Source organism: Butyrivibrio sp. (genome assembly GCF_017433805.1).
In the GTDB taxonomy this organism is placed as follows: Bacteria; Bacillota; Clostridia; order Lachnospirales; family Lachnospiraceae; genus Butyrivibrio.
Map to the genome: position 1 here is coordinate 57,672 of NZ_JAFRGN010000011.1, position 57,671 is coordinate 115,342.

Sequence of the window (57,671 nt, forward strand, 5' to 3'; positions counted from 1 at the left end):
AGACTCAGACCATCAACTACTACAATATCAACGATGAGTTCTACCTTGTGGATCTTCCTGGATATGGCTTTGCAAGAGTACCTGAGAAGGTTAAGGAGCAGTGGGGTAAGATGATTGAAAATTATCTGCACACCTCCAGGCAGCTTCTGCGTGTCTTCCTTCTCATTGATATCAGACACGAACCATCTGCCAATGATGTTCAGATGTATAAGTGGATAGTTCATCAGGGCTTCCAGCCAGTTATCATTGCTACCAAATCCGATAAGATCAAGAAGTCTCAGCATGAGAAGCACCTTAATATGCTCCGCAATACACTTGGACTTCCAGAAGACATCAAGATTTTCCCCTAGTCCGCACTTTCCAAGGAAGGTCGTCAGGAGATTTATGATTTCATGGACGAACTTCTGAGTGAGGCAGCCTCACAGGTGGAATAAAAGATATGGCAAGTTCGTAGAAATACGCAGTTCTCGGACGAGGAGATAATTACCCAAATTAAAAAACAGATAAATGTCGATTTCTCTGAATAACATGAAATGAGACATTTATCTGTTTTTGAATTTAAGGTAATTACGACACAGACGAAAACAAGTATTTCTACGAATTGCCTATGTTATTTAGCCTGTTTTAATTTCTTCTGATCCTTGTGTACAATGAGTGGTCTGCTAGTTCCATCTACAGATGCATCTGTAATTACGCACTCACTGATAGTATCATCTGATGGAATCTCATACATAACATCCATCATAGTCTTCTCCATGATTGAGCGAAGCCCACGGGCTCCAGTCTCTCTCTCGTAAGCCATCTCAGCGATTCTGTGAACAGCCTCATCCTCGAATGTAAGTTTAACATCATCAAAATCAAAGAGCTTCTGATACTGCTTAACAAGAGCATTCTTGGGCTCTGTGAGGATTCTCATAAGAGCTTCCTTGGAAAGTCCCTCAAGAGTTACTGTGATAGGCACACGTCCTACAAACTCAGGGATAAGTCCAAACTTAACGAGATCCTGAGGTGTTACCTCTTTGAGCACTTCTCCGATTTCTCTCTCAGATTTGTCTGCAATCTCTGCATTAAATCCGATTGAATTACGGTCAAGTCTTGCCTCGACAATCTTATCAAGACCATCAAAAGCACCACCACAGATAAAGAGAATGTTACTAGTATCAATCTGAATAAGCTCCTGATGAGGATGCTTACGTCCGCCCTGAGGAGGAACACTTGCAACAGTACCTTCTACAATCTTAAGAAGTGCCTGCTGAACGCCTTCACCTGATACGTCACGTGTAATAGAAACATTCTCGCTCTTCTTGGTAATCTTATCTATCTCATCGATATAAACAATACCATACTGAGCTCTCTCAATATCATAATCTGCATTCTGGATGAGCTTGAGAAGAATATTCTCAACGTCCTCACCTACGTATCCAGCCTCTGTAAGAGTTGTTGCATCTGCAATAGCAAAAGGTACGTTGATGATCTTGGCCAAAGTCTGTGCAAGATATGTCTTACCAGATCCTGTAGGTCCGATCATAATAATATTACTCTTCTGAAGCTCTACATCATTCTTGTCATCATTCTTGGGAGCAAGGACTCTCTTATAATGATTGTAAACAGAAACTGCCAATACCTTCTTAGCTTCATCCTGTCCGATTACATACTCGTCAAGGAAGTTTCTGATCTCAGCAGGCTTTAAAAGATTGATCTGCTGAGTTCTGTCAGACATAGGCTCATCTTCGAATTCTTCCTCGATGATATCTGCACAGATGTCTACACATTCATCACAAATGTATACTCCTGCAGGTCCTGCTATTAACTTTTTAACCTGATCCTGTGTCTTATTACAGAAAGAGCACCTGATCTCACCGGAATTTTTTCCTGCCATTATTACTCCTTTTTACTTATCTGCCTTCTCACTAGGACGATTCTCAATGATAGAATCGATAAGGCCATAATCAAGAGCTTCCTGTGCTGAAAGCCAGTTATCTCTCTCTGTATCTGCTGCTACCTGCTCATAAGTCTTGCCAGTATTAGCAGCAAGCATTCTGTTCATCTTCTCTTTGGTCTTGAGGATATGCTTGGCAGCAATCTCAATCTCTGTCGCCTGTCCCTGTGTTCCACCAAGAGGCTGGTGAATCATAACCTCAGCGTTAGGAAGAGCCATTCTCTTGCCCTTAGCACCGCCTGCGAGAAGGAAAGCGCCCATGCTGGCAGCCATACCAATACAGATTGTGCTGACATCGCACTTAATATAATTCATAGTGTCATAAATAGCCATTCCGGAAGAAATCTCTCCTCCTGGGCTATTGATGTACATATGGATATCCTTGTTAGGATCTTCTGCCTCAAGGAACAGGAGCTGAGCAACTATAGTACTAGCTGATGCAGCATTAACCTCTTCTCCAAGGAATACAATTCTCTCTTTTAAAAGTCTGGAATAGATATCGTAGGATCTCTCTCCACGGCTTGTCTGTTCAATGACGTAAGGTATTAAACTCATTTCCATCTTCCTTTCCAATTACAGTAATGGTGATACAAAGCAAAAAACACACCAATTACATTATAATGTAATATTTGACATTTGTAAAAGAGATACAGTTTATAAATAAGGACTGAGCACCATATGTGCACAGTCCACCTCATAAAGCATTATCTATATAAACTCATTTTCCTGCACAAGAAACCTGTAACAGCATAGCTGTTTCTGGTTCCTACTACCTTGGCAGCTCTTTTGAACAATTTATATCTTTTTTGACCATTATCAGGAATGAGCCATTCCATATCACATTCCATTTTTTGTTGGCAAGGACGGCAATATCCACATGGCTCTCCATTTATAGGGACAAAACAAAACCAAATGTTTTCGATAATATTCTCACATTTCCACTCATGAACAAGTTCAACCATTCTGGTTTCTGTTATAACATGAATCGGAAATGTAAAATTGCCAAAAACCAAACTAAAATCAGGGCTTGATTTCTCTTTATTTACATAATAGTTGTTATCCCTATGTTCCATAGATCCCATGGTAGCAATCGCCTTGCTGCAGCCACCATATTCTCCATTTGGCTGTTCTATGCCAACTTCTATGCCTGGGTATTCTAATGCAAGTCTTGCCAGCCATTCATACTGTGTTCCTAATATAATTTCAGAAGCAATTCTGTTATAAGCTGCAGAAATCTCTTCGTTTGCTGGTATGCTATCCTTTTCTACTATCATTAAATCTAATATTTCATTAACCCCTATTTCCCTGAGCATAGGGATCATTTTTTCCATTCTTTGAATCTCAATAGCCTCACTCTTACGGCCATTTCCAGAAACATAAACAGGCTGAACCACCTCTGGTTCTCCAACATGTTCCTTCTGTATTTGAATCATTCTAAAGGTCGAATCAAATCCCCCTGTCCACAAAACATATCTATCGGGCTTAATCTCCTGGTTCAATGTTTCTTCCATACTTTTCCTCCTAATCCTCAAAAGAATAACATGAATAAATAATAGTCCTACGACTTGTCGTAGGACTATTATAAACTTTATTAAGCCTCTTCTTCAGTCTTCTTCTTTCTAGTTGTTCTCTTTGGCTTCTCCTCAGCAGTCTCATCAGCTGCCTTCTTAGTTGTCTTTCTTGTTGTTGTCTTCTTAGCTGGCTTCTCCTCAGCGTCCTTGTCAGCTGCAGCCTTCTTAGCCACAGTCTTCTTAGCTGCTGCCTTCTTAGCGCCTTCCTTAACGTTCTCTACAAGGAAGTCTGCTGCCTTCTGAACTGTGAGATCCTCACGCATTGTCTTAAGCTCAGCATCGCCCATAAGACCTTTAAGCTTGTCAGCATCCATCTTGTACTGCTCTGCCATCTTAGCAAGCTCTGCATCGAAATCATCATCAGATACTGTGATCTTCTCAGCCTCAGCTACTGCCTCGAGAACAAGTCTAGCCTGAATTCTCTCGATAGCCTGTGGTCTAACCTGCTCAAGCATCTTGTCTACAGTGTTACCTGTATACTGCATGTACTGATCGAAGTTCATACCCTGCATCTGAAGTCTCTGAGCAAAATCGTTAACGATCTGTCTCTGCTGAGTCTCGATCATAGCCTCAGGAAGCTCCATCTCTGAATCTTCGATAACAGCCTTAACTACGAGATCCTCTCTCTTAGCCTTCTCATCAGCTGTCTTACGCTCTACAAGCTTATTCTTAACATCTTCCTTGTACTCAGCAAGTGTATCGAACTCTGAAATCTCGCTAGCGAACTCATCGTTAAGCTCAGGAAGTTCCTTAGCCTTGATAGCCTTAACTGTGCACTTGAATGTTGCAGCCTTACCTGCAAGATCCTCTGCCTGGTAATTCTCAGGGAATGTTACGTTAACATCGCCTTCCTTACCAACTTCGAATCCAACGAGTTGCTCTTCGAATCCAGGAATGAATGCACCAGAACCGATTGTAAGAGGATAATCTGTTCCCTTACCGCCCTGGAATGCAACTCCATCAACAAATCCTTCAAAATCAAGAGTTACGATATCACCGTTCTGAACTGCTCTATCTGTAACATCTACTGTTCTAGCGTTTGTGTTGCGCTGCTTGTCGATCTCAGCATCAACATCTGCGTCTGTTACGTCTACGTCCATCTTAGGAACTTCTACGCCCTTATATTTACCGAGCTTAACTGGTGGCTTAAGAGCTACTTCTGCTGTAAAGATGAAATCCTTACCAGCCTCAAGCTGCTCAACGTCGATCTTAGGTGAAGATACAACGCTCTCGCCGCACTCTTCAACTGCCTTAGGATATTCTGACTCGATGAGCTCGTTAGCTGCATCCTCATAGAATACTCCCTTACCATACATCTGCTCGATCATCTTACGTGGAGCCTTACCCTTACGGAATCCAGGAAGCTGAATCTTGTTCTTATTCTTCTCATATGCGCTCTGCATAGCCTTCTCAAGCTGGTCTGCAGAAACTGTGATTTTAAGCTTAGCCATGCTCTTCTCGAGCTTTTCTACTGTTACGCTCATGTTACTATTGTTTCCTCCTAAAAAATGTCTCTGCCCCATTTGGGCACAATCGCTTTCAGATTATATCACAGTGGTTTACAAATTACCACACTTTTTTATTATAAATGCATGTCTATTTTTCTTGAATTTTTTCAAGACTCATCTGGGAGTTTGAATATCGCCTGTCTCCGGTTACATCCTCATAAAACCACTTGGCAGGATTATAATTACTGGCAGCTTCTTCTGACGGAAACTCTACTTCTGCCAGAATTCGTCCTTCAAAAGGAGCCTTGAATACATCAAGCTCTATCTTTATTTCGCCTTTACTCACAGCCTCTTTTAACTTAATATCTTTATCCATATACTCCTTGGAGAAAGCATCTTCGTTGATAGGTATAAGATATCTTCTCTTTCTTATCATGTTTCCATCTGCCTTAGCAGACATATGCTCGTAGCTTATCTGATCTAGTGGCATATTATACTCAACCTGTCCGATGCCATTATCATGGGTTTTATCATCAAAAGGAGTCCCTTTATAAGTCATATAGTAAATATCATCCTCTCTCCTAACCCTGATAGCCGGATGAACATTAAGATACCCTTGTTCTATTTCATGATAAGGATAAGCTTCCAGATTAAATGGAATCTCTTTTACTGTATATTTCTTCTCTATTTCGATTCCCATATTATATCCCTTCCATTGCATGATTATGTTTTTATGATCACCATATCACTATACACTATTTTTCTATGTTTAAACCATGCTTTCAGGTAATCTCTGTGGTAAAATTGTTGTAAAAATTTATATTTCATGCAAAGGGGAAAGACTATGGCAAATACGGCGATTTTTTTAGCAGATGGATTTGAAGAAATAGAAGCTCTCACTGTTGTTGATCTTCTCAGAAGAGCTGGCATTACAATAACTACAGTATCAATCATGGGAAGGAAAGAGGTTACTGGTTCCCACGACATTACCGTTATAGCTGATGCTCTTATTGATGAGATAAATTTTGATGATCTTCACATGCTTATTCTCCCAGGAGGAATGCCAGGAACTACAAATCTTGGTGCATGCAAAGAGCTTACTGACAAGATTCTGGAATTCAACGAGCAGGGCAAGATGCTCTGTGCAATATGTGCCGCCCCAACAGTTTTCGGAAAATTAGGAATATTAAAGGGCATAAAGGCCTGCTGCTATCCAGGCTATGAGGTTGATCTTACAGGTGCAGATGTACAGACATCACCTGTTACAGTCGATGGTCACTTTATCACAAGCCGTGGAATGGGAACTGCTATAGAGTTCGGACTTGCCATCATCTGTCATTTCATGGATGGAAATGCCGCTAATAACATGGCATCTAAAATCGTATATAAAAGCTAAATCCAGACAGTTTGCCCTATGAACACAAATCATATATAATTACGATTTGTGTATAAAAAAGTTTAAAAGTTATTGTTAAGGGGATTTCATGAAATTAAACAGAACAAAAAATGCTGTTAGAAACTCATTCTACGGCGGAATCAATTTTGTCTATACTACCATTGCGCCTTTCATTATGCGTACTCTTATGCTGTATTATCTAGGCGTAGAATATACCGGACTAAACGGTCTTTTTGCATCTATTCTGCAAGTGCTGAATCTTACGGAACTTGGTGTTGGAAGCGCCATGAATTATAGCATGTACAGAGCTATAGCTGATGATGATGAAGCCAGAATCTGTGCTCTTATGAAACTGTACAGAAAATATTACAGAATTATTGGTTCCGTAATAGCTATTATTGGTCTCATAATTCTTCCATTTGTTCCCAAGCTTATAAAAGGAAGCGTACCAGAGGATTTAAATGTATTCATTCTATATCTTTTGAATTTATCCACTACTGTATTAAGTTATTTCCTTTTTGCCTATAGAAACTGTCTTGTAGCATCTTTCCAGAGGAATGACATTAACAGTAAAGTAACAATGAGTGTAAATACTGTTACATACATTTTGCAGGCAATCGTGCTTGTTTGCTTCAGAAACTACTATATTTACCTCATTTTATCGCTACTTTCTCAGTTATTCATAAATGTTTGCACAGCATATATTACCACCAAGATGTTTCCTAAATATCACCCTGTCGGCGAACTCTCAAAAGAAAACATTTCAGCCATCAATCGCAGAGTAAAAGATGTATTCACAGCAAAATTTTCCACAGTTGTAATGAATTCATCTGATCCGATTATTATTTCATCATTTTTGGGATTAACAGCTTTAGCAATGTACCAAAACTATTACTATATCGTTCATGCTTTAGCGGCTCTAGTGTCAGTTTTACTAACTTCTGTAATGGCTGGTTTCGGCAATAGCCTTCTTACAGAAACTGCCGAAAAAAACATTAAAGACCTCAAAAAATTCACTATGCTAATAATGTGGCTCTCTTCTGTGTTTGTTGTTGGCATTTTATCATGTATACAGCCAGTCATGGATATTTGGGTAGGTCCTGACTTAAAATTTAGTTTCGGCATAGTCATTTGCTTCTGCATTTACTTTTATACAAGTGTAACTTTAAGACTTTTCAACATGTATAAGGATGCTGCCGGAATTTGGACCTATGACAAATATAGGCCAATGGTAGCTGCAGGAACAAATCTTACGCTCAATTTACTATCTGTAAAATTTTTGGGTATTTACGGAATCATCTTATCCACTGTAGTAGCGCAGTTATTTGTATCCATTCCTTGGATACTTAGGAACCTCTTTACATACGTATTTGATTCAAAGGCATTGGGAAGCTATGCCAAAAGGATACTTTTCTATTTTGCAGATACCACAATAATATGTTTAATATCATGGCTAGTATGCAACAGTATAGTTCTTTCTCCATGGTTAACATTTTTAACAAGAGGTGTTATGTGCGTTATCATTTCAAACGTGCTTTTATTTATAACCTATAGGATGCTTCCAGAATATGCAGATTGCAAAGAACTGTTTTTAAAACTCATTAGCAAAGGAAGAATGAAACTTAAAAAGAAGGCATAAATAAAAAACTCATTAGTCCGTATCATTTACAGACTAATGAGTTTTTATTATTTCTGGAAAATAGATTTTACTCTCTCGTAGCTCTCTACATCACCGATATCATATCTCTTACCAGGCATTACAAAAGCGTGCATAGTCTTCTGAGAGCTCAGCCAAGCTGCAAAGCTTCCTGGCGCATCATATCCGCATCCGGCATCTAACGCTCTCTGAATAAGCTGTAAATCTTCAGCCTTGTAGAAATAGAATGGAGGCACAGCGTGGTTGCCTTTTGGCTCCATTGGCTTTTCTTCATAGGAAGTAATCTTGCCATTATCATCCATTGTTATAACTGCAGTCTTTCTGAGAGCTTCAAGTCTATCCTCTGGATGACACATTACGCAGGATGTGTCTTTAGACTGCGCAAACTCCACAAATTTAGTGAGTGAAAAATCAAGGAGGTTATCACCTGCCATTACGATGCTGTCATCCTTAATGCCAGCCTTTTCTACAGCAAGCTGTATGTCCTTAACTGCGCCAAGTCTTGTCTCGTTACTAACAGTTCCATCATCTATGATAGTAATGTTTCCACTTCTACCTTTAGCCCAGTCTTCAAAAATCTGAGCAAATTTATGATTGGATACAACTATAAATTCATCAATCATTGGCTCAATATCATCAATAAGCCAGTCTAAAATAGCCTTATCTCCTACCTTTAACAAAGGCTTAGGGAAATTCTCTGTAAGAGGATATAATCTTGTCGCATATCCTGCTGCTAAAATAATACACTTCATAAGTTTACTCCATCTGAAATATTACAAATATATGATGAATACTTGCCTTCAAGGTTTGGATACTCCTTGAGGTAAAGTTCACCTACATGTCTTGTGATCTCTTCTGCCTTATCAGGCTCAATAATAGCCATACAGCAGCCTTTAAATCCAGCGCCGCTAAATCTTCCGCCATAAATACCATCAGTACCAGTCATGATATCATACAGGGAAATAAGCTCAGGACATCCGCATTCATAGTTTACAACTGAGCTCTTTCCACTTGCAAAAACAAGATTTCCATACTCGTCAAGATTGCCATTCTTCCATGCTTTAGCTCCAGCTTCTGCTCTTTCTATCTCTGTAAAGAAATGCTCAGCTCGCTTATAAAATTTCTCTGGAAGTCTGTCCTTGTAAGTGTCAAACACTTCTCTTGGAACATCTCTAAGCCTTGTGTCCGCAAACTTACCATACGGAAGTCCCGCATAGGATAAAAGACTGTATGCAGCCGCCTTACACTCATCCTGGCGAAGGTTGTAATCACTGTTAGCAAGAGATCTCTCAAGACCACTAAAGAATATAGCTATCTTGAAGGGCTTCATATTCTCATTTGTCTGAATCAGCTCATAACTATCATCCGCGCAATCCAGATACAGAAGATGATTCTTTTTGCAGAGCACTTCACAGGACTGGTCCAGTTTGCCACAGTTAACACCTACATACTTATTCTCCGCAGCCTTGGCCATCATGATAGCTTCCCACTGATCAAGAGAAATATTATTAACCTTTGCAAGAGCTGACAAAAAAGCAATAATTACTGCTGCAGAAGAGCTAAGTCCTCCGATAGGAAGCGATCCTTCAATAACAGCTGATAAACCCATTCTAAGCGGATATTTCTCAGAAAGTTCCTTGGCTGCGCCTCTAAGATGATCGGCCCAGTCGCCTACTTTCTCATCAGGAATAGACATTACATGGAACTGTGCTCTTTTAGGAAAGTCCACAGACTGAACTTCTATGACACCGTTCATCTTTGCTGAATAAGCAATGTGAATACCCTTGTCTATAGCAAATCCATTGATCTTACCATACTGATGATCAATGTGTGCTCCAAGCGGAGATATTCTGTATGGGCAAAAAGCTATGCCCTCTGGATCTTTGTGATAAAACTGGTTGTAAACCTCAATACATTTCATGGTATAAGTATTCCTTAAATCTTTATATTTTTCCTTTAACTATTCTCTTAATAGTTCCCAGGAATATGGTCATTTTTCTATTGGCAGATACCCCTTCTGCCTGATGTGATACATTTCTTAAAGACTTCATACTATATGCAGGAGCAGGCTTGAGCATTACCTTAAGTGCCAAGCATTTCTCAAGCATAGTAGCCTTTCTCTCATACTGGAACTGCTGGATTTTCTTGAAGTTATCTATTTCTGAGCTAAAATCATCAGCTGTAATATAACCAGCCTGAACCGCCTTATTAAGCAATTCCTCTCCAATACTGGATCTGGTAAATATAATATTCCTGCCATCTCCCTCTGTAAAATCAGGAGTTCCATCAGCCTTAGAATACCAGGCATCTCCACAGGATATATCAGCTGGCTCACCCGTTCCATTCATACAGAACTTGCAGGATTTACGAATATCTCTGCCAAGGATCTTACCCCATGAATCATTATAGGTCATCTGAGTTTTAGTTCCATTATTATTGATAGCTGTAGCAAAACCAGGCCAGCCATCACCTCTGTACCTAAGATCAGCACATTCCTCAGGCTTACATTTAAGCTCTCCAAGTAGCTTCATCTGTGCATTCTCGCTAGGGGCACCAGCACAGAAAAAAGAAATTGTGCAAAGAAATCTTGATGCAAACTCAGGATCTATCTTGAAGTAATTGATGAGTGCAAGAACGTCACAAGGCTTACCAATGTAGATATATTTTTTGCCTTCTTCTGTAAGGTCAAAAATGTCCGCAAGTGGCATGGACTGTGAATATCTGGAACCACATCTATCGATAACCTCTTTGGCTGTGGTGCTGCAGTAAGTCCTGGTTCTCCATGGCTTATCCATATCCTTACCAGTATGAATAACTCCATCTATAAGCTTCTCATCAAGCAAATATGAAGCAAGCGCTGTAATAACGCCTCCGCTGGATGCCATGTGTCTTACCTGCGGATCATTAGAATATCCTACATATACATTCTCGTATGAGCCCCATTCAGGCTGTACTTCATATGCCGAACCAGAAATTGGACAGACCTTATCGAGAAATTCAATATTGTCTTCCTTTAAAACCGGCTGCAAAAGTCCTTTATTAAATTGAAGCTCAGCACGGCCCTTGCCTTGGCAAAGACCGCATGCTGAGCAATACTCGGTGAATCTATTACTACTCATAAATCAAATCGCCTTAAATATATCAATAAGATCTTCCTGAAATGCCTGTAACTTGTCCTGTACATGTCGTTGAGAACTATCTGCTGCCGCCTGAAGTTTTTTATAATCCAAAACCCATTCAAGTGTCTGATTTACAGCACTTTCCGTATCAAGCGTTTTAACATCAAGAACATAATCATAACCTATATTTTCATATAGTCCCATAAATTTTCTGCTATATGCCACTGGAATAGTGGCGCATCCTGTAGATACACCAGCCACAGTAGCATGCATTCTGGCTGCAATAAGAACATCCATTGCTGAAATATAATCTTTTGCATCTATAGGGCTATTGATTTCCCCAACAACATGAGAATCCGGGAACAACTCATGTAGCTTTTTGCATACACCATAGTCATTCTCGCTTCCATTTTCACTTCCGCCTCCCACATGAGGTATCAGATAAACCTCATATCTTGAGTCACTTGTAAGTTTGGATATTACATTTTTACAATACTCCTGATAGTCTATCGATAAATCAAACTGATTATTGCCAGTATATCCACCTTTCCACAGGAGACCAGATGGATTAAAGGCAACTTTTATTTTTCCGTTTTGTTCAAGTTCCTTAGTCTTATATGGAAGTCCAAATGCCACGTCAGTAACAACGCTTACATGTTTGGAGCACATATTTTCCAAAACATTGGCTGACTGCATATCTCTTGAATATACTTTAAAAGCCCTTTTTATAATCTTGGTAGCCCATGCCTGAGACCATGTACTTTTATATGGTCCATATGTCTGTGGCCCTAAAATGAATCTATCGTTATATTTTTCTGCAGCTTCTTTAAGCAGATTGGTTTTAATATATCTCCCAGCCCCATAGATATCAGAAAAACTATCTCCAAGTGTAAAATCAAAGATAATATCAGCATTTTTGAAATTTTGCTTTAATTTTGTCCAAAAGGATAATTGCTTAGGATGAACCCTTATTACTTCATACTTGCGTACAATATCGTTGCATTCATACTTTTTATCCGAATAACCTACAGCTGTTAAACTTAAAGTTACACCCAACTTCATGCCGATTTGTTCAAGTATGTTTATAAATGATAATGTCAATGCCACACATCCCAGGTTTCCATTATCAATTTCAAGTCCAATAACCGACACATTGTACTCTTTTTTCATTAATTACTTCACTCCCCAAGTGATGTTTTAATCCCGTCAGCATATATCAGCATTCGCTCATCATGCACTTCATTTCTATCGTAAAGTTCGAACTGATCCCACTTTCTCTTGATATAGTCTGGACGGCTTACATTCCCACGCTCAAATTTTGCCCTACAATCTTCTTCTGACTTGCCATAATAATGATTAACTCTAATATAGTCATATGTATTATTTGGATAGTCATTCCATGGCGAATTAATCTCAATACCTTTCTCATTAAGCTGCTTAATCTGCCTATTTCTAAGATATGCAAAATGTGGGCTCGTAATACAGCCCTTAATGAGTCTTGGATTACATATAAATTTGAGAAGTCTGTTAGTCGTTGAATCATATTCAGCTCTATTCAGGTAATTCTCAATAACCAACCCCTCTGGCCTGATCTTATGCCCAGAAGATCCAAACACAAGCCAGTTCATAGACAAGACCGCCATCCCAGGAAAATGAGAAAATCTATCATCGAGTACCTCTACCAGGCTTTTACTGCTATCCGTAGGAACTACAAATTCATCAAGATCAATAAAACCAACATATTTACTATTTTTTTTACACTTTTTAAGGCCTGCATAGTACATATCTAATTGCTTTCCTTTTCCTGGAAAAAACTGATATTCTACTATTCCCTGATCAATGTATTTCTGCAGGCGAAGCCTGGTATCATCTGTACTACCATTATCAAATATATAGAACTTATCCACGCCTACGATTCTATGGTATTCTATCCACTCCTCTATATAGCGGGATTCATTGTAAACACAAGCAACAAATGCTAACTTGTTCTCAAACTTTCTATCTACAAAAGTTTTAAGTTCAATATTCACTAGTATTCTATCAATAGTATTCTCATACAAATAATTCAATAGTCCAACCAACACTAGCAATGGTGCAAGAATCACATATAATACTTTCCTTATATTCCGATTATCTACTTTTCTAAGAATATCAAAATATAATTGATAATCGTATTTTCTAATTAATTCATTCATTAAGCCTCACCATCAGCTTTCAATTCCCAGCGGGTGTTTCTTCAGGTAACTGTTCATTTCCTGCTTCGTCAAGTAACTGTTCATTTTCTGTTTCTTCAACATTATTCTCGACTTCTTCGTGCACATGTTTTCCAGGTACATCCCCCTTTAAACCTATATATTCTTCTGTGTACCCCAAAAAATAATTAAGTCGTTTGTTGAAATAACCGACTATTCTTTTAGCTTCAACGTTAAAATAGTCATCATCAGATGCCAAAAATCTCTTTCGAGTCGCTCTTACTCCATAATATATTTTTTCACTAACATCATTCATAACCGCTTCAGCGTTCTGCTGATTCAGGTTACTTTCTATCAACCTGTCCATAGTACTCAGATAGTCTTCACAAAATGAATCATTTTTCAAAAGTGAATTAAAGAATTCATTATCTTTTATACCAAAAGTAAGATATGTATTAATAATTTCGTCAGAATACTTTCCCTTTGTATATGGGTCCAAAAAGCTATTAGAGTTGCCTAATGTACTTGTAACGTCATTAATAGCCCATCTCCATCTTCCGTCACTATATCCAGAACCATTACTGCTGGCAGTTTTCCAAATGCACGCATAATTGTCCCTTCCCATAGCAGTGTTTCCAATAAATATATTGGCACTCATAAACTCGATATAATTATCGATATCCATCATTTTCTTGAGGGCCTGATAATTCTCATTTACTGAGAAATCCGTGCTTATTACATAATTATAAAAATCAATATATTCCTGTGGTGCCTTATATGGTGTTGTGACAGCAATTACATCTTCTGTTAATCCTAGCTTTTCTTTAAAGAAGTTAGCATCATAATTAGATTCAAGTGTATATAATCCCCAATACTCACCATTTATAAACACGATGCAAGGTTTATAATACTTGTTTACAATTGATGTTCCTTCCAAAAGTCCATCAACAAAATAATTACGTATTTTTGTCTCATTATCCCATCCGCCAGATAACAGCTTAAGAGTATTAGATGATTTATTTAAATATGTATTCAAAGACGTTCCTACCGGGTATTCACCTTTAGCACTGATAATAAATGATTTCTGCGCCTCTCCACGTCTTTCATCATTATAAATTCCTAAAGAAACATTTGAAGAATATGTAACATCCTTGGTGCTCTCATAATATTCCAGTTGAGCAGTTGTCTTTTTTCCATTTAGATAATTTCCCAAAGAACCATTTTTTTGAACCCAACCTTCATAATAGCTCTTACCCGGAACATATATTCCATGATCAAATCCGAACATTTCTTCCGGATCAACTTCTATGGAAATAATAGAAAAGCCTTCATAATTATTATCTGAATTATACCCAATAAAATATGGAACTGTCTTTTTATATACAATATTGCCTTCTGTATCAACAGCTATAGCTTTAACAACCACACCCATATCTATTGTTTTGGGAGATGACCCTGAATCTACATATCTATATCCATTTCCGTCACTTACAGCATATACATAATCAGATCCACTTGGCCTTGATATAGTTATCTGTGATGTATACTCAGTGGATTCCACTGTTGGCTCACGACCATCTACAGTGTAATAAATCTTACAGTTCTCTGGCGCAAACATTTCAAGCATAAAGCTATCACTGTAAAAACCTGCAGGAACAGAAAAAGTCAAATCTTCCCTTTCAGCAAAAGAACATCCATTATTGCTTTTTCCAATAGTGGATGTAATATAGCCAGCTTCAAAGCTGGCATCAGTAAGACAGCCATAACTTGAGCCACTAACGACAGTATCAAAGCTAACAGCTCTTACCAGATCATTTTGACTGTTAGATATGGTAACCACATTACTATCTCTGTTAAAATCTAAATTTGTTTCAATAGTATATAACTCTCCCTCATCCAGCATTGAACCATTTGGAATTACTATTTCTTCGCCATTAGCTTTTACTATATATCCGCTTAAATCAACACTTTCTTTGGATGCATTATAAAGCTCTATAACACCTTCACTGCTTATTTCATTTATTACTAGTCCCGCAGCCATTTCCTGAAAAACATCTTTTTTTTCTGTATTCTCAGTATCAATCCCACTCTCAACAAGCTCTTCCTGACTAGTTTTTTCCTGCTTTCTCGTAACCTTAATAGTCACAGCAAGAACCACTATGGCAAGTATAGCTATTATTGCCACAATAAAATCTCTTTTTTTGAATTCATCAAAAATATTCTTTTTCATTTTCTCCCCTTTCTGTTACTTCTGCTAGAAGATACAGAACAAATAAAGATATAAATCAGGCATCCAATAAAGCCACCGCTTACATTTGTCAGAAGATCTGTCACTTCCGATGCCCCTGTTCTAGTTAAAAACTGTATTGTCTCTATAGATAAGCTTGTCAAAAAACTATAAACAATCGTCATTACAATTCTTCGAACATTACCATTCATTGCCCATGCAAGCAAAAAGCCCCATGGAATAAAAAACACTACATTCAAAAAACTGTATACTACCTGTTTAGCGTCTATACTTCCATCCCATCGTCTTAATCCCAAATAGATTCGTGTATTTATTCCAACTCGTTCTGTACCAATCCTTCTGTAAAAAGCGATTTGGAAAATAAAACAAGCATAAACAGCCATAAGCACAAATGCCTGTTTTTTATTATCAGATATCTTCCCCCCCAATAATCTTTCATACATTTGAATCAATATGAAGATTGCAGCAACAGCTATAATACTCATCTTAACGAATAGCGCAATGGATATTCCATCCATCTGTTGCCTGACTATGTACATAAAGTAATCAAAATCTATACTAAGCTCTCTCATATACTTTTTGTCTTAAATACATACTCTTTTTACGTTTATCATGAATAGTAAATTTTTCAATATCATAGCATACAAATAAGGCATACATCAGGTATAAGAACTTCAATGTTCCTAATGAATCTACATAATACAATCCCCATGCATAACCTATTGAAAGAATAAGAAACGCCTTTGAAAATCCGTCTTTTTCTTTAATAACCCTGACAAGCATCATGATCATAGGAACAATCATGAAAAAAATATATGAAAACATACCAGGATAAGCATACATAACATATTCTACAATGTAGTAATTATCCAAAGATCCAATAACTATACCCTTGTCAGTCTTAATAGTAAGTCCTTGAGCTCTGCCCCTTCCAACCAAAGGATTAAGCCATTTAACTTTAAATACATACCACAAAGCATCTCTATATTCCGAACTCTGCTGAGTAATAGCCGTCGCACCAAATTGCACTGCATATTCCGTCCCAAATAACTCATCGATAATATTTGCTATCTGAAGAAGGAAGTAATTACCTACACTTGTCCCAGAAAACGCTGCTAGGAATACGCCAAATCCCATCAGGAACACTACTCCTATCAGGATTGTTTTCTTCATCTCATACTTACTCGAAAGAATAAATAGCAAGCCTACTTCCAAGAAGAAAACAGCCAAAGAAGATCTTGATCCTGAAAAAACAATATTTGTAAACAATAATATTAAAAGTACTGGTCTACGAAACAAATATATTTTATTGGTTTTTAGATCCAAAGCAGATAGTGGAATACCTATATCAAGAATCATTCCATATGCTATCGAATGAGGAGCTGGTCCCATAATCCTGTACTGTCCAGATCTTACAAAGCTTCCCCCTACCAGTGCTCCATCTAATGTTCTTAAAAGTTTAAAAAGTGATTCCCCTCTTGCATACTCTATTAACCCCTGAATTGCCATAATATAATAGCACACCAGAATTATTGAAATTGTTTTCTCTATTCCAATCGACTCTCTAATGGCATATATGGTAATAAAAAATATCACTATTTCTATAAATGGGTTCAAAAAAGTCTTTAAATCTGTCCTAAACACCATTGTATAAAAAGTCACAAATATGTATGGGACAAGTATCCAAAATGCATAGTTATATATAGTTGTATTAACAAAACCATATAATCTGTCCTTATTAGCCACGATCATAACTACCATGATAATCAGCATGATCCTGATCATAGTAAGATCAAAACCAGGCACAGGTATTCCAAAGTACGGTGGCATAATAATTGTTACAAAAACAAGCACTGCTGTAAAAACAGAAAACACTTGCTGTTCTTTATTGATCAAATATTTACTATTAGTTACGTTTTCCATAAATACCTTTATTGTTTGATTGCCATATATAGCTCAACTGGTAAAGCCCTTTTTTTGTGAAAGCAATCCATATACTTTAAAACAAGAGGAAATACATTAAAATATTTCCTGTTTTGCATCAGTCCTATCCTAAGTCTTGTCGCCTCTATATTCTTTTCAAGAAGTTCTTTTTGTTTTTTATCCTCACCGATATCTAGCGAATACTTAAGTGTAGCTTCATGGCTCTTTACAAGATTCTCCAAAAACTGAATTCTTTTCTTTACATCACGCATCTTATGTAAAGAAACATTTCCAGCATGAACTCTTCTCTTTAGGGACTTGTAATGATAAAAATATAAGCCTCCTTTGACCAACGCAAGTTTCCATACAAATTCATCATGTGCCCAGCCATCAAACCAATACTCTTCTATCGAATCCCAAAAAGACTTTCTAACGCACATCGTGCATCCCTGGCACCCTATGAAAATATTTCCAGCATTAAAAGCCAGAGGCTCAATAGAATCATCATTTTTAAAGGTAGCTAATTCCCAGGCAGGAACTTCAAGTGCCCCTTCTCCAACTGTAAAGGGTTCAAATTCAGAACCCAAAACCAGGATTTGGTCATTATTATCCATCTGCTGTATTATTCTATCCACTCTATCAGGCATCCATATATCATCCTGATCGCAGAAAAGAATATATTCACCATGTGCTCTACGTGCGCCATGATAAAAATTAGCCCCGTATCCACGGTTTACTTCATTAACGAATACATTCCAGCCTTCCAAATTATAATTACGAATATAATTATTTATTGTAGATACTGTGTCATCTGATGACCTGTCATCACAGATGATCACCTCATCTACCTGTCTGGTCTGCACCCTTATGGATTCCAGCTGTTCAATTATTGTATCTGCACCATTATACGTGCATACTACTACAGAAGTTTTCATTACGCTTGTTTATTCTCTTTGTAATTTCTAAAATTGTAGTCCTTAGATTTAATTGAAATTCCGTTGTAAATAATGCCATAAATATCTGCATTATGTTCTTCAAGCTTACGTACTATCATCTTTGTTCTAACAAATTTTGTCATACCTTCTCTGATAACAATGACATAACGAGCAGCCAATTGAGTCATAGAAAGAGCTTCTGAATAGATTCCCAATGTAGACATATCAACGACTAATACATCATATTTTTCTTTCATTTCGAGAATAAAATCATACCATCTCTGAGTAGATAATAATTCTGATCTATCCTTAATATTTTCACTTGCATACATAATGTCAAAGTTATCATCGCTTCTGACAAATGTAGGTTTAGCATTCTTATCTGACAGATAATCTGCTAATCCCTTCTTCTCTTTATTTGGGAAGATTGTTCTCAACTTACTATTTCTCATATCTGCATCGATCAAAAGAACCTTTTTGCCTACCATAGACAGAGACTTTGCCATGTTATATGCATTTATTGATTTACCTTCAAGATTGTCAGCACTGGTAACAACATATACCGGACATTTTTCGCTGCTTCTACTCCATAAAAGGTTAGATCGAATATCGTTGTAAGCCTCCTTAACAATAAAAGAACTATCTTCTTTCAGCACTATCCCTTCATAGTCACTCTCATTTTTACCCTTTGCAATAAAAGGAACTGTGCCCAAAATAGGGATATTGAATATATCATTTACTTCATAGACTCTTTTAATAGTAGTATCAAAAATAGCCATTAAAAGGAAAACTATAAAAGATAGTATAAATCCAATAGCAAATCCCACTATTATTATCTGTGTCATCCCCAATGAAGAATCTGGCTCAGTAGGCAGAACAGCCGCATCAAGGACTCTGAATCCACCAGCTTTTACGACTGCAGGGATCAGTGTTGGTGCCAGTTCGCTTATAACATTAATAACAGCAAACGCATTAGCTGGATTAGCATCATAAACATATACATTAAAAATAGCAGTGTCATTTACAGCTCTGGTACCGATACTCCTCTGCAATCTTTCTACTGTATACCCTTCAAGCCCTAACTCATCAACAACAGCTGACAAGAATGTTGAACTCTTTAATACCTGTACGTATGAGGTAATCAGCCTGTTTGCCTGTGAAATCTCAGTTGTTGTCTGATTTACTCCCATATCATTGATATTATTAGGGTTTGAATAAACATAGAAAGAAACGCCAGCTCGATAAGTAGTATAAGAAAATCTATTTCCAAAAGCCGCACATAATAATGCTGCCAAAACACCTGCGATAATCATATACTGTAGTTTTTTTCTTAGTGCTGTGAATATTTTTTCCACATGAAAATTTTCCAAAATAGTGTTTAACATAACAAAACTCCTTTATACCTTCATCTTTCTTTTGATTAGATTGTTTATATTTATTCTCAAATAGTATGCTAATGAACACATACAAACAGAGCATACAACATATAATAAATTAACTGGCAGACAAGTCCCCCTAAGGACTGGCCCCTCCTGCATTCTTTCCAGACTTTGACCTGTAAATACAATAATAAAATACTCTACACTTTTAAATCCGATAAAATGGAGAGCCATTATGTCAAGCGAAGCTTTTCCTAGAAAAGATAGTATCCCGCTTTTTTCAACAATAGCAATCTTAGATATTGCAAATACTCCAAGAATTCCCAATAAATTTCCAGGCAAATCCATACATCCGCTATATTTTCCTATTCCTCCTTTGAAGAAATATGTAGTGGCCAATATAGCTCCAGTGCCTAAGACAATAGTTAATACTTTATATCTATCTATAAACTCATCTATTTTATATTCTCTTACAATCACTCCCATAAAGAAAAAAGAAGTGTTAACAAATATTTTACGCAAATTATATACATTGGGGAGTATCTTGGCCTTTCCCACAAAATACATTGCCATAACTATAATAAATAAAACTATATACCTTAGTCTCTTATCATGTATTAATTTGAAAGTGGCAAATTCTATTACGATAAATAGACATGACATAATAAGGAGTGCTCTCAAAAACCAAATTGGTCCACCAAGATCGGTCTCCATATGCATTATAAACATGAGAAAAAAATGGCTGATATAATCCTTGATATCATACATTGCTTCCTGCGAAAAATGGATTAAAGAAAACAAATTATGAAACAACCAAAAAAACAAGCTAAAACCAACGAACGGAATGTAATATGATTTAAACTTTTTGATAATACCCTTCACCGGATTTAAAGCATACTTATGATTATATAAATAACCATTTATGAAAAAGAAAGACGGAACAGCTAAATAAGCAATAAAATTGATTATTCCAGCATAATTAGAATCAGCATTAGTGTCTGCATTCATGAGAGAATGCATCACAACAACCATAAGAATTGCTATCCCCTTCATAGCATCTATATATTTCATTCTTGATACATTATTTCCCATTGTCCCCAACTCCAACAAAAAAATACAAATATCAGTTTCATACTATATCATATGCGCGCAAAAAATAAAACCCGCGCAATTCTGACCCCAATCGTATAAACACGATATTTTAGCACATTATCAATCATATTTCCCATCATAATCGGAACTCAAATTACTCTTTACGAGTTACTTTCCTTTGAATATAATAAAAAACTGAAATATTCAAACGCGGGGGAAAAAATGTCAAGAAAAGATACTCTTATCAAATTATTAACTGATGCAGACTTTCGTTGGGTTTATCTTGGACGCAAAGGTCTCTTTAATTATATGTCCGACGAAGAATATCTCAGAAAAAAATACAATCATCAGATTCACAAAGAGCTTGATCTCAATAATCCCAAGACTTTTAACGAAAAAATGCAGTGGCTCAAGCTCCATAACCGAAATCCTGAATATCCACAAATGGTTGACAAAGCCACAGTCAAAGACTATATAGCTGAAAGAATTGGTTCTGATTATATAATTCCAACACTTGGTATATATGACAGATATGAAGACATTGATTTTGATAAGCTACCTGACCAGTTCGTAATCAAATGTACTCATGACAGTGCCAGTACATTTGTCTGTTCTGATAAAAAAACGTTTGACTTTAAGAAAGCCAAGAAAAAAATTAAACGTTCTTTAAAAACTAACTATGCAATGTTAGGAAGAGAATGGCCTTACTACTCCGTTAAGCCAAGAATAATTATCGAAAAATTCATGGTAGACGAAAGCGGAACAGAACTTAAGGACTACAAATTTTTCTGCTTTAATGGAAATGTTAAATGCTTTAGTGTCGATTTCAACCGTTTTACTAATCACAGGGCCAATTATTATACTCCAGATTTTGAACTAATGACGCTTGGCAAAAAGCTTTGCCCACCAGATCCTAATCAAAAAATCGAAAAGCCTCAGCATTTGGATGAAATGATTCGTATAGCGGAACAGCTTTCGGCAAATATACCATTTCTCAGAGTGGATTTGTATAACATAAATGGTCATATTTATTTTGGTGAACTAACTCTATTTCCAGCATCTGGTTTTAGTCCATTTGTTACTGATGAATGGGATAGAACCATGGGCGATTGGTTGGAACTACCATCTAAATCATAAGATACTTTTAATAAAACTCCGTGGACATATATCCACGGAGTTTTATAATTTGATATTTTAGTTTTCTTTTTCCCATTGAGCATAGAGCGTATATCGATAGCCCTTATTGGGAGCATAATTTATAATTGTTTCTTTATCAGTATAGCTTGTTCCAGATTCAGAAACACTTGGCGTTTGTACTGTATTCCAGCCTACAAATCTATATCCCTTTCGTTCAAACTTATTTGCACTCAATGTAACCGGCGTTCCAGATTCATGAACCTCCGTCGCCATTGAACCAGATGTACTACCATTTCCTTTATAAGTAATATAGTAACTATATGGTTCCCATTTTGCTATGAGATTGAAATCACCATAAGTTCTGGATTTTATTTCAGCTATTTGAGTTTGAAAGGTATCATCGGTAAACCATCCTGCAAATCTGTAGCCTAATCTTACTGGTTTAGGAATCGCCTTAACTGATCCATACACATAAGTATCCTTCTCTGCAACGCCTTCTGGTAAGTTACCACCATTTGGATTATAGTTTATATAAAATTCAGATCGCCATACTGCATAAAGAATAACTTTATTCGACTCATCGCAATATAGCATAATGTTATCATCAACAACTTCTTTATTCTGATAATCTACAATTCCCGCATCTGCATTTTCTTTGCTAAGAGCCCATCCCATGAAAACACATCCCTTTTTGAGATATCTATTGTTGTTCAGCTCCTTACATTCACCGATGCCATATTCTTCATCAGCTATACTACCGCCCGTAGAACCATTTCCATCGAAAAATACTATTACTTTTTGCGGTTTGGACTGTAGTTTAGGATATATATTAAAGTATATATAAAAGGATCTAAGATAATTGCCTTTTCCAGTTACAGCAATCCTTGGAAGAGATGATAAATCATCTCCTGTATAGATTTCTGTATTGTTGTAATATTTTATGGAATAATCCACATTCTTTTCCAGAACTTTGCTATAATTACCGGAAGTAAATGTGATCTGTGGTTCCGGGAAAACTCCACCATCTACATATTCAAAAGAATAAATTCCGTTTTCATCTGGTTTACTACCATCTTCAAAAGAAACAGATAAACACGGCGTTTCTAAATCTGCATCCCTACTAAAATTATATGATCTTACCCAATAAGTCCTGGTAATCGTTCCTGTATAATCCCCTATTCCAGTAAAGGTTACTGTCTTAGTTCCGATATTAGTAATATCATCATCATAGGTAGCTATGTAGTCTATTCCCTCGGTAAGGTATACCTTCCCCTTTTCTGACATCGTATAGAATTTTAAATATACCTGCTTTAATTCCGATCCATTATATTCAAAAGATTCCCTGAAATTGATCATCGAAACATTATTTATATCTATTTTACGCACACCACCCATTGCCTCAACTTCAGCGTTTTGAGTATACGCCTTAATAGAAAAGTTACCACAAGGGAATACATTTGTAAGATCTTTCCATCTACCGCCTGAATAGATAAAGCTTTGCCCAGGCTCAGCAGTTACACTACCATAAGAATAGTTATGCTCTACACCTATTCCAGCGTTAGCGCCATTTTTCTGCATTGTTATAACTACAGAGAAGGTAGTATCAGGTGCCATTGGAACTTCATCATACAGCTCAATAGTGTACATTCCAGCATAGCTTGTAGTTCCGCTGACAGTGACATCTTCTACAAGCGTTCCACTTACTGGGTTTGTTGGATCCTTAAGATCAATATAAACTTCTATTGTGTAATTAACATTTGATGAAACAGTATAGAACGAAACAGCTCTTAATATCTCACCATTCTCTCCACCCTTTGCATGAGTTGTAAAAACATTAGCCGCTTTTGTCAGATTAACTGCTCCATGTGAAAGGCCTCCATCATACTGATAGTTATTATCATAATTATCAGAAGGCGCAAATTCAGCGGCGTATGCGTAATTACCTAATCCGCTCTCGTAGTAAGACATCCAGAAATATCCAGCAAAAGTATAGTCATCATCAGTGCCAGTTCCATCTTTCCAGCTGTTTCTTACAAGAAACGCTCCATCTCCTGGAGCCTCAGTTGCAAAATTACTGGCAGGAAAATTATCATCCCATCCAACAACTACTACAGCATGATTTACAGTTTGAGGCTTATTAGGATTGTAATAAGCGTTTGTTGAGATTTTATAGATTTTATCTTTAGTCGCAGCACTTATAGAATTATAGGCGTAATACTCAATTGCTACAGCGCCGCAATTAACTATGAGCTTTTTAATATTTGAGTGCATACCTGATGCTATTGCATCCACATCATGTTCGATCGGCTCCTCAAACATATTTACAATATGTGCATCACTTGCATAAGCCAGCGAACTATCAAGTCCTGTACTGTTGGCCACAGAGCCAAGAGAATATTCTGCAGTAGATTCATCTGCAACGCCCATCCATCTTGCAAATGTATTAAGCCCCCATTCTGCCTTACCACCGAAATTCAGGACATTTGAAGGGCCTTTGCTAATCACATCCCCTGCAGTTCCGCCAAGAGGATCAGTTTCCGTATTATAAGCAAAATATGCAAGATGCAGCTCAGACATATCTGGATCAGACATATAGCCATTCTTCATCAGATTAATCTCTGCTAAAGCCGTGGCTGCGAATGACCAACATGTACCATATGGATTTTGACATCTAAGTGGGGGTAAATCAGGAGTAATATACTCGGCTGCCAGAGGGGCAGCTCTGAATAATCGTCTCTGACCAACCGAAACGCTCTCTATCTCAGCGGCGGGTTCTTCATCAATAACTCCACCAATTGGATATTCTGTATAGAAATCTTCCGGTAGATCATCTTCCTCTTTAGGTATTACTTCATCAGATAACTCTTCATTAGTTGATTCTTCCTCTATAGGCTCTTCTTCTATAAATTCATCATCAACAATTACCTTATCAGTAACATCGTCGTCAGAATCTAATTCCTTGTCTTCATAGTCCTCAGTTGTTTCTGCTTCATCTTCGATGTCAAATAAAATTTCTTCATCATCTATCACCGAAGATAAATCACTAGAAATTTCTGACGATGTGTCGGCAGCTTTAGCGGGAGTCTGAAGGCTTCCAAAAGTAACGGTTCCTACAAGTAAAAAAGCAAGTGTCCTACTAACTAGTTTCATCTAAAAATAAGCCCTCCAATCTGATGTAATATCATAATTATATCTACATATTTTGGTTCAAAACAATCGAAGGGCTATTAAATTAATAATAATTTTATGAATTTTCAGACAATTACTTTATCAAATTAACGTTATATTTTCCTGGTAGACTCAGCCTCTATAAGCTCTCCAGGGAAAATCAGATGCTTATGTCCTCTCTTTTCCTCGATGAGATCAAAGATAAGTCTCATTGTCTCCTCGGAAATATCAGCAAGAGGCTGACGTATAGTTGTAAGTCTTGGAATACAGAAATCAGCTATATCCTGACCGTCAAATCCCGCAACAGAAACATCCTCAGGAACTCTTATGCCAGCATCAGCAAGCGCTCTGAGCGCGCCTACGGCAAGTACATCAGAGATACAGAAAATAGCTGTAAATTCTGCACCTGAATCAATCAAAGACTTGGTAGTCTCATATCCGTTCTGCATGGCATAAATCCTACGGTCAACGTATTTGACCAGCTTCTCATCTATATCTATTCCATGCTTCCTAAGGGCGTCACAGTATCCATCATAACGAAGTCTTACTACAGATGGCTGATCATTACCTTCAGTTAAGATAGCAATCTTCTTGTGTCCAAGGCCAATCAGATATTCAACCATTTTGCGGCTCTCTACAGCATCATCGACAGATACAGTAGAATAAGCATTTCTTCCAAGATTATCGGAAATATCAGAGCCTATTGTAGCAAAGATTACAGGAACATTGAGCTGTCTAAGCTTATCAGCATCATGCTTGGAACTACCACCAAGGAAAATAATGCCGCGAAGCCTCTTCTCCTTTTCAAGCTCAAGCGCCACATTAACCTCATTCTCATAGGCCTCTACATGTCTCAGAACCAGTGCATATCCTTTTTTCTCTGTCTCCTGTTCAATCTTCTCTATGATAGGAGTAAAGAAAGGGTTCGTGATACCCTTGACCATAACGCCAATACACTTGGCATCTGTCCTCTTAAGGTTACGGGCACTGTTATTAGGGATGTATCCTGTCTCCTTGATCACATCCATTATGCGCTGCTTAGTTTCTGGATTTATATCTGAATGATTATTGATTGCTCTTGATACGGTACTAACCCCGACGCCGCATCTCTTGGCAATCTCTCTGATTGTTATCTCTGCCATAGCTATATCCCTTTTATCCAAAATAAGTTTCCATGTATGTTTTTCATCATACATGGAAACTCTTTAATAATATCAGATATTATCTTAATCTACCATAAATTCTGGCGTAATCATGCATTTTATTGCATAGCTCTTCTGTAAGAGCATCCTTCTTCATTCTCCATACCCAGTTACCGCCAAGAGTTGATGGTGTATTGATTCTGGCATACATATCAAGCTCCAGATAATCCTGCATAGGAATAATAGCAGTATCTGAAACTGAAGCAAAAGCGGATCTTATACACTCCCACACAGCATCCTTGGCATAGTGAATGCCGAGATACTCTTTACAGAACTTCTTGTCTGCCTTAGGAAGATGGTTGTACCACCCTCTTGTAGTCTCATTATCATGTGTTCCAGTATATACGATACAATTCTTGGTATAGTTGTGAGGAAGGTAGTCACTCTCTTCTCTTGAATCAAATGCAAACTGTAATATCTTCATTCCAGGATAACCAGTTCTCTTAACGAGCTTAATTACTGAAGGTGTCAGATATCCGAGGTCCTCAGCAATAACCTTCTTTTCACCAAGCTCTTTTTTCATAGTATCAAAGAGATCAAAACCTGGTCCCTTTCTCCACTCACCAATCTCAGCAGTAGGATTGCCATATGGTATTGCATAATACTCATCGAATCCTCTGAAGTGATCAATTCTTACTACATCATAGAGCTTGTAGCAATGTCCGATTCTCTTCATCCACCACTTATAACCAGTTTTCTTGTGATAATCCCATCTGTAAAGAGGATTTCCCCAGAGCTGGCCTGTTGCAGAGAATGCATCTGGAGGGCATCCTGCCACATCGATAGGTGTATTCTTTTTATCCAGCTGGAACAGCTCAGGATTAGCCCATGTATCTGCGCTATCAAAGGCAACATAAATCGGAATATCTCCAATAATCTCTATTCCCTTGCTGTTGGCGTATGCCTTAAGCTTAGTCCACTGCTTTAAGAAAACAAACTGAAGGAATGAGTAAAATTCAACTTCATCTGCATACTTGACAAGTGCAGCCTTCATAGCAGCGCTCTTACGGAGCCTTAGATCCTCTTCCCAGGTATTCCAGCTTCTTCCACCATTAGCATTTTTGAGCGCCATAAAAAGAGAATAATCCTGCAGCCAGTCGTTGTCAGGGCTCTTCTTGAAAGCCTCAAACTCTTTTTTTAGCTCATTGGCATTTTTAGCCTTATCAAAATTCTCAAAAGCCTTCTGAAGAAGCTTATATCTTGACTTGTACATTCTCTCGTAGTCAATATACTCTTCTGATCCACCAAAGTCATATTTGTCAGCTTCTTCCTTTGCCAAAAAGCCTTCTGAAATAAGCTCTGTTATATCTATAAAATATGGATTTCCAGCAAATGTTGAGAAAGACTGATATGGTGAATCTCCATAGCTTGTAGGTCCAAGCGGCAAAATCTGCCAATAGCTCTGTCCTGCCTTCTCCAAAAAGTCAACAAACTCATAGGCTTCCTTTGAAAAAGCTCCTATGCCATATTCAGATGATAATGAAAAAATAGGAAGCAGAACGCCACATGCTCTTGTCTGTTTCTTTTTACTATTTGCCATCTCTTTTCCTCTCATTCTATACAAACACAATTGTAACTATTACTTATTATAATATTTCCGGAAATTTGTGTCCGTTACCGGTAACGTTTCCATAACTATACTTTACCACTCTTAATAGCCCATCGCAACAACTATTTTGGACAAAAAATATACAGGAGGAAACTCATAAATCTCCTCCTGCATACAGTTTTAATCTTATGAGTTTGCCTCGAACTCGCTCTTTTTGATTCCCCAGATAAGATTTCTCCACTGTTCAAGCTGATCCGTTGTCATGAAGCCATTAGAAGTTCCCATGTATCCAATCTTGTAGGAAGCAAACAGCAAAGCGTTCTTGATAGCATTAACACTATCACCAGTTTCCATATAATAGTGAAGGAAGCAGGCAAATAAAGCATTACCTGCACCGATCGTATTTACAACTTCATTAGTCTTGACTGTCTTATAGTGAACACGCAGATTCTGAGTCTTATCAAAGAGAATAAGTCCTTCACTTCCCTGTCCTAAGATAATGATCTCTGTTCCATATGTACCAGACATTCTGTCGATAAAATCATATGGATCTTCTGCAAGGGTGTCATCACTAAAATACAGTACTTTGGCTGGCTCAAGGAAATCTGTATTGTATTTTTCTTTTTCAGGCTTATAGCTTCTGATATTAACAGCAATAGGTTTATTTCTGGCTGCCGCCTCTTTAGCAAAAGGTCTGCAGAAGTTTGCATTTGCAAGAACCATCATGTCGCATTCTTCAGCGATAGGTGCAACCATCGACATATCATATACATTGTCTCTAAGATCCTTGATATCCTCGAAAATCTGCTGTTTGCGATTCTGATCATAGAGCACAACCTCTGTAGGAGTTTCTTTCATCTGAGGAACAATATACTGCGTTGAAAGAGTTATCTTTCTGTCCGGAGGATTGATCATTCCCATATCCTGGTTCCTGCCAACAATCGACATGAATGTGACCTCATCGCCAAGCCATTCAAGCGCAAGGGATTCATTGTAAGCATCACCGCCCATGGCTGTAAATATCGAGTCATTGGCACTGGTAAGTGGCGAATAGCTGACCGGAATCTTATCAACTCTGACAATTGTCTCGATCTGCGTAACTCCTGCTACTAAGAACTTGCTCATGTTTTGCCTCCTTGTTGTAACATTTGTCATTCCTTAACAGAGATTCTTTTGATCATATCAATATATTCTAAAGCTTCCTGCATAAATATATCGGCTCTGAAATTATCACTTTTAATATTCTTCTCTAAAAGTCCATCTACAGTGTAGTCCAGTACATCCCCAATCTTCTTGTAATCTACTCCGTCTGCAAATATCGTTATATCAGCCCTCTCGCGAAGCGCTTCCATAATTCTGTGGTATTTCTCTCTTCTTTCGCTGATCACACCAACAGCTTCCATATAATCCTCTTCATCAGCTTTATTTAGAAAAGGGAATATGTATGGATACTGAGCCATCGCTGCTACCTTGGCCGACAGTATCTGGTTATACAATTCAAAATAACCTGTCTCGTTCTTTTCTACGTTACCTGTAAGCTCCAGCGTCACAAACCTTGTAGCATAGTCATACAAAAAAGCGTACACACCGATCTTACTTCCGAAATAATGAAAAAGCAGTCCCTTACTGATTCCCGCAGTTTTTACGATCTCATCTGTACTGGCATGATAATAACCATACTGAGAAAAGACCTTAAGCGCTGCATTTATCATTCTGTCCTGCTTCTCTTTTTTTAGATCCCAAAATTTTTCATTCATCTTCGTGTCCGCCTATAATGCCGCAAATTGACCATACCAGTCTATAAATAATATAGCATTTTTGAATAGTCACTTCAAACGATTTACCGTTATTTATCAAATTTTAATCAATAATGCTTTTATTTGTGATTAAATTGTATTAAAATTAGTTTATCGTTTGATAGGAGGGGCTTTCACATGTCCAAAAATAACAGCTTTGGTAAATTTCTTGTATTTTGTGCTGCCGTAGGAGCTGCTGCAGCTGGAGTATATTATTATCTTTCCAAGAAAGATGCAGCAATCGCAGACGATTTCGATGATGATGACTACGAGGATTTCGATGATTTCGAAGATGATGAAGACTACGCTTCAGAGATCAAGTTTGGTCGCAAGTATGTAGACATCAGTCCTTCAGATGATTCCAAGGAATCTGCAGAAGAACTTGATGAAGCAGACGACAGCGAAGATGAAACTCCAGAGAAGTCAGAAGAATTCTTTGACGACGAGAAATAACTAATATAATCAAAACCCCGCATCTTACGATGCGGGGTTAATTTTTATTCAGTATTATTCCGGGCTCTCGCCCTTCTTTTCAGCAATCAGATCCTTAAGGAATCTTGCCTTATCTTTGATACGGCTGTTAGCAACTCTGGAAGTCAGAAGCTCTGAAACCATCTTGCTGGCGATATCATACTGCTCAGTTTCTACCGCAAGAGCAGCGATCAGATAATCAAGAGTAGATGAATCCATTCCCGCAATAGGGAATTCCTCGGACTGTCTGGCCATTACAAAACCATTAAGAGCATTGGACAACAGCTCTTTTTCCTGAGCATCATTGTCAGCTTTCTTCTGTTCGTAAGTATCCTCGTTAGGATCAAGACGCTGGGTTTCTCCTCTGATTACCCAGGCGGTCTTAAGACAGATATATGCCTTCTCACTATTCTTGGCCCCTTTAACTACCGCGTTAGCCAATGCCAGCTGATAAAGACTTCTGGCATACTCATAGCTGTAAGTAGGCTCTTTATATTCTATCTTTCTGTAATTCATACAGACTTTGACTCTGATATCATCAATCTGACGCTTATTAAGAGTAGCGAAGTATCTGCCAAGGGCAGCATATCCACAATCCGGGCAGGCTATGACATCGTATTTATTCTGGTCAAGCTCATCATAATCAGGACGAAGATCAATGTCTACATTCTTCATCCTAACCTTACCGGTTCTGACGGTCTTAGTCTCAAACTCCTTCTCACAAACAGGACATTTATACTTTTTAGCAAAAAGATAATCCTCTTCGTTCACAAGCTGTAGTTTAGGCTTGGGCGCATCCTTCTTAACAGCGGCTTCCTTTTCTTTAGGATCCTCAAAAAGATTTCCCCCACCAATGTTTCCAAGTCCGAGTTTTTCAAGTCCAGAAAAAATACCAGCCATAACATAACCTCTCTTTAAGCGAAATATAGTTTGGGTGACATCACTTCTTAGGTACTACAAATGAGCTCTTAAGTGAAACTATTCTGTTGAATACAGGTGCGCCAGGCTTGGAATCCTTGCTGTCTACGCTAAAGAAACCATTTCTAACGAACTGGAACTTGTCGTATGCTACTGCATTGCCAAGTTCAGGCTCAAGCTTAGCGTCCTTAATAACCTTGATAGAGTTAGGGTTGAGGTTAAGTGAACCATCCTCGTTGTAAACACCCTTTTCTTCATCAATAATATTCTCGTAGAGACGAACCTCTGCTGTAACTGCATCCTGAGCAGCAACCCAGTGGATTGTTCCCTTGACCTTTCTGCCGTCAGCGCTGTCGCCGCCCTTAGTCTCAGGATCATATGTGCAGTGGATCTCAGTCACTAATCCGTTCTCGTCCTTAACAAAGCTTGTACATGTTACAAAGTAAGCATTCATAAGTCTTACTTCGTTGCCAGGGAACATACGGAAGTACTTCTTAGGAGGCTCCTCCATGAAGTCTTCTCTCTCAATGTAAAGCTCTCTTCCAAATGGAACCTTACGTGTTCCCATCTCAGGAACTTCCTTGTTATTCTCAATCTCAAGGTACTCTGTCTGTCCCTCTGGATAGTTGTCGATAATAAGCTTAACAGGATCAAGGATTGCAAGCATTCTCTTAGCCTTAAGCTTAAGATCTTCTCTGATGCAGTACTCAAGCATTGCATACTCTGCTGTAGAGTTAGCCTTACTGATACCACACATATCAACGAACATCTTGATAGACTCTGGTGTAAATCCTCTCCTACGAAGAGAAGCGATAGTTACAAGTCTAGGATCATCCCATCCATCAACAATTCCATCTTCTACAAGTCTCTTGATATATCTCTTACCTGTTACAACGTTGTTGAGGTAGAGCTTAGCAAACTCAATCTGTCTAGGAGGATTCTGATACTCACACTCGTTCTTGACCCAGTCATAAAGAGGTCTGTGATCCTCGAACTCAAGTGTGCAGAGTGAATGTGTAATTCCCTCAATAGCATCCTCGATAGGATGAGCAAAATCATACATAGGATAGATGCACCACTTATCGCCTGTTCTGGCATGTGTCATGTGTGCAACTCTGTAAATGATAGGATCTCTCATATTGATATTAGGAGATGCCATATCAATCTTGGCACGAAGAGTAACGCTACCGTCCTCAAACTTGCCATTCTTCATATCTTCAAAGAGCTTAAGATTCTCTTCTACGCTTCTGTTTCTGTTAGGATCTTCCTTACCAGGTTCTGTGAGTGTTCCTCTATACTCACGCATCTCATCAGCTGAAAGCTCTGATACATAAGCCTTACCTTTCTTGATGAGCTTAACAGCATCCTCATACATCTCATCAAAGTAATCTGATGCATGGAAGAGACGATCCTCATAATCTGCACCAAGCCACTTAACGTCCTCGATGATTGAGTCCATGAATTCGGCCTTCTCCTTGGTAGGATTAGTGTCGTCGAATCTCATATTGAACTTGCCGCCATATTCCTGAGCCATACCATAGTTAAGAAGAATACTCTTGGCATGACCTATATGTAAAAATCCATTAGGTTCAGGAGGGAAACGAGTATGTACGTGGTCGTAAACTCCCTCTGCAAGATCTTTGTCAATTGCCTGCTCGATGAAATGTCTGGAAGGAGTGTTATCACCCTCAGCATTCTCATTTACATTCTTAATTACTTCATCTGCCATTACTTAATAAAACCAACCTTCTAAATAGTTTGTATGATATGTCCGAATAAAGTCGTGACACAATATCTTATCATACATTATACCATAATTACAACGAACATCGCTAATCTGTTCCTTGCCACAAACCATCAGTTGTTGTAGACATATTTTTCTTCAAAGGCAGCTCTTCTGAGAGGTTTATCATAGTAGTAGCCCTGAATGTACTTAACTCCCATATCTTTGAGAGCTTCAATCTGTTCTTTGGTCTCAATACCTTCAACGCAGATCTCAGCACCTATAGTCTCGCCCAGCTGAGCCATCATTCTGACAAAGGCCTGTGAATAGTCGTCTGTCGCTATATCTTTTACGAAGTCCTTGTCCACCTTGATGATATCAAAAGGAAGCGCTCTGATACTGCTAAGGGCAGAATAGCCTGTTCCAAAGTCATCAAGCGCAAGGCGCACTCCCAGATCCTTGATATCAAGAAGTGTCTGCTTGGTTCTTGCAAGATCATTGATAGCAAGTCTTTCAGTGAGCTCCAGAACCAGATTCTCAGGCTTTAGATTATTATCCTCGATACACTTTTTGATTATATCCACAATATCCGTCTGCATTATCTGAACAACAGACAGATTTACGCTGACAGAGAAATCTCCAATTCCTGATTCATTCCACTGTCTGCAGCATTCGCATGCTTTCTGAAGTACATGATTACCAATTGGATTGATAAGCCCAAGGTACTCTGCAAGTGGCACAAACTCATCTGGATTAAGGAAGCCCAATTTACTGCTATTCCATCTTACCAGTGCCTCTGCACCTATGTGTTTAACCTTCTTCTTGCCTTTTGAGCCCTTTTCATTGGTAATTATTGGCTGGAAGTATACTTCAAACTCCTCGCAGCTCTTACCTATAGCATCAAACATGTTCTTTTCAAGGTCAAGCCTGTGAATAGAGGATGAATCAATATTGTCTGAGTACTCTGCAATCCTGTTTTTACCGGATTTCTTGGCCTCATACATGGCAACGTCAGACTTTCTGATAAGCTCAGAAACATTGTCACCATTTTCCGGGAACCTTACTAGTCCCATACTCATAGTGCAGTAATAGTCTGTATCCTTGAGATACCACGGAGTAGCAAAGGCATCTTTTATCTCTTCTACTATCTTGTCCATGCGATGATAGCTGTCAGGTGGAACGATGATAACGAACTCATCACCGCCCATTCTGTAACAGGAATCGCTTATTCCCTCGATCCTGCTCATGGCCTTTGAAATATCCTGCAAAAGAACATCGCCGTACTGATGGCCCAGGCTATCATTAATATGCTTAAAGTCATCCAGATCCAGATACATCAAAGCTCCGGTCCTGCCTGTAGTTCTGGCTTCATCCACATACTTGGCAAGATCCTTTTCACAGCACATTCTGTTATAAAGACCTGTCAGGAAGTCAGTATATGCCTGCTGCTCAATTCTCTTTTGATACAGCTTTTTCTCTGTAATGTCGTAAATAGCGCACAGCGAAACAGGCCTTCCGTCTACCCACTTGATTCTGGTGTAGTAGACGTCATACCACTTTGATCTGGCCTTATGGTTAACCTCATAGTTTCCGCTATGGCTTCTGGACGGTATATTAGACTCAAAAATCTCTGTCAGCTTATTCTCTGCAAGTTCTTTCGTGAAGTTCTTTTTAAAGCTTCTATTGGCGAACAGAAGCACTCCTGTGCCTATATCTCTTACATATATCGAACTTCCCACGTTATCAAGAACCGCTTCCAATGAGGCAAAAGAGCTGGCTAGTGAGTTAGTCTGTATTCTCTTGGTAATGATACTCTGCAGAATCCTGATAGTATCATTGATAAACTTAACATCATCAATAGACCAGATACGATTCTCACGGTTCTCAGTAATACAAGCATAGAATCTCGGAGCACCGTTAATAACGATCGGCATGGATACAAGTGCCTTTATTCCAAGCATATCCAGCTGCTCGCGTTCGCCGGCATTCATCTGGGTATCACTTGAAATAACTATGGCTTTTTCTGTTCCAAGGAACCAGCATACCTCCTGGTCTGTTGTCTCAGTGAACATCTTGGTGCTACCCTGAGCTGTCCACTGAACCACAATATCCATAAGTGTATTGTGATGAATCCTACATGTAAAGCCATTACTGATCTGCAAATAGCCACAAAGCTTGGTCAAAACATCAACCATGATAGACTCGATGCCCTCATCACTATCAAGGAGAGATACGATCTCAGTCATTGTCTCAGCTCTGTGGAATGAGGTAGTCATCTCAAGTTCCTGAATCTTTGATGCCTCACTCTTTGCAACAGCCTGATTTCTTGACGTCTCGATAGAAATAAAGACATTTAAAGATGCCCTGAGGAGATCTAAAACTCTATAAAATTTGTCTTCGGAAATCTGATAGCCAAAAGAATCTATTGGCGGGACATGGAAAAACTCTGGCTCATATTCTGCGTCAGTAAATACGCCGCAGACGATCCAGACAGCAGATGTCTTTTTTCCACTCTTAACAGCAACAGCAGCGAGCCTGAGGTTAGGTATCTCTGTTATCTCAACAGCCTGATCCTCCAGCTCGCTCTCTGATACTCTTTTGAAAATATTGTGAATACGAATATCTGTTACATATTTCTTGATTACTTCTATTTCGTGGGGATTGCCGGAAAACTCACTAAGTGGCATACCTTTTGCATCAAGGCACATAGCATACACACCTGACATCTCACAGAATTTGTCCTGCCAGGATTGCATGTTTGCCAGCCTATTAAGCGCATCATTACCAGGGCCTCTTTTTTCTTCTACTAAAGAGCCCATTTCTGTGGTATTTTCTAATTCCACTTTGGTAAATGTCTCCTGCATTGTCCCCCCTCAAGGAAAATGTAGTTAGATCATTAGTTAATATTATTAGTTGTTATCAACGCTGTAGTTAGGTGCTTCCTTGGTGATCTGAATATCATGTGGATGAGATTCACGAAGAGCTGCAGATGTCATCTTGATAAATCTGCCATTCTCCTTGAGTTCATCGATAGTCTGGCATCCGCAGTAGCCCATACCAGATCTGAGACCACCCATGAGCTGGAATACTGTATCCTCTACAGTTCCCTTATAAGCAACTCGTCCCTCTACACCCTCTGGAACAAGCTTCTTGGCATCTTCCTGGAAATAACGATCCTTGGAACCATTCTCCATAGCAGCGATAGATCCCATTCCACGATATACCTTGTACTTTCTACCCTGGAAGAGCTCGAACTCACCTGGAGCCTCGTCGCAACCTGCAAACATTGATCCCATCATTACGAGGTTACCACCTGCAGCGATAGCCTTAGTAATATCTCCTGAATACTTGATACCACCATCAGCGATGATCGGAATACCATACTCCTTGGCAACCTTGTAGCAGTCCATAATAGCTGTGATCTGAGGAACACCAATACCTGCAACAACTCGTGTTGTACAGATAGAACCAGGTCCAATACCAACCTTAACAGCATCAGCACCAGCTTCGATAAGAGCCTTTGTAGCCTCTCCTGTTGCCACGTTACCAGCAATAACCTGAAGATCTGGGAACTTCTCCTTGATCATTCTAAGGCACTTAAGAACATTCTCAGAGTGTCCGTGTGCTGAATCAAGTACGATTACATCAACCTTAGCATCAACAAGTGCTGCAACTCTCTCAAGGCAGTTAGATGAAATACCAACACCAGCGCCGCAAAGAAGTCTGCCCTGATCATCCTTGGCAGCAAGTGGATACTTGATTGTCTTCTCTATATCTTTAATAGTAATGAGACCTACAAGATTGTAGTCATCATCAACGATTGGGAGCTTTTCCTTTTTAGACTTGGCAAGAATGCTCTTAGCCTCCTCTAAAGTAATACCAGCCTTAGCTGTGATAAGATTCTCGCTTGTCATAACATCCTTGATCTTCTGTGAGAAATCCTTTTCAAACTTAAGATCACGGTTTGTAATGATACCAACAAGCTTTCTGCCCTCTGTGATAGGAACACCAGAGATGCGGAACTTAGCCATAAGAGAATCAGCATCAGCCAGTGTATGCTCTGGAGAAAGTGAAAATGGGTCTGTGATGACGCCGTTCTCTGATCTTTTAACTTTGTCAACCTCTTCAGCCTGAGCCTCGATTGACATGTTCTTGTGGATAATACCAATACCGCCCTGTCTAGCCATGGCAATTGCCATTCTGTGCTCAGTAACGGTGTCCATTCCTGCACTCATCATAGGAATGTTAAGTCTGATCTTCTTGGTCAAATAAGTACCTACGTCTACCTGATTAGGTATAACCTGTGAATAAGCAGGTACCAAAAGTACGTCATCAAAAGTAATTCCTTCGCCGATAATCTGTCCCATTTTCTACTCCCATTCTTACAAATCAAAATATTTTATTATCAATGTATCCCCATACATTATAAGTTTATTTCTATTTATGTATTTATATAAGAATAACTTAGTCTACAAAAACTTTTCTCGGTGCTACGTTCTTAACAGCGTCCACAAACTCTCTTGTGGGCTCAAGAATTATTTTTTCTTTGCCGTCATAATATATTGTATAAGTTGGATCTGGCTGAGGATTCTTCTCTCTAGCTGAAAAATCCAATACCTTGTAAGTCTTGTTCTTGTACTCATCAAGGTGATATGAACGGGATGGAGCCATAGCTTCGATTCTGCCCACATCATACTTGCCAATGTTCTTACGTCTCTGCTTGTTGAGGACCTTATCAACTGTGATCTCTCTGTCGCAGTACTGATACTCAAATTCAATGCTGGCATTAAGTGAAGCGAAATAATAACCTGCACCAAACGCAATTGCAAGAATCATTCCAACAATACCTGTGCCCATGAAAAATGAAGTTAAAAAGGAAATAACTGCGAGTGTAAGCGACACTCCCTTAAGAACAACTAAGAGTGGAGACGCTTTACTAGAGACAAGACATTCTACATAACTGTTATCACTAACCATTTGTAACAATAGCCTCCTGTAATTCCGGCCAATAAAGAATAGCCATTTTATCGACTATCTTATATTACTTTGCCTAATCTTTCAAGGTATTTTTTGTACGTCACACTTTTTTCAAAAAATTGATAATTGACACTTTTCTTCTTTATTTCTATTATTGTTTTTATTATGTTTTGGTCATAAAAAGCCTAATACCATTATATATGTTTTATTGACAAAATAATATTATTTTTCTGTTAACTATTACAAGGAGAATTTACTTATGTCAGTACATGAAGAAATTAGAGAACAGCAAAAGAAATTAAAAGGGCAGGGCTTCAAGGCTCACCTGGAATACTTTTGGGAATATTATAAGATTCACACTCTTGTAGCTATTTTTATAATCATTCTTTTATCAATGCTTATCCACGACATCAGAAATAACAAGCCGTATGGATTCTATGCTGAAATGCTAAACGCCGGAATGTCCAGCGCAGAGGACACCCTTGAACAGGGCTTTGCTGAATATGGACAGATTGATACCAGTAAGTACAGCTGCTTTATTGATACATCTGCCAGCTTCGATCTGAGCATCATCTCGGAGACCACAATAGCTACCAGCCAGAAGATCATGGCCAACATCGCAGGCGGAGACCTTGATATCCTTACTGCCAACAGCGATATTTTCACTTACTATGCTAATCAGCAGGTTTTCAATGACCTCAGAGATATTCTTACAGCTGAACAGCTTGCTAAATACGAGGACCTATTTGTTTATATCGATCAGTCCTATATTGATTACCTTAATTCAGAAGCATATCAGACTTATGTCAGCACCGGCGAATTTGATTCTTCTAATAAATACGCTGTCATGGCAGACGCATACAACAAGAACTTCACAACACCAAATACAGATCCATCCAAGATGGAAAACCCTGTTCCTGTTGGTATAAGACTTGACGGTTCTGCTAAACTCGCAGAGTCAGGTGCCTACACAATGACCAATACAATTCCTGTTGCAGGAGTTGTAGTAAACACAAAAAGACCTGAGCTAGCTGTAGCATTCCTGGAGTATCTGCTAAACTAAGTCAAACCATCAAAACTACTTTTCATTGTAAGCAGAAGCTGTCATATAATTAGATGCTGGACAAGTCTGCATAAATGTGCAGTTCTCGGACGAGGAGATGTTTTTCATAGTAAAAAAAGAAGAACTACCTTTCTGTATTGGGGCAACATGTTTGAGGTGCTTTGCACCGAGTTTTGCCCCAGGAAAGGTATTTCTTCTTTTTTGTTATAGAAAAACACGACACAGACGAAAACAAGCATTTATGCAGACTCGTCTAGTAATTATCTTTTAAATCTGTGTAGTTACGAAAATGTCGTAGATGGCACGAATAGCCTTCTCGAAGTCACGTGTCTCAACACCGATGATGATGTTAAGCTCTGATGATCCCTGATCGATCATACGAACGTTGACACTGGCATGTGCAAGTGCTGAGAAGATTCTTCCAGCAGTACCACGTGTAGACTTCATTCCACGACCTACAACTGCGATAAGTGCGAGATCTGACTCGATCTCCAGCATATCTGGATGTGCTAGTCTGTGAATCTCTGATACTACAGCCTGCTCTTTTTCTATGAATTCATCCTGCTGAACGAATACTGTCATAGTATCGATTCCAGAAGGAACATGCTCGATTGAAATATTCTGATCCTCAAATGCCTGCAGAACCTTACGAACAAAGCCAACCTCTGAGTTCATCTGATCCTTGAGGACGTTTACGCAGCAGAAGCCTTTTTTACCAGCAATACCCGTGATAACATACTTGGACTTCTTGGCTGTAGACTCAACGATCCATGTGCCAGGATCCTCTGGCTTGTTGGTATTTCTGATATTGATCGGGATACCTTCCTTACGAACAGGGAAAATAGCATCCTCATGAAGAACTCCAGCGCCAATGTATGCAAGCTCTCTAAGCTCAGTATATGTGATAGTCTCGATGTGTGGTGGCTTGTCGATGATACGAGGATCTGTTACAAGGAAGCCAGAAACGTCTGTCCAGTTCTCGTAAACATCTGCCTTGATAGCTCTTGATACGATAGATCCTGTAATGTCAGAGCCACCTCTTGAGAAGGTCTTAACGCTTCCATCTGGATAAGCACCATAGAAACCAGGTACAACAGCCTTAGGTGTCTTCTCAAGCTTCTTGGCCATAAGCTTATTGGTCTTCTCGCCGTCAAATTCACCGTTTTTATCAAAAGCTACTACTGTAGCTGCATCAACAAACTCATAACCCAAATACGCAGCCATAATGATACCATTTAAGTACTCTCCACGGCTTGCAGCGTAATCTTTTCCTGCCTTGTCCTTGAAGTTCTTCTCAATTATCTTGAACTCATCAGCAAGGCTGAGCTTAAGTCCAAGTCCCTTGATGATCTCATCGTAGCGGGCCTTGATATCAGCGAGCTGCTTTTTGAAATCCTTGTCTGCCTCAGCAAGAGCATAGGTCTTATACAGCATATCTGTAACCTTAGTGTCCTTGGAATTTCTTTTACCAGGAGCAGAAGGAACAACATATACTCTGTCTGGGTCAGCCTTGATGATCTCTCCAACCTTCTTGAACTGCTCTGCACTTGCAAGAGAACTGCCACCGAATTTAACTACCTTTTTCATAATAATACTCACTCTCTTTTCATTTTTTCATATAGATAATTGATATTCGCTAATTAATACAATCTGATGTAGCCCTTAACGCTGTCCATTTTCCAGAGCTTTTCCTCGAAGTCTTTCTCTGAAATAGACTCTGTCACAAAAGCAAATTCTCCAGGAATGCTGTTTCTCTTAACAACCTCAACATCATTTCCAAATACCTCTTTTGCCTGATCCTCAAGATCCTCAGAAACTCTTACGAAGAAGTTCCTTACAGCATTATCCTTAGGTGAAAGAACTGCCTTCTCAGCCTTCATGTTGACTTCAATATGTTTGCCCTTATGCTTAACGATGTCAATAACATCGGCTACTACTGCGCTTGCTGTGGCATTCTTACCAGCGCCCTTACCATAGAACATTACGTCGCCCAGCATATTTCCATGAACGTCGATTGCATTGAATACGCCGTTTACGCTGGCAAGTGGATTCTCATATGGCACAAGGAATGGTGCAACGATGGTAAAAAAGCCATTCTCATTTTTCTTACACATTGCAAGAAGTTTGATTGACATGTTGAGTGCTCTTGCATATTCAAAATCATGGATGTTGATCTTGGAAATTCCTTCAGTATAGATATCCTCATACTGAACGTGCTTGCCACTCATAAGGCTGGCAAGGATAGCGATCTTACGGCATGCATCATAGCCTTCTACGTCAGCCTCTGGATTTCTCTCTGCATAACCCTTTTCCTGAGCCTGTTTGAGGACTGTCTCGAATGCAGCGCCCTCTTTATCCATCTTGGTGAGGATGTAGTTGGTTGTTCCATTGAGGATACCTGTGATAGCATCAACCTTCTCGTGCTTGAGTGAATCATTGAGAGAACGAAGAACAGGAATTCCTCCGCCAACACTAGCCTCGAACAGATAGCTTACATTGTTTTTCTTGGCGAGCTCAACAAGCTCTGGTCCATGCGCAGCAACAAGCTCTTTATTGGAAGTGCAGACACTCTTGCCTGCCTCGAGAGCTCTTTTCTCAAATGTAAGAGCAGGCTCAATGCCGCCCATTGTCTCGCAGATAACTTCAACCTCAGGGTCATTCAAGATAATATCAATATCATGCACTACCTGTGCTTCATGCTTATCGCCAGGAAAATCACGAAGGTCAAGAATATACTTGAGCTCCAACGCTTCTCCAGCGCTCTTTGCAACCTCAGCAGCGTTAGTGTCGAGAACCTCAACCACTCCGCTTCCTACTGTACCATATCCCAAAACTGCTACCTTTGCCATGTTGTCCTCCATTGCTCCTTTTTATGTCAACGTCGCACTGCGTCCCGTAATATGAACCTTGTGCACGCCTTCTGCATTCTCCATCTTGGAGATCATTTCCATAATATCTCTTGTAGTTGGTAAAACCTGAATAGTAATAGAAAGTGAAGCTACACCATTAAGCGGAATCGACTGATGGATCGTCAGAATGTTCGCTCCAAATTCAGCAATGAGGTTCAGCACGTATGATAAAAGTCCTACCTCATCATTCATCTGAAACGTAAGCGTCAGTGTAGTTCCCTGTAGACTATCATGAAATTCGTATATATCTTCCTTATATTTATAAAAAGAGCTGCGACTGATTCCAAGCTTAGCTGCCGCCTCAGCAGCTGTCTTGACCTTGCCAGATTCAAGGAGCTTTTTGGCCTCTACAACCTTAAGAAGCACTTCTGGCACAGCCTGTCTTTTTATAACATAGTAACCTGTATCCTGCTGCATTTTCGGATAACTCTCCTCAGATTTTATACACTATCAGTGCATAAAATACGTAATTTTCTATCACAAACGAACTTGTCCATCTCTCGCATACACATGTATGCAATATGCGTATTTTGTATTTCTATCACGGACATCTGTGTGCGATACAAAGAGTTTAGCACAGTAAAGTTATAAAGGCAATCATTATTATTACCAATATATACGCGTCCTATACATTATTTTTGTATATAATGACTATTCTACTAGAAAGTTCAACTAAACAAGTATGATTCATCATCTGTCTCAGGTGTTCTTTAGTATGTAAACGTTTATATGTCTATGTTTTGACCATTTATAGAGTCTTTTTACGTCTTGCTTTCAAATATTTGTTTCGCAGCAGTAGCATATTTTTTTCGTTACCGCTATAAGTAAAAAATCTCATTTCAAGCAGTAAGGAATCATCTTGAAAATTTGATTATAATCAAGAATATCCTGATGAAATCATCAAAATTACTACTGAAATATAGAAAACATTTTTATAGACGTAGGCACACTAATATTTTAGGCCACTTTTTGATTCTTCATTACTAATATAATCATAAAAATCAGATATAAGCCGTAAAGAAAAAAATTGACTACGTTCTATTTTCAAGAATGCGAATATTAGCAGTAAAGAGTTAGCGTTATTAAACATATTTATTGTCGATGCAGCAACTCATTCTCGGTTGCCCCCACTTATCACTAATACATCAGTATTCCCGCACTTATTCTTAGCAAAAGTCCGTAGTTCCCCACCAAAAAACGGGAGCGTAATTATATAAATTAACGACATGCGAAAACCACGACATCGGGGAATGCCGTGGTTTCCATAACGCTTATAAAAGGAAAGAGTAACCTTTATCCTGGAGGTATGGCCAAGGATAAAGAAAGGAGGATATCAAATTCCCGTGTATCCTGGTGATACTCATTTATGTACACAGGGTACATACTAGATGTACCCTGCTTGTTTATTCCTTATATAAATATGCAATTCATGTGATATACGAATTGCTCCATGACTAATGTCATTCTCGCAATTCTACATATATTCGGAAATCGCCTTTCGGCTTTTTTCCTCATATATGTTCGGTCATTTCATAAACTTGGCGCTAAGTGCAAGCCCTGCACCAAGTTTACTTATTCCCTATATCAATTACTTAGAAGCCTTCCATGTGTTGTACTGGTTCTGGAACTCAGCAAGAACGTCCTGATATCCAGCGCCGTCAAGAGCTGCCTGATAAGCTTCGATTGTAGACTCAACGTCTGCAGAAGCAACACCACCGTTCTCAAGAGCGAATCCGTACTCACCAGCTACGTTTGCACATGCTGTGTACTGAGCCTCTACAGGAGACTTGTCGAATCTGAATCCAGCTGCTGAAGATGTGTTAGCACCACCGTTGAATGCATCATAGAGATCAGCCTTGTTAGCTGGCTCGTTTGAAAGTGGAGTAACGATAGTAGCGTTAGCTGACTCCCACATTGAGTGGTTGTACTTATCTGAGTTCTGCTCAACCTGATGGTTAGCATCGTATGTGAAGTCCTCACCCTCGATACCGAATGTATACATATCAGCGAGTGTTGAATCTGTGTAAAGAAGTCCAAGGAAATCTACACAAGCCTGAGCCTGCTCAGGTGTTGAGTTTGCTGTTACGCAGTAGCAAGAACCAAGAGCTGATGTTGAATGAGCCCATCTGCTTGTTGCAGGCTGCATTACAACTTCCTGACCATAACGAGCGTTAGCTTCGTCGTTAACTGGGATATCTGTCCACCATGTTACAGCCCAATCCTGTGTCTGAGTTGTCTGGTCGTTAGTTGTCTTTGTAGCGTCATCCTCTGATACATAGCCTTTTTCAGCCCAATCAGCCATAAGCTTAGCGAACTCAAGGTATTCAGGTGTAAGGATTGTATCTACAACTTCATCTGTCTTACGATCAACTGCTACGAAGTTTGCACCAGCATCAGCTGTGAAGAAATCAAAGCTGTCGATGTACCATCTGTAGAACATAGCTGTCTTCTGTGTAAGGAAAGGATACTTAAGTCCATCAGCCTTAGCATCTGCGAGCATTGGCTCGAGGTCTGCAAGCTTCTTAACTGATGTGATGTCCCAACCATGAGCGTCAACAACGTCCTTACGGAACATGAAGTCATAACCTTCTACATTGTCCTTGTATACAGGTACGAAGTAAATCTTGCCATCATACTTTGCTGCTTCCCACTGTCCTTCAGCCATTGAGCCATAAAGAGGTGTGCCTGGAAGAAGATCTGTAAGATCGTAAACAGCCTTAGCTGGATAAAGATCGTTTGTTCCGATTGTGCCTTCCCAAGATGCTGTCCAAAGAAGGTTGATCTCGTTGTTTGCAAGAGCAAGGTTAGCCTTCTCTGTGTACTCACCAGAACCGATATCTGTAAGTTTGATCTTTACATTGATCTTGTCAGCGATGTAAGCGTTGATTGCATCTTCAACCTTCTGAACCTGAGCTGAATCAGGGTTAGCAACGTTGAATGAGCATCTGTAGAGGCTGATCTCTGTAGCATCTCCGCTTGCAGCTGGTGCCTCTGTAGCAGCTGCTGTGTCTGTGTTTGTGTCTGCTGCAGGTGTCTCTGTAGCAGTTGTGTCTGCAGGAGTCTCAGTTGTAGCTGGTGTTGAGCTTCCGCAGCCGGCAAGCAATGAAAGTGTCATTGCTGATACCATGAGCATTGATATAACTTTTTTCTTCATATTTACCTCCCTTTATGATTGGTTAGTGTTTTTATATTCAATCCCCCACGGGATGAATATTCGTTAGGTTGATAGGTTTGGTAAAACTAAAAATAACAAGTTCTCTTAGCCCTTTACTGATCCAACAGTAAGACCTTTGATGAAGTACTTCTGGAAGAATGGATATACTACCATAATAGGTCCAATAACTACCAGAACTGTTGCCATTGTTGATGAGTACTGTGGAATAGTACCACCCATGGCCGCTCTTGCAGATGCAGGAACGTTTGCGTTGTTAAGAAGGAACTCAATACTCTTCTGGATATTGATGAGCAGGAGCTGCAAAGGCTTCTTGGCATCTGAATCAATATAAAGAAGTGCATTCTGCCAGTCATTCCAGTAAGCTGTAGCCATCATGAAACCTACGGCTGCAAGTGAAGGCTTAAGAAGTGGAAGTGTGATCTGGAAGAAGGTTCTGTACTCACCAGCTCCGTCAATCTTGGCAGCTTCCATAAGCTCTCCAGGAATACTGTTAGCTATATATGTTCTAAGAATAATTACGTTCATAGTAGATACGCAAAGTGGAAGGATCAGGAGCCACAAGCTATCTTTTAATCCGTAGTAACTTGTGAATACGATATATCCTGAAAGTGTTCCTCCGTTGAACAGCATAGGAATCAGCAGATAGATTGATAAAAATCTTGAAAGTCTGAAATCCTTACGGCTGATTGAATATGCGAACATACTCATGAACAAAAGTCCCATAAATGTTCCGGCTACTGTAACAAAGATAGTTACAAGGTAAGACTGAGCAAGCTGCTTACCATATTTTAGAACTGCTGACATACCAGCCAGTGACCAGTCCTTGGGCCAGAATCTAAATCCGTTTACTGCGATACTCTTTTCATCTGTAAACGCAGCTACAAAAGTAAGTTCTACAGGAAGGAATGCAAACAATGTACATGCAAGAAGTATGATTGCCAGGATAACCTGTCCTACTGTAACCTTCTCCTCTTTAGAAGGAGCTATATCAAGTTTGTTATCTCTTTTTAACTTAGCCATCTCTTTCCCCTTTCTGGTCAATAATTAGAACAAAGCGTTCTCTGGTGCGATCTTGCGGACTGTTGTATTAGCAAACAACATCAGCAAGAGTCCTACAATTGACTGGAAGAAGGACGTTGCGGCTACAAATCCGAAGTTCGAACTACTAAAGATAGCATTCAGAACGTAGGAGTCGATAACCTGAGTTGTTGAATAGAGCATACCGTTGTTACGTGTTACCTGATAGAAAAGACCTGTATCAGAGTGCATTACTGAACCAACTGAGAGAAGAAGCATTACTGTTACCATTGGAATAAGTGATGGAATAGTAATATGGAGGATCTTCTGCCATGAGTTCGCACCATCGATATCTGCTGCCTCGTACAGCTCTGAATCAATACCAGCAAGTACTGACATATAAAGAACTGAGCCGTATCCGGTATCCTTCCAGATCTTAACTACAAGTAAGATGTATGGCCACAGCTTAGCCTGTGAATAGAATCTTGTTGTTGTGCCAAGCATGTGATTGATGATACCTGTGTCTGAACTAATGAATGCATATACGATGAACTGAACAGCTGCATAAGAAATGAAAACTGGAATGATCATCAGTGTCTGCATTGTCTTGGCCATTTTCTTGAACACCAGCTTATCGATCATGATCGCAAGTGTTACATTGAGGAATGTACCAACGATTGTGAACAGCAAGTAGTATAAAATTGTGTTCTTGGTGATTGAAATGAATGTTGCCTTTGAAGCCAACAGGAACTTGAAGTTGTCAAGTCCGTTCCATGGGCTCTTCCAAATACCATCAACATAGTTGAAGTTCTTGAAAGCCATTACCAAGCCGGCCATAGGCACGTACATGATAAAGAACAAAATTAGGAAAACAGGCAGCGCCATAATTACATGAGCTCTGTGCTTCCAGGTGTTTTTTAAGAAATCTTTCATACCTCTACTCTCCCTTTTAATTACTAGCTTATGCGAGCTACCGACTCTCCCCTCTCAATATTCCCTTTTACTACAACCTGTTCTACGATTGTCCCCTTGGGATTATTGATAAGATCTATCAGCTTAGAAGCTGCTACGGAGCCGATCTGTTCAGTATCCTGTACCATTGTTGTCAGTATAGGGCTGATCTTTCTCGCAAGCTCAATTCCGTCATAGCCTACAACCGAGACATCTTCCGGAATTCGAAGACCTCTTTTTCTAATAGCATTTATTCCGCCAAACGCAGCAAAATCATCTGGGTAAAAAATACATGTTGGCGGTTCTTTTAAATCAAGAAGCTTAATAGTTGCTTCGTAAGCTGCATCTGTATCTCTGTATGGAACTGCAGGAACATACTCATCTGGGATATCTACTCCCAAATCCTGAAGAGTCTTGTAAAAGCTTGATAATCTGCTCTTTGTTACTGAAGATTCCATTCCTGACTCTTTGCCATGGATGTAAGCGATTTTCCTGTGACCCTGCTCATATACATAAGTAGCAAGTTCATTTATTCCATTGACATTGTCAGACATGATAGCCGTTCTGTTATAAAACAGATGGTCAATTGTGACCACCGGGATTTCACTCTTAATAAGTTCATCTACCTGAGGATCTGAAAAATCCACACAGGCTATAACAATTCCATCAAAGCCTCTGTAAATTGCATGTGATAAATAGGACATGTTGTTAAGTCTCTTATTACCACTGTTGATGAATGTTATATCGTAGCCATTTTCCTCTGCTGTTCTCTTGAAACTGTCCAGCACATGATTGAAATAGTCATGTGTAAGTCCGCTGTTTGCTTCATCTACAAAGAGGACTCCTATATTATTTGTTCTATTTGTCTTAAGAGCCTGTGCTGCTGCGTTTGGTCTGTATCCAAGCTTATCAGCCACCTCTCTTACATGTTTCTTGGTCTCCTGGCTGATATCGCTATGATCGTTAAGTGCCTTGGATACTGTAGCAACCGATACCCCACAAGCCTTTGAAATGTCTTTTAGTGATACCATTCTGTTTACCGTTTGCTTTTCAAAATCTACTAAATCGTTTTCGTAGTTTCAATGTACAACATTATTACCCCAAAATCAATATCTTTTTATATTTTTTTGTGCATGTTTTATACTTTTGGTACTTTTTTATAAAATCTTTGTCGGTTTTTCATTCATTTTTATAAATTCCTCTTAATAATTCTAAACAAATTATTAAACGTTTTCGGAGCATTTTCGTAACCCCTTACATTCCGTTTCCATGATACCGGTTTCATAGGAAACTATTGTCTTAAAGCCAGTGTTTATGCGCTTTTAAACTTTATTTTTTTCTTGTTGCAATATATGGATTTAGCATATATAATGTCACTAGAAATTCCGAAAACGTTTAAGTTTATTTATAATCAAATGGGAGGTTTAATAATGAAATACGGTTTCTTTGATGATGCAGCCTTAGAGTATGTCATCACCACACCCAAAACTCCATTGCCATGGATCAACTACCTCGGCAACAAAGAGTTCTTTTCACTGATATCTAACACATGCGGTGGATACACATTCTATAAGGATGCGAAACTGCTCCGCCTCACCAGATATCGTTACAACAATGTTCCATATGATAACAACGGTAAGTATTTCTATATTAAGGACAATACTGATTCCGCTAATACTGTTGTATGGAATCCAGGCTGGCAGCCTGTTAAGACTGCACTTGATAAATATGAGTGCCGTCATGGTCTTGGCTACAGCACATTTACATCTACCAAGAATAATGTAGAAGCCAAGGTTCTCACTTTTGTACCTATGAACGATAACTGTGAGATTTCCAAGGTAACTATTACCAATAATAAAGAAACCGCTGCTAAGCTTTCTCTTTTCTCATATGTAGAATGGTGTCTCTGGAATGCAGATGATGATATGAAGAACTTCCAGAGAAACTTAAGCACAGGTGAAGTAGAAGTTACAGATAATGGCTCTACAATCTACCACAAGACTGAGTACAGAGAGAGACGTAATCACTATGCTATTTACAGCGTTAACACAGCTGTTGATGGTTTTGATACCAGCAGAGATGCTTTCCTTGGCGCTTACAACGGACCAGATAGTCCTGACGTAGTTGCAGAGGGCAAGTGCACAAACTCTGTGGCAAGTGGATGGTCTCCAATCGCTTCTCAGCAGATCAATCTTGAGCTTGCTGCTGGCGAGTCCAAGACATTCATCTTCGTTCTTGGTTATATCGAGAACCCAGAGGATGACAAGTGGGAGGCTCCAGGCGTAGTTAACAAGAAGCCTGCTCTTAAGATGCTCGAAGCATACAAGACAGAGGCTGCTGTTGATGCTGCTCTTGTAGAACTCAAGAACTACTGGAAAGAGCTCCTTTCCAATTACCATATTTCTTCTTCTAACGAGAAGGTTGATCGTATGGTCAACATCTGGAACCAGTATCAGTGTATGGTTACATTCAACATGTCACGTTCTGCTTCCTACTACGAGTCAGGTATCGGCCGTGGAATGGGCTTTAGAGATTCCTGCCAGGATCTTCTTGGTTTCGTTCACCTGATTCCAGACAGAGCAAGACAGCGTATCATTGATATCGCTTCTACTCAGTTCCAGGATGGTAGCGCATACCACCAGTATCAGCCACTTACCAAGAAGGGTAACTCCGACATCGGTTCTGGCTTCAATGATGATCCATTATGGCTCATCGCTGGTACAAGTGCTTATGTAAGAGAGACAGGCGACCTTTCTATCTTAAAAGAAATGGTTCCTTTCGATAACGATATGAGTGTAGCTAAGACTCTTATGGGTCACCTTAAGTGCTCATTTGATTTCACAGCTACTCACAAGGGTCCTCATGGACTTCCTCTTATCGGACGTGCTGACTGGAATGACTGTCTGAACCTTAACTGCTTCTCAGAGCACCCAGGCGAATCCTTCCAGACCTTTGGTCCTTCAGAAGGTCCTGTAGCTGAATCAGTATTCATCGCTGGTATGTTTGTTAAGTACGGTGAGGAGTACGCTCAGCTTGCAGAGCTCCTTGGAGACGATGCTGAAGCTAAGAGAGCACGTGAAGAGATTGCCAAGGTTTACGAGGCAGCTATCACAGCTGGTTGGGACGGTGAATGGTTCGTTCGTGCTTATGACGCATATTCCAACAAGGTTGGTTCAAAAGAGTGTGAGGAAGGCCAGATCTTCATCGAGCCTCAGGGCTTCTGCGTACTTGCAGGCATCGGTGTTAAGGAAGGTCTTGCAGAGAAAGCACTTAAGAGTGTTGAAGAGAGACTTGATACCAAGTATGGCGTAATGATCCTTCAGCCTGCATACACCAAGTATCACCTTGAACTCGGTGAGGTTTCTTCTTATCCACCAGGATACAAGGAGAACGCAGGTATCTTCTGCCACAACAATCCTTGGGTATCAATTGCTGAGACAGTTCTTGGTCACGGCGACAGAGCTTTCGAGATCTATAGAAAAACATGTCCTGCTTACATCGAGGACATCAGTGAGATTCACTGCACAGAGCCATATGTATATTCACAGATGGTTGCAGGTAGAGACGCTAAGTTCTTTGGACAGGGCAAGAACAGCTGGCTCACAGGTACAGCTGCATGGACCTTTGTTAATATCTCCCAGTACATCCTGGGTGTATATCCTACACACAACGGTCTTTCAATCAATCCTTGTGTTCCTGCTGACTTTGGCGATTTCGAGATCACAAGAAAATACAGAGATGCTGTATATCACATCAGTGTTAAACAGAACGGTACTCAGAAGGGTATCAAGAAGCTCACAGTAAACTGAACAGAGGTTTCAGGCAACGTTATTCCTTACGAGTCAGGTGTAAAAGAGTACACTGTTGTTGCTGAAATGGGCTGATAACGGTTAATGTCGCAAATGTGCCGACGGGGTGCATACGCCTGCGAATTAACATATTATGAGGGGTGGAAAAAGAGCCATGGAATAATCAAATTCCATGGCTCGCTTTTCGTTATATATTTGTTTTAAAAGTCAATTTCATAGCCTCACTGATCGGCTTATACAGAACCAGCATTATGACAAAATTTCCTGCGCAGTGGATAAAATCAAAGGGAAGCCCTGCTATCCACCAGGTAACTGCTGCCCTGATCCCTGCTGCAAATCCCCCCGTACTGGCTCCTATCACAAAATAAGGAATGGAACACAGTGCTCCAAAACACAGTCCAAAGATTCCAGAAATAACAGCCCACAAAACTGCCGAGGTATTTTTCCTAAACAGCCATGCTATCAGTACCAGCAGTGGCCATGCATACAGATACATAATCCACCATAGATGCACTCCATAGACCGCACCTTCTATCAGAATGAATACTGGCACAACTGCAACAACCTTCCAGCCAAAATAAAGAGTGAACATTATCATCCAGAAGCTTGTCAGCTCGATATTTGGAAAACTGCTAAGAGCAAACTTAGAAGCCTCTATCACAGCTACCATAATGCCAATCTGCGCTATATCTTTAATTGAAAAGATCTGTTTATTACTGAGCTTTTTCATATGTCCAAGTATATGTATCACCATCTGTAACTGGCTGAGAATCTACGCCATACTGACCATACTCACCATTTACATAGAGTGCCCAGTAAGCGCCATCTTCTGCATAAAGAGCTCTCTCATCGTTCACATACTCAACCATCATTCCATACTCACTGTCTGTTCCTGAATATGAGAACTGCTCATTATCAGCAGCAAGCTCATCCATTGCCTGTTTGAGGAACTCAGCATCTGTTGAAAGTTCGTAATCAGCTGTCTCTCCGTTACTTCCTGTAACTTCGATAGTGATGTTCTTGCCACCCTTACTTGTCTGTGGCTTGTTTACGAAGAATACTACTGCAAAGATAGCGATAAGTGCTACCAGAACAGCTACTCCGATAATAATAGGTTTCTTGTTGTTTTTCATAACTATTCTCCTCTCGTTTATATACTAAACACTTTTCGTGTTGTAGCCTTTTTTGTTTACTCCATGAATATAGTACGTAGTGCCTTAATCAAGCTCTCATTCTCGCCGTGACTTTTGATAGCAACTCTGTAAAAGCCTTTCTCAAGCCCCTCATAGTTTGAGCAATCTCTTATAAGTATACCCTTCTGCAATAATAACTCATAAAGGTCATACTTACTATATATTAAAAGATAATTCGAATCGGAAGAGAACACTTTTATGCCAAGTTTCGCTAGCTCCTCAGACAGATATCCTCTCTCTTTTCTGATAACTTCTCTCGATGCATCTATAAATTCATCAGTACATTCATTTGCACAGGCCACTCCTGCTGCCAATGCAAACGCAGACATATTCCATTCAGGAAGAAACCTCCTTAGTTCAGTAATATTCTGACTCTGAGACAAAAGATATCCTGCCCTTACCCCGGGAATTGAAAAGAGTTTTGTGTAAGCATCAGCCACATAAAGCCTTGAATAATCGCATATATAATCTCTTGCCGAAGCACTTTCCACTGAATCTGAAAGAGAATAAAAACATTCATCCACAATAAGCGCCGTATCAGTATCCTTGCATTTAGCAATTATTCTCTCAAGCACATCCCTCTTAATGCACTTCCCCGTAGGGTTGTTGGGGTTAGCAAGGATTACGGCATCAATGTCATCAGTAATTCTGTCAGCAAACTCAGATTCTAATTCAAACTCATTCTCAGTTCTAAGCTCATAACTTACAATCTCGCACTCATCAAGCATCTTAAGAGCATGAACATATCCATAAAAGCTTGGAACAGGTAAAAGAACTCTCTTCGGAGCGATCATTCTTACAACAGCTGCAAGCAACTCTGATGCACCGTTTCCACCAATGACCATTTCCGGCGCAAAAGATCTGCCATCTCGCATCACTCTTCTGTTAAAAGAATCAGCAACTGCACTTCTAAATTCTCTCTGGTCAATATCAGGATACTTATCCACATGGGAAATCGCGTCTTTCAAAGCCTTGGTTACCGTTTCCGGACATGGCATCGGATTAAGATTTACAGAGAAATCATATTCAATTTTCTTATCATAAACCTCGCCGCCATGAATCATTTCTATAAACTCACATTTCCATAATTTCACACATTTGCACTGAATACTTATTCGAATATAGCAGCATCCATTAAATCATCAATATGATGGCCACCCCTATCAGCAGCAGAAACGTCATACATAGATAGGCCGTTCCATACATCAGTTTATTAGCTCTTTTTATATCCTCAACTTCTACTGCTCTGGTCTCATCTCCTATATAAGGCTTACTGACAAGCTTGCCAAAATAGCTGGCATCTCCAGCAAGTCTTACTCCAAGAGCACCAGCGCAGGCACTCTCTGTCTGTGCAGAATTAGGACTCTTGTGATTGTATCTGTCTCTTTTCCAAATAGCAAATGCTCTTGCCCCGGAAAACTCTTTTCCGCAGCAATAAGCTGCAAGTATCATGAATAGTGCGCTTATCCTCGAAGGAAGATAATTAAATATATCATCAAGCTTCGCTGCAGCTTTTCCAAAATATTCATATCTGTCGTTGTGATACCCAACCATGGAATCCATTGTATTAACAGCCTTGTAGAAAAGTCCCAGAACCGGCCCACCTATAAAGGTATATATAAGAGGAGCTATTACGCCGTCAGAAGCATTCTCTGCAACTGTTTCTACTGCTGCCTTGGCAACTCCAGTCTCATCAAGGCACTGTGTGTCTCGTCCAACAATCATGGAAACTGCAAATCTTGCATCCTCAATAGTCCCTGTCCTTAGCGCATCATAGACCTTCATACTCTCATCCTTGAGACTCTTGGCTGCCAGAATATAGCAGGTAAGCACTGCTTCTAAGGCTATACCTGCAATCTGATGAATCCTGTAGGCCACAAGCACTACAGCGAGCGTCACCAAAAGCGTAGCCAGTAGTACTATCACACACATCAGTACACCTTTATAAAACTCGGCAACACCATTCCTTTCATCAGGCGCTTTCTCTTTATCTTTAGGCCCCATAAGTTTTCTATCAAGAAAACCTATAAGACTTCCTATAAGCCTGATGGGATGTGGCACATTATAGGGATCCCCAATTATCTGATCCAGCACAAAGCCCAGCAAAAAAGCTATCAAATGATTAAACATCTAAATCCAAAATCCTCTTACAAATATCACAACAAAATATATGCGTACTCACAAAGTACCATTACTATCAGATACACAAGCTCTCCCTGGCAGACATAAAAGCCGGCAGTATCGCCTGTCACTCCACCAAATCGCTTGTCACAAAGTCTTCCATAATACCAGGTATAAAGTAAAACCGCAGCAATGCATACAATTCCTGCTACCGGTCTGATAACTACAGTGTACACAACTCCAGCCACAAGAAAACCATACAATATAGCCAAAGTGCCTTTTCCAGAATCCCTGGTCTCGTTATTAAGCATTCCGTCCTTTTTGGCTTTTTTCATCTGAAGACATGTTATACCGCACATAGCCCTGACTATCACGAAGCACGCAGCAAAAAACTTAATGGCCCACATGTCCATGTCATCCATGTAATATAACGGCAATGCCAAAAGCGCCGCAAGATATATAAGTCCATACCTCGCAAGTCCAATAACCGCAAAAGCCCCAATATGCGGATCCTTCATTATCTCGAGACTCTTTTCCGGTCCCTGATAAGATGATAGTGCGTCGTTAACATCCATGTAACCATCAAGATGAAAGCCGCCGGTTACAATGATCGGAACAACAGCAAGAAGTGGCACCATCACTATCCTTGATACTTCCAGAAAACCGCCACAGACCATAACAAGAATCTCTATAAGCCCTATTACAAGGCCCACAAGAGGCAAAAAAGCTATGGCCTTTTTGTAGTCATCATCCTCCCATTCGAAAATGGGCATTGGTATTCTTGAATACATCGAAAATGCAATTGCAATACGTTTTAGTATCTTCATGAGCAAAATTCCCCATTACATATTTTCATCATTTGGTCCTGGTCCAATTACCATCCACAAATTCATAAGTCTCATCCGACAGTTTTTTTAACCTGCCATTCACCAGGTCCATAGCTCTTACATAGTTTCTGGTATCTTCGTCGTAGCCCTCATCATCTTTGGCAAAAGAATTAGATACTATCACCACATTTCTGGCAGCCTCACACAGCCTACTCATATCACCAGCGATGTGCTCCACCAGCTCATTTTCGCCATACTTAACATCCCCGTGCATCTCGTTTCCAACAAGATTCGACATGCACTCCACAAGACATGTAGCCTCTGAAAGGTCATTGATCCCAGAGAGCATTTTCCCAAGATTTACGGGACATTCTATAGTCTCAAAGCCTTTTCCTTCTCTCATTGCCCTGTGCTTTTGAATGCGCCTCTTTCCCTCTTCTCCAAAGGGAATCATAGTGGCGATATAGTATTTCTTTTCCCCTTGTGAGAGCTCCATAGCCCTATCTTCAGCCATCTGAGATTTGCCGCTGTCAGGGACACCAATGATAAGAACTACCATTACTTAAACCTCTTATATTCTTCTATCTCATAATCAGAAAAGCTGGCACCGTGAAGATAGAAATCCATCACTGTATCCAAAAGCGGAACCAGCATCACCGCACCTGTTCCTTCTCCAAGCGCCATATTACCATTTATGAATGGCTCGAGTCCAAGTGCATTAAGTGCTGCCTCATTTCCTTTTTCTCTGCCCTTATGAGAAGGTATCATGTATTGCCTGGCCCCAGGCACCATAATTTCTGCCAAAAGAGCTGCAGTGGAACTGATGACACCGTCTATGATAACAGGCATATGGTTCATAGCTGCTCCGATAAAGAGTCCTGTCATTCCGGCAATATCAAGGCCTCCTACCGTTCTCAAAATATGAAAAGCTCTTTCTTTTGGGTCATCGATGTCATTAAACTTGTAGATATCAAGAGCCTTTCTGATGACTTCTCTTTTCCTTGCAAGTCCCTCATCACTAAGGCCTGCTCCTCTTCCAACAAATTCCTGAGTATCTCCATTCAAAATAGCTGTCAGAACCGCTGCTGCTGTTGTAGTATTGCCAATACCCATCTCACCGCACGCTAAGATATTCGTTTCATTCTCTGCCAGATCTTTTACAATTTCTATTCCATGATTTATGGCTCTCAGAGTTTCCTCTTCGGTCATGGCAGGTTCCTTTAAGAAATTCCTGGTTCCCTTTGAAACCTTACAATTCAGGACACCTGCAATTTCTTCCTCATCATCGATTCCGATATCCACCGGAAGGACTTCCACTCCTGCTGCCCTTCCAAGGCTGCAGGCAGAACTTATTCTTTTACCAAGAGCTGTTGCCACCGCCTTGGTGATTTCCTTGCCACTCTGGGATACTCCCTCTTCGACGATCCCATTGTCTGAGCACATGACAACCAGTATTCTCTTGTGGAGTCTTGGCATGACCTGCCCTTTTATTGCAGCAATGCGGCAGATAAGCGTCTCAAAATCCCCAAGTCCGTCAATAGGCTTGGACAGTCCATCCCAGTTCTGTTTAACCTTCTGGTAAACTTCCATATCAACTTCATCAGGCACCATGGAAAACAGCGCCATCTTATTATCTATCATTCTAATTCCTCTTAACCTCTAATAAATCGCTGTGCAAACTCCGGATCAGACGGATAATACAAATGTGCAAAGCCTGCAAATATATTACCTGCGCACTGATATCCTTCCCAGAAACGTTTTCCCGAAGGCTTATTCATCCTGCAGACCTGTCCATTCTCTGAAGTGTCATAGTAGTGAAACTCATGTCCCCTGATGCACTCCCCAAGCGGAAGATACGGATTATCCTCATTAGCAGTCACATTCACATATCCAAAGTGACCAAGTTTTCCAGTCATATGCGACTTACCTTCCAAAACTCCCGCCATTTCATAGGTGTTTCCTTCAGTATCCGTCAGTTCTTTTTGCAGATAAAGAAATCCGCCGCACTCAGCAAGGATTGGCATTCCATTCGATGCAGCCTTTCTGATGCTCTCAATCATTGTCTTATTCTCTGAAAGCTCTCTTGCAAACAGTTCCGGGTATCCACCACCTATCAGGAGCCTATCCACCTCTGGAATCCCACTGTCATGTATTGGTGAAAAGAACTTAAGCTCTGCTCCCATCTCCTGCAATAATTCCAGATTGTCCTCGTAGTAAAAACAGAAGGCTTCATCAAGGGCAACACCTACTGTAATCTTGTCCCTAGTGCATTTTTCATCGGTAGCAAGGCATCCTGCTTTTGACAGATTCTCCAGCGTAACCTCCTCTGCCCTGGAAGCAATCTCCATCAGCTTCTCCAGCTTCAGATTCTCTGCAAGTTTCTCCGCAACTTCATCTATCTTTTGCAGGATATCCGGAATCTCATCAGGCATCACAAGCCCAAGATGTCTTGAAGTAAAAATGTCGCCTTCAACCTTTGGAAGGAAACCTATTACAGGAAGCCCCAGCTCTTTTTCTATCTCTGCAGAAATCTCCCTGGCAATCATTGGAGAGATGTTATTTAGGATCACACCCCTGATCACTACCGGATTTCCATATTCGGCATAGCCCTTTATCATTGGAATAATTGACCTGCTCATGCCCTTACAGTTAACAACGAGAACTGCCGGCGTCTCTGTCTGAAGGCACAGGTCATAGGAGGAACCTTCCATGCTCGTAGCTCCCATGCCATCATAAAATCCCATAACGCCTTCTATAACAGCAATA

Annotated in this window: 46 protein-coding genes and 2 pseudogenes (2 of these 48 cut by a window edge); 7 read left to right on the top strand and 41 right to left on the bottom strand. The window is 39.6% G+C overall.

From position 1 onward, the window contains the following. Window positions 1-347 (top strand): annotated as a pseudogene (gene yihA / locus IJI01_RS02705) (ribosome biogenesis GTP-binding protein YihA/YsxC); its annotated part reaches 172 nt to the left of the window's first position; the annotation flags it as partial. 263 nt (window positions 348-610) lie between these two features. Here the strand turns inward: yihA and clpX are convergent. The 5 genes from clpX to IJI01_RS02730 form a co-directional block, all read right to left on the bottom strand. Continuing rightward, window positions 611-1,879, bottom strand: a complete 1,269-nt coding sequence (clpX, locus tag IJI01_RS02710; protein WP_292185486.1) for an ATP-dependent Clp protease ATP-binding subunit ClpX — start codon at window positions 1,877-1,879, stop codon at window positions 611-613. A 12-nt stretch (window positions 1,880-1,891) separates the two neighbouring features. Beyond that, window positions 1,892-2,494, bottom strand: coding sequence for an ATP-dependent Clp endopeptidase proteolytic subunit ClpP (gene clpP / locus IJI01_RS02715; protein ID WP_292185489.1), 603 nt, complete (start codon window positions 2,492-2,494; stop codon window positions 1,892-1,894). A gap of 149 nt (window positions 2,495-2,643) precedes the next feature. Further along, entirely contained in the window at window positions 2,644-3,450 is an 807-nt protein-coding gene (locus tag IJI01_RS02720) for a hypothetical protein (RefSeq protein ID WP_292185491.1), read from the bottom strand. Between the two features lie 80 nt (window positions 3,451-3,530). Next, window positions 3,531-4,994, bottom strand: a complete 1,464-nt coding sequence (gene tig / locus IJI01_RS02725; protein ID WP_292185495.1) for a trigger factor — start codon at window positions 4,992-4,994, stop codon at window positions 3,531-3,533. A gap of 112 nt (window positions 4,995-5,106) precedes the next feature. Continuing rightward, window positions 5,107-5,658 (bottom strand): hypothetical protein, encoded by a 552-nt coding sequence (locus tag IJI01_RS02730; protein WP_330623025.1) that lies wholly within the window; start codon window positions 5,656-5,658, stop codon window positions 5,107-5,109. 144 nt (window positions 5,659-5,802) lie between these two features. Here IJI01_RS02730 and IJI01_RS02735 point away from each other — a divergent pair, with 144 nt between their 5' ends. Both IJI01_RS02735 and IJI01_RS02740 read left to right on the top strand, forming a co-directional pair. Continuing rightward, window positions 5,803-6,354, top strand: a complete 552-nt coding sequence (locus tag IJI01_RS02735) for a DJ-1 family glyoxalase III (protein WP_292185498.1) — start codon at window positions 5,803-5,805, stop codon at window positions 6,352-6,354. An 88-nt stretch (window positions 6,355-6,442) separates the two neighbouring features. Further along, a complete protein-coding gene (locus IJI01_RS02740; protein WP_292185501.1) occupies window positions 6,443-7,993 on the top strand; it encodes a lipopolysaccharide biosynthesis protein in 1,551 nt (516 codons plus the stop codon). Window positions 7,994-8,040: 47 nt separating this feature from the next. Here the strand turns inward: IJI01_RS02740 and IJI01_RS02745 are convergent, their stop codons facing one another. From IJI01_RS02745 to IJI01_RS02795, 11 genes are read right to left on the bottom strand one after another with little or no spacing between them, the layout of a single operon-like run. Beyond that, window positions 8,041-8,763, bottom strand: coding sequence for a nucleotidyltransferase family protein (locus IJI01_RS02745; RefSeq protein WP_292185504.1), 723 nt, complete (start codon window positions 8,761-8,763; stop codon window positions 8,041-8,043). Then, window positions 8,760-9,932, bottom strand: coding sequence for a galactokinase (locus IJI01_RS02750; RefSeq protein WP_292185507.1), 1,173 nt, complete (start codon window positions 9,930-9,932; stop codon window positions 8,760-8,762). Before IJI01_RS02750 ends, IJI01_RS02745 begins: the two co-directional genes overlap by 4 nt. Window positions 9,933-9,954: 22 nt before the next feature. Further along, window positions 9,955-11,130, bottom strand: a complete 1,176-nt coding sequence (locus IJI01_RS02755) for a Coenzyme F420 hydrogenase/dehydrogenase, beta subunit C-terminal domain (RefSeq protein WP_292185510.1) — start codon at window positions 11,128-11,130, stop codon at window positions 9,955-9,957. A gap of 3 nt (window positions 11,131-11,133) precedes the next feature. Beyond that, entirely contained in the window at window positions 11,134-12,300 is a 1,167-nt protein-coding gene (locus tag IJI01_RS02760; protein ID WP_292185515.1) for a polysaccharide pyruvyl transferase family protein, read from the bottom strand. 8 nt (window positions 12,301-12,308) lie between these two features. Next, complete coding sequence (locus IJI01_RS02765) at window positions 12,309-13,325, bottom strand: glycosyltransferase family 92 protein (protein WP_292185518.1); 1,017 nt, start codon at window positions 13,323-13,325, stop codon at window positions 12,309-12,311. Between the two features lie 19 nt (window positions 13,326-13,344). After that, a complete protein-coding gene (locus IJI01_RS02770) occupies window positions 13,345-15,552 on the bottom strand; it encodes a CotH kinase family protein (protein WP_292185522.1) in 2,208 nt (735 codons plus the stop codon). Continuing rightward, window positions 15,549-16,142 carry a VanZ family protein gene (locus IJI01_RS02775; RefSeq protein WP_292185524.1) on the bottom strand — a complete coding sequence of 198 codons (594 nt, stop codon included), beginning with the start codon at window positions 16,140-16,142 and terminating at the stop codon, window positions 15,549-15,551. Before IJI01_RS02775 ends, IJI01_RS02770 begins: the two co-directional genes overlap by 4 nt. Then, window positions 16,129-17,493, bottom strand: coding sequence for a hypothetical protein (locus IJI01_RS02780; RefSeq protein WP_292185527.1), 1,365 nt, complete (start codon window positions 17,491-17,493; stop codon window positions 16,129-16,131). Before IJI01_RS02780 ends, IJI01_RS02775 begins: the two co-directional genes overlap by 14 nt. Window positions 17,494-17,501: 8 nt before the next feature. Then, complete coding sequence (locus IJI01_RS02785) at window positions 17,502-18,428, bottom strand: glycosyltransferase (RefSeq protein ID WP_292185530.1); 927 nt, start codon at window positions 18,426-18,428, stop codon at window positions 17,502-17,504. Next, the gene (locus tag IJI01_RS02790; protein WP_292185533.1) at window positions 18,428-19,813 is read right to left on the bottom strand and encodes a polysaccharide biosynthesis tyrosine autokinase; all 1,386 of its coding nucleotides are present in this window, start codon (window positions 19,811-19,813) and stop codon (window positions 18,428-18,430) included. The genes IJI01_RS02785 and IJI01_RS02790 overlap by 1 nt, the downstream gene beginning before the upstream one ends. A gap of 12 nt (window positions 19,814-19,825) precedes the next feature. Next, window positions 19,826-20,899, bottom strand: a complete 1,074-nt coding sequence (locus IJI01_RS02795; protein WP_292185537.1) for an acyltransferase family protein — start codon at window positions 20,897-20,899, stop codon at window positions 19,826-19,828. 222 nt (window positions 20,900-21,121) lie between these two features. Here IJI01_RS02795 and IJI01_RS02800 point away from each other — a divergent pair, with 222 nt between their 5' ends. Then, window positions 21,122-22,036, top strand: coding sequence for an ATP-grasp fold amidoligase family protein (locus tag IJI01_RS02800; RefSeq protein ID WP_292185540.1), 915 nt, complete (start codon window positions 21,122-21,124; stop codon window positions 22,034-22,036). A 57-nt stretch (window positions 22,037-22,093) separates the two neighbouring features. On the opposite strand, the gene IJI01_RS02805 is transcribed toward IJI01_RS02800, so the two are convergent. The 5 genes from IJI01_RS02805 to IJI01_RS02825 form a co-directional block, all read right to left on the bottom strand. Then, complete coding sequence (locus IJI01_RS02805) at window positions 22,094-25,186, bottom strand: lectin like domain-containing protein (RefSeq protein WP_292185543.1); 3,093 nt, start codon at window positions 25,184-25,186, stop codon at window positions 22,094-22,096. Window positions 25,187-25,317: 131 nt separating this feature from the next. Then, complete coding sequence (locus IJI01_RS02810) at window positions 25,318-26,346, bottom strand: LacI family DNA-binding transcriptional regulator (RefSeq protein ID WP_292185547.1); 1,029 nt, start codon at window positions 26,344-26,346, stop codon at window positions 25,318-25,320. A 79-nt stretch (window positions 26,347-26,425) separates the two neighbouring features. Then, on the bottom strand, window positions 26,426-27,946 hold the full coding sequence (gene malQ, locus IJI01_RS02815) for a 4-alpha-glucanotransferase (protein WP_292185550.1): 1,521 nt from the start codon (window positions 27,944-27,946) through the stop codon (window positions 26,426-26,428). 195 nt (window positions 27,947-28,141) lie between these two features. After that, on the bottom strand, window positions 28,142-29,080 hold the full coding sequence (locus IJI01_RS02820) for a carbohydrate kinase family protein (protein WP_292185555.1): 939 nt from the start codon (window positions 29,078-29,080) through the stop codon (window positions 28,142-28,144). A gap of 26 nt (window positions 29,081-29,106) precedes the next feature. Further along, window positions 29,107-29,712 (bottom strand): TetR/AcrR family transcriptional regulator, encoded by a 606-nt coding sequence (locus IJI01_RS02825; RefSeq protein ID WP_292185558.1) that lies wholly within the window; start codon window positions 29,710-29,712, stop codon window positions 29,107-29,109. A gap of 177 nt (window positions 29,713-29,889) precedes the next feature. On the opposite strand from IJI01_RS02825, the gene IJI01_RS02830 reads away from it, so the two are divergent. After that, window positions 29,890-30,204 (top strand): YtxH domain-containing protein, encoded by a 315-nt coding sequence (locus IJI01_RS02830; RefSeq protein WP_292185559.1) that lies wholly within the window; start codon window positions 29,890-29,892, stop codon window positions 30,202-30,204. Between the two features lie 54 nt (window positions 30,205-30,258). On the opposite strand, the gene IJI01_RS02835 is transcribed toward IJI01_RS02830, so the two are convergent. The 5 genes from IJI01_RS02835 to IJI01_RS02855 all read right to left on the bottom strand — a co-directional run bounded on the left by IJI01_RS02835 (window position 30,259) and on the right by IJI01_RS02855 (window position 37,840). Further along, on the bottom strand, window positions 30,259-31,122 hold the full coding sequence (locus IJI01_RS02835) for a DUF2225 domain-containing protein (RefSeq protein ID WP_292185562.1): 864 nt from the start codon (window positions 31,120-31,122) through the stop codon (window positions 30,259-30,261). A gap of 40 nt (window positions 31,123-31,162) precedes the next feature. Next, window positions 31,163-32,869 carry a glutamine--tRNA ligase/YqeY domain fusion protein gene (locus IJI01_RS02840; RefSeq protein ID WP_292185566.1) on the bottom strand — a complete coding sequence of 569 codons (1,707 nt, stop codon included), beginning with the start codon at window positions 32,867-32,869 and terminating at the stop codon, window positions 31,163-31,165. A gap of 128 nt (window positions 32,870-32,997) precedes the next feature. Beyond that, window positions 32,998-35,727: a sensor domain-containing phosphodiesterase gene (locus IJI01_RS02845; RefSeq protein ID WP_292185570.1), complete on the bottom strand. Its 2,730-nt coding sequence runs from the start codon at window positions 35,725-35,727 to the stop codon at window positions 32,998-33,000. Window positions 35,728-35,772: 45 nt separating this feature from the next. Beyond that, a complete protein-coding gene (gene guaB, locus IJI01_RS02850; RefSeq protein ID WP_292185573.1) occupies window positions 35,773-37,230 on the bottom strand; it encodes an IMP dehydrogenase in 1,458 nt (485 codons plus the stop codon). A 97-nt stretch (window positions 37,231-37,327) separates the two neighbouring features. After that, window positions 37,328-37,840, bottom strand: coding sequence for a hypothetical protein (locus IJI01_RS02855; RefSeq protein ID WP_292185576.1), 513 nt, complete (start codon window positions 37,838-37,840; stop codon window positions 37,328-37,330). 259 nt (window positions 37,841-38,099) lie between these two features. On the opposite strand from IJI01_RS02855, the gene IJI01_RS02860 reads away from it, so the two are divergent. Then, window positions 38,100-38,903 (top strand): hypothetical protein, encoded by an 804-nt coding sequence (locus tag IJI01_RS02860; protein WP_292185579.1) that lies wholly within the window; start codon window positions 38,100-38,102, stop codon window positions 38,901-38,903. 267 nt (window positions 38,904-39,170) lie between these two features. On the opposite strand, the gene IJI01_RS02865 is transcribed toward IJI01_RS02860, so the two are convergent. From IJI01_RS02865 to IJI01_RS02895, 7 genes are all read right to left on the bottom strand, one after another. Next, window positions 39,171-40,490, bottom strand: a complete 1,320-nt coding sequence (locus IJI01_RS02865; RefSeq protein WP_292185581.1) for an aspartate kinase — start codon at window positions 40,488-40,490, stop codon at window positions 39,171-39,173. A 53-nt stretch (window positions 40,491-40,543) separates the two neighbouring features. After that, window positions 40,544-41,752, bottom strand: a complete 1,209-nt coding sequence (locus IJI01_RS02870) for a homoserine dehydrogenase (RefSeq protein WP_292185584.1) — start codon at window positions 41,750-41,752, stop codon at window positions 40,544-40,546. A 21-nt stretch (window positions 41,753-41,773) separates the two neighbouring features. Continuing rightward, window positions 41,774-42,229: an ACT domain-containing protein gene (locus IJI01_RS02875; RefSeq protein WP_292185587.1), complete on the bottom strand. Its 456-nt coding sequence runs from the start codon at window positions 42,227-42,229 to the stop codon at window positions 41,774-41,776. A 1,171-nt stretch (window positions 42,230-43,400) separates the two neighbouring features. Beyond that, window positions 43,401-44,966: an ABC transporter substrate-binding protein gene (locus IJI01_RS02880; RefSeq protein WP_292185590.1), complete on the bottom strand. Its 1,566-nt coding sequence runs from the start codon at window positions 44,964-44,966 to the stop codon at window positions 43,401-43,403. 105 nt (window positions 44,967-45,071) lie between these two features. Beyond that, complete coding sequence (locus IJI01_RS02885; protein WP_292185593.1) at window positions 45,072-46,007, bottom strand: carbohydrate ABC transporter permease; 936 nt, start codon at window positions 46,005-46,007, stop codon at window positions 45,072-45,074. A 24-nt stretch (window positions 46,008-46,031) separates the two neighbouring features. Continuing rightward, complete coding sequence (locus IJI01_RS02890; protein ID WP_292185596.1) at window positions 46,032-46,937, bottom strand: ABC transporter permease; 906 nt, start codon at window positions 46,935-46,937, stop codon at window positions 46,032-46,034. Between the two features lie 23 nt (window positions 46,938-46,960). Continuing rightward, a complete protein-coding gene (locus tag IJI01_RS02895; protein WP_292185601.1) occupies window positions 46,961-47,986 on the bottom strand; it encodes a LacI family DNA-binding transcriptional regulator in 1,026 nt (341 codons plus the stop codon). Between the two features lie 399 nt (window positions 47,987-48,385). Between IJI01_RS02895 and IJI01_RS02900 the strand changes: the two are divergent. After that, window positions 48,386-50,839, top strand: a pseudogene (locus IJI01_RS02900) (GH36-type glycosyl hydrolase domain-containing protein). A 112-nt stretch (window positions 50,840-50,951) separates the two neighbouring features. Here the strand turns inward: IJI01_RS02900 and IJI01_RS02905 are convergent. From IJI01_RS02905 to IJI01_RS02940, 8 genes are all read right to left on the bottom strand, one after another. Next, window positions 50,952-51,494 carry a hypothetical protein gene (locus tag IJI01_RS02905; protein ID WP_292185603.1) on the bottom strand — a complete coding sequence of 181 codons (543 nt, stop codon included), beginning with the start codon at window positions 51,492-51,494 and terminating at the stop codon, window positions 50,952-50,954. After that, window positions 51,478-51,897 (bottom strand): DUF4430 domain-containing protein, encoded by a 420-nt coding sequence (locus IJI01_RS02910; protein WP_292185606.1) that lies wholly within the window; start codon window positions 51,895-51,897, stop codon window positions 51,478-51,480. Before IJI01_RS02910 ends, IJI01_RS02905 begins: the two co-directional genes overlap by 17 nt. Before the next feature lie 56 nt (window positions 51,898-51,953). Then, a complete protein-coding gene (locus tag IJI01_RS02915; protein WP_292185609.1) occupies window positions 51,954-53,021 on the bottom strand; it encodes a pyridoxal phosphate-dependent aminotransferase in 1,068 nt (355 codons plus the stop codon). 70 nt (window positions 53,022-53,091) lie between these two features. Continuing rightward, the gene (gene cbiB, locus IJI01_RS02920; protein WP_292185612.1) at window positions 53,092-54,087 is read right to left on the bottom strand and encodes an adenosylcobinamide-phosphate synthase CbiB; all 996 of its coding nucleotides are present in this window, start codon (window positions 54,085-54,087) and stop codon (window positions 53,092-53,094) included. A gap of 26 nt (window positions 54,088-54,113) precedes the next feature. Then, window positions 54,114-54,905 carry an adenosylcobinamide-GDP ribazoletransferase gene (gene cobS, locus IJI01_RS02925; protein WP_292185615.1) on the bottom strand — a complete coding sequence of 264 codons (792 nt, stop codon included), beginning with the start codon at window positions 54,903-54,905 and terminating at the stop codon, window positions 54,114-54,116. A gap of 28 nt (window positions 54,906-54,933) precedes the next feature. After that, window positions 54,934-55,464, bottom strand: coding sequence for a bifunctional adenosylcobinamide kinase/adenosylcobinamide-phosphate guanylyltransferase (locus IJI01_RS02930; protein ID WP_292185617.1), 531 nt, complete (start codon window positions 55,462-55,464; stop codon window positions 54,934-54,936). Then, a complete protein-coding gene (gene cobT / locus IJI01_RS02935) occupies window positions 55,464-56,546 on the bottom strand; it encodes a nicotinate-nucleotide--dimethylbenzimidazole phosphoribosyltransferase (protein WP_292185619.1) in 1,083 nt (360 codons plus the stop codon). The genes IJI01_RS02930 and cobT overlap by 1 nt, the downstream gene beginning before the upstream one ends. An 11-nt stretch (window positions 56,547-56,557) precedes the next feature. After that, window positions 56,558-57,671: the 3' portion of a cobyrinate a,c-diamide synthase gene (locus tag IJI01_RS02940; protein ID WP_292185621.1), read on the bottom strand. It continues 266 nt past the right edge of the window; 1,114 of the gene's 1,380 nt are visible here — the last part of the coding sequence; its start codon lies off the right edge, out of view; its stop codon occupies window positions 56,558-56,560.

What these genes read in the sequence shown, in the direction of transcription:
- clpX (WP_292185486.1), bottom strand. Translation starts at nt 1,879, where the DNA reads ATGGCAGGAAAAAATTCCGGTGAGATCAGGTGCTCTTTCTGTAATAAG.
- clpP (WP_292185489.1), bottom strand. Translation starts at nt 2,494, where the DNA reads ATGAGTTTAATACCTTACGTCATTGAACAGACAAGCCGTGGAGAGAGA.
- IJI01_RS02720 (WP_292185491.1), bottom strand. Translation starts at nt 3,450, where the DNA reads ATGGAAGAAACATTGAACCAGGAGATTAAGCCCGATAGATATGTTTTG.
- tig (WP_292185495.1), bottom strand. Translation starts at nt 4,994, where the DNA reads ATGAGCGTAACAGTAGAAAAGCTCGAGAAGAGCATGGCTAAGCTTAAA.
- IJI01_RS02730 (WP_330623025.1), bottom strand. Translation starts at nt 5,658, where the DNA reads ATGGGAATCGAAATAGAGAAGAAATATACAGTAAAAGAGATTCCATTT.
- IJI01_RS02735 (WP_292185498.1), top strand. Translation starts at nt 5,803, where the DNA reads ATGGCAAATACGGCGATTTTTTTAGCAGATGGATTTGAAGAAATAGAA.
- IJI01_RS02740 (WP_292185501.1), top strand. Translation starts at nt 6,443, where the DNA reads ATGAAATTAAACAGAACAAAAAATGCTGTTAGAAACTCATTCTACGGC.
- IJI01_RS02745 (WP_292185504.1), bottom strand. Translation starts at nt 8,763, where the DNA reads ATGAAGTGTATTATTTTAGCAGCAGGATATGCGACAAGATTATATCCT.
- IJI01_RS02750 (WP_292185507.1), bottom strand. Translation starts at nt 9,932, where the DNA reads ATGAAATGTATTGAGGTTTACAACCAGTTTTATCACAAAGATCCAGAG.
- IJI01_RS02755 (WP_292185510.1), bottom strand. Translation starts at nt 11,130, where the DNA reads ATGAGTAGTAATAGATTCACCGAGTATTGCTCAGCATGCGGTCTTTGC.
- IJI01_RS02760 (WP_292185515.1), bottom strand. Translation starts at nt 12,300, where the DNA reads ATGAAAAAAGAGTACAATGTGTCGGTTATTGGACTTGAAATTGATAAT.
- IJI01_RS02765 (WP_292185518.1), bottom strand. Translation starts at nt 13,325, where the DNA reads ATGAATGAATTAATTAGAAAATACGATTATCAATTATATTTTGATATT.
- IJI01_RS02770 (WP_292185522.1), bottom strand. Translation starts at nt 15,552, where the DNA reads ATGAAAAAGAATATTTTTGATGAATTCAAAAAAAGAGATTTTATTGTG.
- IJI01_RS02775 (WP_292185524.1), bottom strand. Translation starts at nt 16,142, where the DNA reads ATGAGAGAGCTTAGTATAGATTTTGATTACTTTATGTACATAGTCAGG.
- IJI01_RS02780 (WP_292185527.1), bottom strand. Translation starts at nt 17,493, where the DNA reads ATGGAAAACGTAACTAATAGTAAATATTTGATCAATAAAGAACAGCAA.
- IJI01_RS02785 (WP_292185530.1), bottom strand. Translation starts at nt 18,428, where the DNA reads ATGAAAACTTCTGTAGTAGTATGCACGTATAATGGTGCAGATACAATA.
- IJI01_RS02790 (WP_292185533.1), bottom strand. Translation starts at nt 19,813, where the DNA reads ATGTTAAACACTATTTTGGAAAATTTTCATGTGGAAAAAATATTCACA.
- IJI01_RS02795 (WP_292185537.1), bottom strand. Translation starts at nt 20,899, where the DNA reads ATGGGAAATAATGTATCAAGAATGAAATATATAGATGCTATGAAGGGG.
- IJI01_RS02800 (WP_292185540.1), top strand. Translation starts at nt 21,122, where the DNA reads ATGTCAAGAAAAGATACTCTTATCAAATTATTAACTGATGCAGACTTT.
- IJI01_RS02805 (WP_292185543.1), bottom strand. Translation starts at nt 25,186, where the DNA reads ATGAAACTAGTTAGTAGGACACTTGCTTTTTTACTTGTAGGAACCGTT.
- IJI01_RS02810 (WP_292185547.1), bottom strand. Translation starts at nt 26,346, where the DNA reads ATGGCAGAGATAACAATCAGAGAGATTGCCAAGAGATGCGGCGTCGGG.
- malQ (WP_292185550.1), bottom strand. Translation starts at nt 27,946, where the DNA reads ATGGCAAATAGTAAAAAGAAACAGACAAGAGCATGTGGCGTTCTGCTT.
- IJI01_RS02820 (WP_292185555.1), bottom strand. Translation starts at nt 29,080, where the DNA reads ATGAGCAAGTTCTTAGTAGCAGGAGTTACGCAGATCGAGACAATTGTC.
- IJI01_RS02825 (WP_292185558.1), bottom strand. Translation starts at nt 29,712, where the DNA reads ATGAATGAAAAATTTTGGGATCTAAAAAAAGAGAAGCAGGACAGAATG.
- IJI01_RS02830 (WP_292185559.1), top strand. Translation starts at nt 29,890, where the DNA reads ATGTCCAAAAATAACAGCTTTGGTAAATTTCTTGTATTTTGTGCTGCC.
- IJI01_RS02835 (WP_292185562.1), bottom strand. Translation starts at nt 31,122, where the DNA reads ATGGCTGGTATTTTTTCTGGACTTGAAAAACTCGGACTTGGAAACATT.
- IJI01_RS02840 (WP_292185566.1), bottom strand. Translation starts at nt 32,869, where the DNA reads ATGGCAGATGAAGTAATTAAGAATGTAAATGAGAATGCTGAGGGTGAT.
- IJI01_RS02845 (WP_292185570.1), bottom strand. Translation starts at nt 35,727, where the DNA reads ATGCAGGAGACATTTACCAAAGTGGAATTAGAAAATACCACAGAAATG.
- guaB (WP_292185573.1), bottom strand. Translation starts at nt 37,230, where the DNA reads ATGGGACAGATTATCGGCGAAGGAATTACTTTTGATGACGTACTTTTG.
- IJI01_RS02855 (WP_292185576.1), bottom strand. Translation starts at nt 37,840, where the DNA reads ATGGTTAGTGATAACAGTTATGTAGAATGTCTTGTCTCTAGTAAAGCG.
- IJI01_RS02860 (WP_292185579.1), top strand. Translation starts at nt 38,100, where the DNA reads ATGTCAGTACATGAAGAAATTAGAGAACAGCAAAAGAAATTAAAAGGG.
- IJI01_RS02865 (WP_292185581.1), bottom strand. Translation starts at nt 40,490, where the DNA reads ATGAAAAAGGTAGTTAAATTCGGTGGCAGTTCTCTTGCAAGTGCAGAG.
- IJI01_RS02870 (WP_292185584.1), bottom strand. Translation starts at nt 41,752, where the DNA reads ATGGCAAAGGTAGCAGTTTTGGGATATGGTACAGTAGGAAGCGGAGTG.
- IJI01_RS02875 (WP_292185587.1), bottom strand. Translation starts at nt 42,229, where the DNA reads ATGCAGCAGGATACAGGTTACTATGTTATAAAAAGACAGGCTGTGCCA.
- IJI01_RS02880 (WP_292185590.1), bottom strand. Translation starts at nt 44,966, where the DNA reads ATGAAGAAAAAAGTTATATCAATGCTCATGGTATCAGCAATGACACTT.
- IJI01_RS02885 (WP_292185593.1), bottom strand. Translation starts at nt 46,007, where the DNA reads ATGGCTAAGTTAAAAAGAGATAACAAACTTGATATAGCTCCTTCTAAA.
- IJI01_RS02890 (WP_292185596.1), bottom strand. Translation starts at nt 46,937, where the DNA reads ATGAAAGATTTCTTAAAAAACACCTGGAAGCACAGAGCTCATGTAATT.
- IJI01_RS02895 (WP_292185601.1), bottom strand. Translation starts at nt 47,986, where the DNA reads ATGGTATCACTAAAAGACATTTCAAAGGCTTGTGGGGTATCGGTTGCT.
- IJI01_RS02905 (WP_292185603.1), bottom strand. Translation starts at nt 51,494, where the DNA reads ATGAAAAAGCTCAGTAATAAACAGATCTTTTCAATTAAAGATATAGCG.
- IJI01_RS02910 (WP_292185606.1), bottom strand. Translation starts at nt 51,897, where the DNA reads ATGAAAAACAACAAGAAACCTATTATTATCGGAGTAGCTGTTCTGGTA.
- IJI01_RS02915 (WP_292185609.1), bottom strand. Translation starts at nt 53,021, where the DNA reads ATGATTCATGGCGGCGAGGTTTATGATAAGAAAATTGAATATGATTTC.
- cbiB (WP_292185612.1), bottom strand. Translation starts at nt 54,087, where the DNA reads ATGTTTAATCATTTGATAGCTTTTTTGCTGGGCTTTGTGCTGGATCAG.
- cobS (WP_292185615.1), bottom strand. Translation starts at nt 54,905, where the DNA reads ATGAAGATACTAAAACGTATTGCAATTGCATTTTCGATGTATTCAAGA.
- IJI01_RS02930 (WP_292185617.1), bottom strand. Translation starts at nt 55,464, where the DNA reads ATGGTAGTTCTTATCATTGGTGTCCCTGACAGCGGCAAATCTCAGATG.
- cobT (WP_292185619.1), bottom strand. Translation starts at nt 56,546, where the DNA reads ATGATAGATAATAAGATGGCGCTGTTTTCCATGGTGCCTGATGAAGTT.